This window comes from Pseudomonas sp. TE12234, from assembly GCF_054061835.1.
The window spans coordinates 1-57010 of the sequence record NZ_JBSSEP010000003.1; the positions used below are offsets into that span (position 1 = coordinate 1).

The window sequence follows — 57010 nt, forward strand, 5'->3', positions numbered from 1 at the left end:
CATTTTTCGTGATTCGCCTCCAGCCATTCCTGTTCGTGATTGATGTCACGCAGCACACCAAGGTCGTCGTCGAGGCAGGCGAAGACGGCGAACAGCCCCTCGGTTTGTGCCATCGCGCTGTCCAGCCAGTCCTGAGTGCCCTGCCCTTCCCACGGTTCGGCGCTCCACTGGCCCGGCGGCTGGTCGCTGACGTCGGGGTGCAGGGCCAGGACGCGCTCGCGCTCGCGAGCACGGTGCATGGCGTCGGTGTAGGCCTTGATGTTGCCTCGCGTCGGGTCCTTCATCACGGCCTCGCCCAGCGCGTCGGTGTCCTCGGCACCCCGTTTCAGGTCAGCCTTCAGGGCGCGGGCGAAGGTCTCGGGGAGCAGTTCAGCCATCACCTCGGCGGCTTGCTCCAGCGGCGGGCAGTGTTCGGCTTGCAGTTCGTTGGCCACGGTGCGCAAGGCGATGTGGCGCATGTGTTCACGGCGCTTGGCGCTGCTGTCACTCAGCGCCTTGCAGCGCTCGGCGTTCAACGGAAATTCGCTGTAGAGCATCCAGGCATCGTGGATTTTTTCCAACGCCAACCCCGACAGGGGAGCGTTGAGCAGCAGGGTTTCATCCTCGTCCAGTGCCTGCTCCACGAACTGGCCGGAGCGCGAGACGCCATAACGCTTGAGCGGCCCCTGGTCCTGCCACAGATAAACAAACCCGGCACGCAGACGTCGCACCGCCATGGGCCGGCCCTGGGTGGACACGCCGGGGACGCAGCAGGGGTCAGTGGCCTTTTCCTCGGCCAGGGCATAACGCACGGGCACGACGAAAAGCTCCGCCTGGCTGGCGGGGCACGGCATCAGCGTACAGTTGATATCGATGTGAGGCTGCGCCTTGGCGGCGCGCTCGGCCTGGGCGGCCAGATCAAGCCAGGCCAGTTGCTCTGCGATGGACTTCTTCTCGGGTGCACTGGTTTTGTCGCCTGGACCGATAGCCATGTCTTGATATCCCTCTCTGATCACCTCCCAGCCGTGGGACGCCCGCCACTGTCAAGGATGAGTTACCCCGACTCGGGCATGAGGCGGGCTAACGCAAAGTACGTGCACACAGAGAGAATTCAAGACGACCAAGCAAAACCGGAAATATCCCACGAGAGGTAAAGAAAAAGGCGACAAAAAAGAAGTGCGAGACAATGCCCGAACAAAAAAAAACGGCTCGCACCTTTAGGCTGCGAGCCGTTCTTTTATCAGAGATGGGAAGCGCGCTCCCCATCGCTTATCACTTGTTCAGACGGAAATCGGCCTCGGCAGCAGCGAAGCGCGAAAGCATGCCGCTGGTCGGATTACCCAGCTTGCTGACAATGTAGATCGCCAGGCTGGCGAAGATGAAACCAGGGATGATTTCGTACAGGCCCAGCAGTTCGAAGTGTTTCCACACGATCACGGTGATCGCGCCGACCAGGATACCGGCCAGTGCACCGTTGCGGGTCATGTCTTTCCAGATCACCGAGATCAGCACGACCGGACCGAATGCGGCACCGAAACCGGCCCAGGCATAGCTCACCAGGCCCAGTACGCGGTTGCTCGGGTTGGCCGCCAGACCGATCGCGATCAGGGCAACCAGCAGCACCATGGCACGGCCGACCCAGACCAGTTCAACCTGGGAAGCGCTTTTACGCAGGAAGGTCTTGTAGAAGTCTTCGGTCAGGGCGCTGGAGCACACCAGCAGCTGGCAGCTCAGGGTGCTCATCACCGCGGCCAGAATCGCCGACAGCAGGACACCGGCCACCCATGGGTTGAACAGGATTTTCGCCAGTTCGATGAACACGCGCTCGTGGTTTTCGGTCACGGCACCGGCCACGTCAGGGTGAGCCGAGAAATAGGCGATACCGAAGAAGCCTACGGCGACGGTGCCGCCCAGGCACAGGATCATCCAGGTCATGGAGATGCGACGGGCGTTGGCAATCGATTTGACCGAATCCGCCGCCATGAAACGCGCCAGGATGTGCGGCTGACCGAAGTAGCCCAGGCCCCAGCCCATCAGCGAGATGATGCCGATGAAGGTCGTGCCCTTGAGCATGTCGAAGTTGCTTGGATCTTGCGCTTCGATGGCCAGGAACGTGGTATCGACGCCACCGGTGGCCAGCAGCACGATGATCGGCGTCAGCAACAAGGCAAAAATCATCAGGGTGGCTTGTACGGTGTCCGTCCAGCTCACCGCCAGGAAACCGCCCACGAAGGTGTAGGCAATCGTCGCCGCAGCACCGGCCCATAGCGCAGTCTCGTAGGACATGCCGAAGGTGCTTTCGAACAGACGGGCACCGGCCACGATGCCGGAGGCGCAGTAGATGGTGAAGAACACCAGGATCACGACCGCAGAGATGATCCGCAGCAGCCCGCTTTTATCTTCGAAACGGCTGGCGAAGTAGTCCGGCAGGGTCAGGGCATCGCCGTTGTGCTCGGTCTGCACGCGCAGACGGCCGGCGACGAACAGCCAGTTCAGGTAGGCACCGATGATCAGGCCGACGGCGATCCAGCTTTCGGACAGGCCGGACATGTAGATGGCGCCCGGCAGGCCCATCAGCAACCAGCCGCTCATGTCGGAGGCGCCGGCAGACAGCGCGGTAACGACGCTGCCCAGGCTGCGACCGCCGAGGATGTAATCAGAAAGGTTGTTGGTGGAGCGATAGGCCATGAAGCCGATCAGCACCATGGCTGCGATGTAGATCACGAACGTGATCAAGGTTGGATTGCTTACGCTCATTAAGTGACGCCCTGGCTTTGTTTTTATGTAGCGGCGGCTGGTGAACCGTTCGCAAACGACGACGTTTGACAGACGATCCGGGATCCCGCGCATTTATGACTGATGTTTCCCCAGGAAAGCCATCAGCCGGTGCACCTGCCTTTTATGACGGGTTGCACCTTGGGGCGCGAATGCTATTCAACAAAGCAAATCAGGTGCAACCCATTTCTCGAGAATTAGTTGCACCTAATCGGATTTTCAGGAAAAGCAGGCTTTTTTGCTCCCTTTTAGCGCAGTAGATACGACGCGATAGAAGCAAAAGCACCAAGCAGGCGCAGCACGTTCGTACCAGAATTTATTTCCTGACGAGCTGCTTAATATTCCGACAAAAAAAGGGTTGCACCCGGTTGCACCTCTTTCGGCGCACGGCTAATCTTGCCGCCAGCTGATGCCACGCAGTCGTGGCAAACATGAGGATAAAAACATGGCTACCACCACCCTTGGGGTCAAACTCGATGACCCGACCCGCGAACGCCTCAAGGCCGCCGCGACCTCGATTGATCGCACGCCGCACTGGCTGATCAAGCAGGCAATTTTCAATTACCTGGAGAAACTCGAGGATGGTGCAACCCTGACCGAGCTGAACGGTTTGACCAGCAAGGACGCTGACGACACGGGCGAAGTCCATGTCGACCACGCGCACCAGTGCTTCCTCGAATTCGCCGAAAGCATCCTGCCGCAATCGGTGCTGCGCGCCTCGATCACCGCTGCGTACCGTCGCCCGGAACCGGAAGTGGTGCCAATGCTGATCGAGCAGGCTCGCCTGCCGGCACCGATGGCCGAAGCCACCAACAAACTCGCTGCCTCGATTGCCGAAAAACTGCGCAACCAGAAGAGCGCTGGCGGTCGTGCCGGCATTGTTCAAGGCCTGCTGCAGGAATTTTCCCTGTCGTCCCAGGAAGGCGTGGCGCTGATGTGCCTGGCCGAAGCGCTGCTGCGTATCCCGGACAAAGGCACCCGTGACGCGCTGATCCGCGACAAGATCAGCACCGGCAACTGGCAGCCACACTTGGGCAACAGCCCTTCGCTGTTCGTCAACGCCGCGACCTGGGGTCTGTTGCTGACCGGCAAACTGGTCTCTACCCATAACGAAACAGGCCTGACCTCGTCCCTGAGCCGCATCATCGGCAAGAGCGGCGAGCCGATGATCCGCAAGGGCGTCGACATGGCGATGCGCCTGATGGGCGAGCAGTTCGTCACCGGTGAAACCATCGCCGAAGCCCTGGCCAACGCCAGCAAGTTCGAAGCCAAGGGTTTCCGTTACTCCTACGACATGCTCGGCGAAGCCGCGCTGACCGAACACGACGCCCAGAAGTACCTGGCCTCGTACGAACAAGCCATTCACTCGATCGGCAAAGCGTCCCACGGTCGCGGGATTTATGAAGGCCCGGGCATCTCGATCAAGCTGTCGGCCTTGCACCCGCGCTACAGCCGCGCGCAATACGAGCGCGTGATGGACGAGCTGTACCCGCGCCTGCTCTCGCTGACCCTGCTGGCCAAGCAATACGACATCGGCCTGAACATCGACGCCGAAGAAGCCGACCGCCTCGAGCTGTCGCTGGATCTGCTCGAGCGCCTGTGCTTCGAGCCGCAACTGACCGGCTGGAACGGCATCGGCTTCGTGATCCAGGCTTATCAGAAGCGCTGCCCGTATGTGATCGACTACGTGATCGACCTGGCTCGCCGCAGCCGTCATCGCCTGATGATCCGCCTGGTCAAAGGCGCGTACTGGGACAGCGAAATCAAGCGCGCCCAGGTCGAAGGCCTGGAAGGCTATCCGGTCTATACCCGCAAGGTGTACACCGACGTGTCCTACATCGCTTGCGCACGCAAACTGCTGTCGGTGCCGGAAGTCATCTACCCGCAGTTCGCCACGCACAACGCCCACACCCTGTCGGCCATTTATCACATCGCCGGTCAGAACTATTACCCGGGCCAGTACGAGTTCCAGTGCCTGCACGGCATGGGTGAACCGCTGTACGAACAGGTCGTAGGCAAGGTTTCCGAAGGCAAGCTGAACCGTCCGTGCCGCGTGTACGCTCCGGTCGGTACGCACGAAACCCTGCTGGCGTACCTGGTACGTCGCCTGCTGGAAAACGGCGCGAACACTTCGTTCGTCAACCGCATCGCCGACCAGTCGATTTCGATTCAGGAGCTGGTGGCCGATCCAGTGGCCAGCATTGAGCAAATGGCGACGCTGGAAGGCGGCTTCGGCCTGCCGCACCCGCGCATTCCGCTGCCGCGTGACCTGTACGGCACCGAGCGCGCCAACTCCAGCGGCATCGACATGGCTAACGAACATCGCCTGGCCTCCCTGTCCTGCGCCCTGCTGGCGACCGCGCATAACAACTGGAAAGCCGCGCCGATGCTCGGTTGTGCCTCCAGCACTGAAACACCTGCGCCGGTCCTGAACCCGTCCGATCTGCGTGACGTGGTCGGCCACGTGCAGGAAGCCACCGTCGAAGACGTCGACAACGCCATCCAGTGCGCGCTGAACGCCGCACCGATCTGGCAGGCCACCCCGCCCGCCGAGCGCGCCGCGATCCTGGAACGTGCCGCCGACTTGATGGAAGGCGAGATCCAGCCGCTGATGGGCCTGCTGGCTCGCGAAGCCGGCAAGACCTTCGCCAACGCCATCGCCGAAGTGCGTGAAGCCGTGGACTTCCTGCGTTACTACGCAGTGCAGGCGCGCAACGATTTCACCAACGACGCGCACCGTCCTCTGGGCCCGGTTGTGTGCATCAGCCCGTGGAACTTCCCGCTGGCGATCTTCAGCGGCCAGGTCGCCGCTGCGCTGGCAGCCGGCAACCCGGTATTGGCCAAGCCTGCGGAACAAACCCCGCTGGTCGCCGCTCAAGCCGTGCGTTTGCTGCTCGAAGCCGGGATTCCGGAAGGCGTGCTGCAACTGCTGCCGGGCCGCGGCGAAACCGTCGGTGCCGGCCTGGTGGGCGATGATCGGGTCAAGGGCGTGATGTTCACCGGCTCCACCGAAGTCGCTCGCCTGCTGCAACGCAACATCGCCGGACGCCTCGACAACCAGGGCCGTCCGATTCCGCTGATCGCCGAAACCGGTGGCCAGAACGCGATGATCGTCGACTCTTCGGCACTGACCGAACAAGTGGTAATCGACGTCGTATTGTCGGCCTTCGACAGCGCCGGCCAGCGTTGCTCGGCCCTGCGGGTTCTGTGCCTGCAGGAAGACTCCGCCGACCGCGTCATCGAAATGCTCAAGGGCGCCATGGCTGAAAGTCGCCTCGGCAACCCCGAGCGCCTGTCCGTGGACATCGGCCCGGTGATCGACGCCGAAGCCAAGGCCGGCATCGAGAAGCACATCCAGGCCATGCGCGACAAAGGTCGCAGCGTGTACCAGGTGGCCATCGCCGATGCCGAAGAAATCAAACGCGGCACCTTCGTGATGCCAACGCTGATCGAGCTGGAAAGCTTCGACGAACTGCAACGGGAGATCTTCGGCCCGGTGCTGCACGTGGTTCGCTACAAGCGCAAAGACATCGATCAACTGATCGCTCAGATCAACGCTTCCGGCTACGGCCTGACGCTGGGCGTGCATACCCGCATCGACGAGACCATCGCCAAGGTGATCGACAACGTCAACGCCGGTAACGTCTACGTCAACCGCAACATCGTCGGTGCCGTGGTCGGCGTCCAGCCGTTCGGCGGCGAAGGCTTGTCGGGTACCGGTCCGAAAGCCGGCGGCCCGCTGTACCTGTACCGCTTGTTGTCGACGCGTCCGACCGACGCCATCGAACAATCCTTCGCCCGTGGCGACGCCATCGCAGCACCGGATGCTCGCCTGCGTGAAGCCATGAGCAAGCCGCTGACCGCCCTGAAAGCCTGGGCCGACAGCAACAAGTTCGCCAACCTGAGTGCCCTGTGCACGCAGTTCGCCGCCCAATCGCAAAGCGGCATCACCCGCTTATTGGCTGGCCCGACCGGCGAGCGCAACAGCTATGCGATCCTGCCGCGCGAGCACGTGCTGTGCCTGGCGGAAGTCGAAGGCGATCTGCTGACACAACTGGCGGCGGTATTGGCGGTAGGCGGTTCGGCGGTATGGCCGGAAGCTGAACTGACCAAGGCCTTGTTCGCACGATTGCCGAAGGAGATTCAGGCGCGCATCAAACTGGTTTCCGACTGGAACAAGGATGAAGTGGTGTTTGATGCCGTTCTGCATCATGGCCATTCCGATCAGTTGCGTGCGGTCTGCCAACAAGTGGCCAAGCGTGCCGGTGCCATCGTTGGCGTGCAGGGTCTGTCGCAAGGTGAAACCAACATTGCGCTGGAGCGCCTGGTGATTGAGCGCGCATTGAGCGTCAACACCGCTGCGGCGGGTGGTAACGCCAGCTTGATGACGATCGGTTAATACCGATGAACCGGGCAGCCGCAATGGCTACCCGGTACGCAATACCCCTGTGGGAGCGAGCCTGCTCGCGAAAATGGAGTGTCAGTCGACATCAATGTTGCCTGACCCACCGCTTTCGTGAGCAAGCTCACTCCCACAGTTGTTTTGGGGTGTTTGCTAAGCCGGCGCTCGGCTCCACCATCACGCTCATCAATCATCCTGTTCAGCCTTTATTCCCCCGCCTAGACTCGGCCCATCCCAATAAAAGGTAGGTCGCCATGTCCGAGACGTTGCTCAGTTCCCGCAATCTGGCTTTCGAGCTGTATGAAGTCCTCGATGCCGAGGGCCTGACCCAGCGTGAGCGTTTCGCCGAGCACAACCGCGAAACCTTCGATGCCGCGCTTGGCACCGCCCGCAACATCGCCGAGAAGTTCTTTGCCCCGCATAACCGCAAGGGTGACGAGAACGAGCCACGCTACGAGGACGGTCGGGCGATTCTGATACCGGAAGTGAAACCGGCGGTGGATGCCTTTCTTGAAGCCGGCTTCCTCAATGCGGCGCGCAGTTTCGAAGCGGGCGGCATGCAGCTTCCGACACTGCTGTCCCAGGCCTGCTTCGCGCATTTCCAGTCGGCCAACGCGGCGTCGACTTCGTACCCCTTCCTGACCATGGGCGCGGCGAACCTGATCGAAAGCTTCGGTACCGAGGAGCAGAAGCGCCGCTTCCTGCAACCGATGATCGACGGCCGCTTCTTCGGCACCATGGCCCTGACCGAACCCCATGCCGGCTCATCGCTGTCGGATATTCGTACCCGCGCCGAACCGGCGTCTGACGGCACTTATCGACTCAAGGGCAACAAGATTTTCATCTCCGGCGGCGATCACCCGCTGTCGGAAAACATCGTGCACATGGTGCTGGCCAAGCTGCCGGACGCACCGGCCGGGGTGAAAGGCATTTCGCTGTTTATCGTGCCCAAATTCCTGGTCAACGATGACGGCAGCCTCGGCCAACGTAACGACGTATTGCTCGCCGGGCTTTTCCACAAGATGGGCTGGCGCGGTACCACCTCTACCGCGCTGAATTTCGGCGATAACGGCGAGTGTGTCGGCTATCTGGTGGGCAAGCCGCACCATGGCTTGAGCTACATGTTCCAGATGATGAACGAGGCTCGGATCGGCGTCGGCATGGGCGCGGTGATGCTCGGTTACGCCGGCTACCTGTACTCGCTGGAGTACGCCCGCGAGCGTCCGCAGGGTCGCGTGCCAGACAGCAAGGACCCGAACACCGCACCGGTGGCGATCATCCAGCACGCCGACGTCAAACGCATGCTGCTGACCCAGAAGGCTTACGTCGAAGGCTCGTTCGACCTCGGCCTGTACGCCGCTCGACTGTTCGACGACACCACCACCCTGGAGACCGAAGCCGAGCGCAAGCAGGCCCATGAGCTGCTGGATTTACTGACGCCCATCGTCAAATCCTGGCCGTCGGAGTTTTGCCTGAAGGCCAATGAACTGGCGATCCAGATCCTCGGCGGCCACGGCTATACCCGCGAATACCCGGTGGAGCAGTACTACCGCGACAACCGCCTGAACCCGATTCACGAAGGCACCCACGGCATTCAGTCGCTGGATTTGCTGGGGCGAAAACTGGCGCAGAACGGCGGCGCAGGGCTCAAGCAACTGATTCGCCTGATCGCCGATACCGGCAAGCGAGCACACGCGTTCGAATCGCTGACCGCACTGCGCGAGCCGCTGGAGAAACTGGTGGCGCGCCTGCAAACCGTAACCATCGGTTTGCTGACCGATCTGGCCCAGGGAAAGGTCAACAGCAGCCTGGCGAACTCGGCGCTGTATCTGAAAGTGTTCGGACATACGGTGATTGGCTGGCGCTGGCTGGAGCAGGCGATCCGCGCCGAGGAAGGACTGGCCAAGGGCAATGCGGCGGATGTGAGCTTCTATAAAGGCAAGCTGCAAGCGGCCCGCTACTTCCTGACCTGGGAAGTGCCGGCTTGCCATCATGAACTGGCGATTCTTGAGGCCCGGGATGATGTTTGCCTGGGCATGCAGGATGAGTGGTTCTGATCCACGCCTTGTGCTGTAGCTGACATCCATTCGCTGGCAAGCCAGCTCCCACAGGAATTCCTGTTGTTCACAAAACCTGTGTTCAACACACAAACCCTGTGGGAGCGGGCTTGCCCGCGAAGGCGTCACCACAGTCAACACATCAACTGAGTTTGAACCCACCCATCTGCCGCGCCAAATCATCCGCCAACCGCTGCAGCGTCTGACAGTCCTCTCGACACGCCCTGACCTCCCCCGCCGTCGCCCGCGCCAGATCGGAGATGCCCTGCACGTTGCGGTTGATCTCTTCGGTCACCGCCGACTGCTCTTCCGTGGCCGTCGCCACTTGGTGGTTCATGTCGCTGATGCGCTCGACCTGCCCGGTAATCGCAGTCAACGACGCCCCGGTGCGCTGGCTCGACTCAACCCCGGTGCCGGTCGCGGCCTGCCCGGAGTGCATCGACGACACCGCGTTCTCCGCGCCTTGCTTGAGGCTGCCGATCATCTGCTGAATCTCGTCGGTCGACGTCTGCGTACGCCGCGCCAGGGTGCGTACTTCATCGGCCACCACGGCGAATCCACGCCCCATGTCGCCGGCCCGCGCCGCTTCGATGGCGGCGTTCAGCGCCAGCAAATTGGTCTGCTCGGAAATCCCGCGAATCACCGCCAGCACCTGATCGATCGACGCCACCTGATCGGCCAGCTCGCCCACTGCGCTGGCTGCAACGCCGATCTCATCGGACATGCTTTCGATGTGCCGAATGGACCCGCCCACCACTTCCCGCGCCTGCATCGCCTCATCCCGCGCATTTTGCGAGGCGAGCGCCGCGTTGCCGGCGTTCTGTGCGATTTCCTGCACAGTCAGGCCCATTTCATGGACCGCCGTGGCGACCATGTCAGTCATTTCCTGCTGACGCCCGGAGCGCTCGGCCGTGTTATCCACCACCCGTGCCACCTGACCGACCGCTGTGCGCAATTGGTCGCTGGTGGTCAGCACTTCGCCAATCATGTCGCGCTGACTGTCGAGAAACCGATTGAAACCGCGAGCCAGATCACCCAGCTCATCAGCGCGACTGGCATCCAGCCGATGGGTCAAATCTCCACCGCCGCTACCAATGGCCACCAATGCCGCTGTTACCTGACGAATCGGTCTGACCAGCCCACGGGCCAGCAACACCACCAGCAACAGGCACACCAGCGCCACCGCCAGGCCGATGCCGCTGCTCATCCACAGGGCGCGACGGGCTTCAGCGTAGATCTGCGACTGTGGCACTTCGGCCACCAGGGTCCAGCCCAGATCCCGCAGCGGCAGGCTCAACGCGAGAAAATCTTCGCCGTCACGCTGGAAACGGCTGTGGGTGGCACCAGCTTTGGAGGTAGACAGTTGACCCATCACTGCTTGGGCGGCTGACGCGCCAATCTGCTCGACCAGGGTGCGTTTGCCGCTGAACTGCGCCTCGGGATGGACCTGGATCAAACCGTCGGAACGCACGAGATAGACCTTGCCGCGCTCACCGAAGCTGAAATTGTGGATCAGCTCCGACAGCTCTTTCATGCTCAGGCCAAGCCCGGCAACGCCCACGACCTTGCCGGCCTGCTCGACCTTGAGATCAATGAAAAGCGCCAACTCTCCGGTGGCCGTGTCGTTGTCGATATTGAGGGTGCGCGGCTGGTTGCTATCGAGAAAAGAATAGAACCAGGCGTCCTTGGGGTTGGAACGGCTGAGGGTGCGATCCAGGCCTTTCTCGGTGTAGTAGTGGCTGGAAGCGCCCCCGACAATCAGCGCGGTAAAGGCTTTGTGCTCGGCGCGAATGCCTTCCAGATAGTTCACGAATGCTGGGGTCTGGGCACTGTTTTCACCCCCGGCCAGCCAGTCGCGCACCATGCTGTTGCTGGCGATGTCCTTGGCGGCGGTGAGGGGTTGAACGAGGATCCGCTCGATATCGTTGCGCATCGCCTCGATGCTCGACGGCAGCGCCTGCTCGACCAGATAGCGCTCGGCGAGGCGGTTGACCACCAGGGTATAAATGCCAACCACAATCAGAATGCTGACCAGCAGGGCGGTGCCCATGCTCAGGATCAACTGCCATTGAATACTGCGTCGCCAGAACTGCATGGTGCACCCCCAAAGAATAAGAGGCTGAAACACTGCAACAGCCGTGCCGATTGTATACAAACAAATCGACAATCTATTCTTTGGTTGTGCGCAAAGCCGATCAGGCCTGATTGATCGTCTTGGAGATCACTTCAACCGTGGCGCTGACTTGCTCTTGGTAACGGTCGAGTTCGAGCTTGTGTTGCTTCTGCATTTCGATCTGCTGCGAACACAGATTCATCGCGGCCAGCACCAGCAGGCGGTCGCCGATCAGCGTCGGGTACTTTCTTTTGGTGTCGGCCAGGGCAGCCTTCAGCATCATTGCAGCGTCCAGCAGGGTTTGCTCTTCCCCGGCTGGCGCCTTGATCGAATAGTCCTCCCCCAGAATCGAGATGACTCTTACCCCTGCGGCGTTGTAACTCATGCGCTGACTGGGCCTGCGCTGACGCGCTCAACCAGGGCCTGGATGCGTGCCGCGGTGGCGCCCTGCTTCTCTTCCTGCTCCATCAGGCTCAGTTGCAGGCTTTCGTTTTCATCTTTGGCCTGGGCCAGTTCTGCGCTCAGGGCCTGGTTGGTGCTGAGCAAGCTCTGGTTCTGTTGCACCAGGTCGCTGACCAGTTGTTCCAATTGGCTTAGGGATGCTTCCAACATTTTGATTTTCCGGGGTTTTTCAAAGGGCGCGTACGATAAAGAAAAGTCACGGTGGATGCCAGGGTTATACGGGCGCAAAGCCTTGATTTTCCTGACGGCGACTGTCCTCGCGAGTTTTAAAGACTGTGATTGGCTCATCTGGTTCCTGCACTTCGTCGCCCGCCTTTATGCAGGAGCGAGCTCGCTCGCGATGCTGGTCAACGATTACGCGTTCTTCCAGACAGCCCGCGTAATCGTTGCCGTCCATCGCGAGCAGGCTCGCTCCTACAGAGAACGACCGGTTAGCGGCAAAAACCGCGTAGCGGCTCAAGACTTGAGGCGCATGACCGATATGTCATCCATACAGCAGCCTCAGCCCCGCACGGACGCGCTCATTTTGGTACCCGCCATGTCCCTTCGAAATATGAATATTGCTCCACGGGCGTTCCTCAGCTTCGCCCTGATCGGCGGCTTGATGATGATTCTGGGGGTGTTTGCCTTGAATCAGATGAGCAAGATCCGTGGCGCCGCCGAAGAAATCACCTTGAACAGCGTGCCGAGCATCCAGAGCCTCGATGAGTTCACCCAACTCACCTTGCGCCTGCGCGTGCTGTCGTATCGCTTGCTGGTCAATCGCGAACCGGACGTCCAGCAGAAAACCATGGAATTGCTGGAGACGCGCAACCAGCAGATCCGCGCCGCACAAGCGACCTATGAAAAACTGATCGCCAGCCCGCAGGAACGCGCAGCCTACGACCAATACGTGCAGTTGCTGGGGCAATACCGCCAGATCGAAGACCGGATGAAGACCCTGTCGCGCAACAATCAGGTCGATGAGCTGCGCACACTGCTCAACACCGATTTGCTCAACAACGCCGAGGCCGTGAACGCTGTGTTGAACCGACTGCTGGAAATCAATACCCAGCAGACCCACGACACCAACCAGCAGGCCGCCGATCAATATGATTCGGCGTTCGATCTGGTCATCGCCTTGCTGGTGGCCGCCACCGCACTGACCCTGGCCCTCGCCTGGTTGCTGACCAACAGCATCACCAAACCCATCGCCAATGCCCTGGGTGCCGCCGAAAGCATCGCCGAAGGCGACCTGACTCGCCCGATCACGGTCGACGGCGAGGACGAGGCTGGTCGCTTGCTGGCGGCGATGGCAAAGATGCAGGACAAACTGCGCGACACCCTGCAGCGGATTTCCGGCTCGGCCACGCAACTGGCCTCGGCCGCTGAAGAACTCAACAGCGTCACCGACGAAAGCGCTCGCGGCCTGACCCGGCAGAATAACGAGATCGAGCAGGCCGCCACCGCGGTCAACGAAATGACCAGTGCCGTGGAAGAAGTCGCGCGCAACGCCGTCAGCACCTCCGAAGCCTCGCAGAGTGCCACCGCTTCTGCCGGGGATGGCCGCGACCTGGTGCAGGAAACCGTCAGCGCCATCGAACGCATGAGCGCCGACGTGCAAAGCACCGCGACCCTGATCGGCGACCTGGCCAATGAGTCCCGCGACATCGGCAAGGTGCTGGATGTGATTCGCGGGCTGGCCGATCAGACCAACCTGCTGGCGTTGAACGCCGCGATCGAAGCGGCCCGTGCGGGTGAAGCCGGTCGCGGGTTTGCCGTGGTGGCGGACGAAGTACGGGCCCTGGCCCATCGCACCCAACAGTCGACCAGCGAAATCGAACGCATGATCGGCAGCATCCAGAGCGGCACCGAGCACGCGGTGGATTCGATGCGCAACAGCACCGAGCGCGCCGAGTCGACCCTGAACATCGCCCGTGGTGCCGGAATGTCGCTGGACACCATCAACAGCGCCATCGTCGAAATCAACCAGCGCAACCTGGTGATCGCCAGCGCCGCAGAAGAACAGGCGCAGGTGGCCCGTGAAGTGGACCGCAACCTGGTGAACATCCGAGACCTGTCGGTGCAATCGGCCACCGGCGCCAACCAGACCAGCGCGGCGAGCAGCGAGCTGTCGCGGCTGGCGGTGGATCTGAATACCATGGTCGGACGCTTTAGCCTGTAACCGCTCCCTGTAGGAGCGAGCTCGCTCGCGATGATGGTCAACGATTACGCGTTCTTCCAGACAGCCCGCGTAATCGTTGACATCCATCGCGAGCAAGCTTGCTCCTGCAGGGTTCTGCGTTTAAAAAGCTTTTTGACAGCATCACATTTCAACAGGTTAGAATCGCTGGCACGCAGACTGCATGGTCAGTTTGTGCCCGCCTCTCAGCTTTCCGGAGTACTGCCTTTGAATGCGACGACCATCAACAGCCTGTTCTTGATCGGCGCGTTGCTGGTAGGTGCGAGCATTCTGGTGAGCTCACTTTCGTCGCGCCTCGGCATCCCGATTCTGGTGATCATCCTGGCCGTCGGCATGACCGCCGGCGTCGATGGCGGCGGCATTATTTTCGACAATTACCCGACGGCCTATCTGGTCGGCAACCTCGCGTTGGCCGTGATCCTGCTCGACGGCGGGTTACGCACCCGAGTCTCGAGTTTCCGTGTGGCGTTGTGGCCCGCGTTATCGCTGGCGACCATCGGCGTGTTGATCACCACCGGGCTGACCGGGATGGCCGCCGCCTGGTTGTTCAACCTGAACCTGATCCAAGGCCTGTTGATCGGCGCCATCGTCGGCTCTACCGACGCCGCGGCGGTGTTTTCGCTGTTGGGCGGCAAAGGCCTGAACGAACGGGTGACGGCAAGCCTGGAAATAGAATCCGGCAGCAACGACCCGATGGCGGTGTTCCTCACCGTGACCCTGATCGACATGCTCGCCAGCGGCCAGACCGGCCTGCACTGGAGCCTGCTGACCCACCTGGTGCGCGAGTTCGGCATCGGCGGCTTCATTGGCCTGGCGGGCGGCTGGCTCATGCTGCAATTGGTCAACCGCATCAATCTGGCCACCGGTCTGTATCCGATCCTGGTCATCGCCGGCGGTCTGGTGGTGTTTGCCCTGACCAACGCCCTGCATGGCAGCGGGTTCCTGGCGGTGTACCTGTGCGGCCTGGTGATCGGCAACCGCCCGGTGCGCAGTCGCCACGGCATCCTGCACATGCTCGACGGCATGGCCTGGCTGGCACAGATCGGCATGTTCCTGGTACTGGGACTGCTGGTCACGCCCCATGACCTGCTGCCGATTGCACTGCCGGCACTGGGCCTGGCGCTGTGGATGATTCTGTTTGCCCGGCCGCTGTCGGTGGTGCTCGGCCTGCTGCCGTTCAAGGCGTTCCACGGCCGCGAAAAGGCGTTCATTTCCTGGGTCGGCTTGCGCGGCGCGGTGCCGATCATTCTGGCAGTGTTCCCGCTGATGGCCGGTCTGCCCAACGCCCAGCTCTACTTCAATCTGGCGTTCTTCATCGTGCTCGTTTCGCTGCTGGTGCAGGGCACCAGCCTGCCGTGGGTGGCGAAGCTGTTGAAAGTGACCGTACCGCCGGAGCCCGCGCCGATCTCCCGCTCGGCCCTGGAAGTGCACGTCACCAGCGAGTGGGAGCTGTTCATTTATCGCCTCGGTGCCGAGAAATGGTGCATCGGCTCGCCCCTTCGCGAACTGAAAATGCCCGAGGGCACCCGTATCGCGGCCCTGTTTCGTGGCCAGCAACTGCTCCATCCGTCGGGTAGTACGGTGCTCGAAGTCGATGATTTGCTCTGTGTCATCGGCCATGAACACAACCTTCCGGCCCTCGGAAAACTGTTCAGCCAGGCACCGCAACGCGGTCTCGATTTGCGCTTCTTCGGCGACTTCGTACTCGAAGGAGATGCCCAGTTGGCCGCGGTTGCCGCCCTGTACGGGTTGAAAGTCGACGGCATCGATCCGGACATGTCCCTGGGGCACTTCATCGCCCAGAAAGTCGGTGGCGCCCCCATCGTCGGCGACCAGGTGGAATGGAACAACACCATTTGGACCGTCGCCGTCATGGACGGGAACAAGATCGCCAAAGTGGGCGTCAGATTCCCCGAAGGAAGTCGCCCGGGTCCGGGCCTCTTCCTCTAAACTCCACTCTTCGTTTCGCTTTTTGATCGGTCTCTATGTCAAGCCTGCGCACCTTTTTTGTCATGGTCCTTCTGGGCCTGAGCCTCTCCGTCGGTACGTTACAAGCCGCCGAACCGCCGTCCCGCGAAGCCGTGCAAGCGAGCCTGGACAAAATCGCCGACCGCAAACTGCCGGAAGCCGATCAAAAGGCCCTGCAATCGGTCCTGCAAAACACGCTGACACAGCTCAACAACCGGCGTGATTACGAGCAGAAGCTCAGCGATCTCAAGCAGCAGCTGGCCACCGCGCCCAAACAGACCATCGAAAACCAGCGCGAGCTGGCGCGCCTCAAGGCCAGCAGCGTGGTACCGGTGGCGCAACGCTTTACCAAAGAGTCGATTCAGCAACTTGAGCAAATGCTGACCGATCGCTCGACCCAGCAAAGCGATCTGCAAAAAGCCCTGGGCGACGCCAATACCCTGATCATTACCGCCCAGACCCGCCCCGAGCGCGCCCAGGCGGAGATTTCAGCCAGCCAGACGCGCATTCAGCAGATCAACAACATCCTCAAGACCGGCAAGGACAGCGGCAAGACGTTGAGCGCCGAACAACGCGACCAGTTGAATGCCGAGCAGGCGGCACTGAACGCCCTGATCCCGCTGCGACGCCAGGAACTGGCCGGCAACACCCAACTGCAAGACCTGGGCAACAGCCAGCATGACCTGCTCTCGGAACGCTCCGACCGTCTCGACCAGGAAATTCAGGACCTGCAAAGCCTGATCAACCAGAAGCGCCTGGCCCAATCCCAGGAAACGGTGACGCAGCAATCCATCGAAGCGCAGAAGGCGGGGGGCAGCAGCCTGCTGGCCACCGAAAGCGCGGCCAACCTGAAGCTTTCCGACTACTTGCTCAAAAGCACTGACCGCCTCAATGAGGTCACCCAGCAGAACCTGCAGACCAAGCAACAACTGGACAGCCTGACCCAGAGCGATTCGGCCCTGGACGAGCAAATCAACGTGCTCAAGGGCAGCCTGCTGCTGTCGAAGATCCTCTACAAACAGAAACAGGCCCTGCCGCGCCTGAGGGTCGACCGCAATCTGGCCGACCAGATCGCCGACATCCGCCTGTATCAATTCGAAGTCAGCCAGCAACGGGAACTGCTCAGCAACCCGGCCACCTATGTCGACAACTTGCTGTCGACCCAAACGCCCGAGCAAGTCACCCCGCAACTGCGCAAAAGCCTGCTGGAACTGGCCACGACCCGCGCCGACCTGCTGGAACGCCTGAACCGCGAGCTGAGCGCGGTGCTCAATGAATCGATCACGCTGCAACTGAATCAGAAGCAACTGCTCAGCACCGCGCAAAGCCTGCGGGCGACGCTGGATGAGCAGATGTTCTGGATTCCCAGCAACAAACCGCTGGACCTCGAATGGATACGCAGCGTACCGGAGCGTCTGCAACGCCAGGTCGACAGCCTGCCGCTGGCCTCAAGCCTGAGCGAACTGACCGATGGACTGACCCAGCGGCCGCTGCTGTTCCTGCCACTGGCGCTGCTGATCGGTGCCCTGCTGTGGCGACGCAAAAATCTGTACGCCCGCCTGAACAAGGTTCACCAGGACATCGGCCACTTCAAGCGCGACAGCCAGTGGCACACGCCTCAGGCGATCCTGATCAATATCCTGCTGGCCATGCCGGTTTCGCTGGGCCTGGGCTTGTGCGGCCTGGCGCTGCAAATCGACGCCCGCGGGCAGAACGCCAATATGGGCGCGGCGCTGCTGCAAATGGCCGGGGCCTGGCTGGTGTTCTATACCGCCTATCGCATCCTCGCGCCGCGCGGTGTGGCGGAACTGCACTTCCGCTGGGAAAAGCCCCAGGTCGAGTTCCTGCGCGGCTGGATCCGTCGACTGGGCATGGTCGTCATGGCTCTGGTGACAGTCGTGGCCGTGGCCGAACTGCAACCGGCGGCGCTGGCCGATGACGTGCTCGGCATGCCGGTGGTGCTGATCTGCTACGCCCTGATGACCTTGCTGCTCAGCCGCCTGCTGATCGGCAGCCCGACCCATGAAAACGCCTCGCTGTTCCGCAAAGCGGTGGGGATTCTGTTCACGGCCCTGCCGGTCGCTCTGTTCGTCGCCGTGTGCTTCGGCTACTACTACACCGCGCTGAAACTCAGCGACCGCTTGATCAACACCTTGTACCTGCTGATGTTCTGGCTGGTGATCGAGGCCACCTTCGTACGCGGCCTCAGCGTGGCCGCCCGGCGTCTGGCCTACCAGCGCGCCCTGGCCAAACGTCAGGCCGCCAAAGAGGCCGGCGACGGCGAAGCGGTCATCGAAGAACCGACCATGGACATCGAGAAGGTCAACGAACAGTCCCTGCGCCTGATCCGCCTGGCACTGCTCGGCGGCTTCATCGCAGCGCTGTATTGGGTCTGGGCCGACCTGATCACCGTGTTCTCGTACCTGGACAACATCACCCTCTACGAATACACCAGCGGCACCGGCGCCAACATGAGCATGGTACCGATCAGCATCGGCGACATGCTCGGCGCGCTGATCATCATCGGCATCACCTTTGCCCTGGCGCGTAACTTGCCGGGCCTGCTGGAAGTGTTGGTGCTGTCGAAACTCAACCTGGCCCAGGGCAGCGCCTACGCCACCACCACGCTGCTGTCCTATGTGATCGCTGGCGTCGGTTTCGTCTCGACCCTGTCGACCCTTGGCGTGAGTTGGGACAAGTTGCAATGGCTGGTGGCGGCACTCTCGGTCGGCCTCGGTTTCGGTATGCAGGAGATCTTCGCCAACTTCATCTCCGGCATCATGATCCTGTTCGAGCGCCCGGTGCGGATCGGCGACACCATCACCATCGGCAACCTGTCGGGGACGGTGAGCAAAATCCGCATCCGCGCCACGACCATCACCGACTTCGACCGCAAGGACATCATTGTCCCGAACAAAACGTTCATTACCGGGCAATTGATCAACTGGTCGCTGACCGACACCATCACCCGGGTCACCCTCAAGCTTGGCGTCGATTACGGATCGGACCTGGACCTGGTCAAAGAACTGCTGTTGAAAGCGGCCCGCGATAACCCCCGCGTGCTGAAGGATCCGGAACCGCATGTGTACTTCCTGAACTTTGGTGAAAGTACCCTTGACCACGAATTGCGCATGCACGTGCGCGATCTCGGCGACCGCAACCCGGTGATCGATGAAGTCAACCGCTTCATCAACCGCGAGTTCAAGAAACAGCACATCAACATCTCGTTCCGGCAGATGGAGGTCTACCTCAAGAACCTCCACGGTCAGGAATACAAGTTGGTGCCGATCGAGCCGGAAACCAAAACCACCGCGTCGCCCGTTGATGGCAAACCGCAGCAAGAGCCGCCCGCCGCCAAACTCGACTAACCGGCCATTCCCCAGCAGAATGCTCGGACATTCTGCTGGAGACGGCCTTTGAAAGCCCTCGACGAACTGACTTTCGATAATCGCTTCGACCGCCTGGGCGACGCGTTTTCCGCCCATGTGTTGCCCGAGCCCATCGACAACCCGCGCCTGGTCGTGGCCAGCCCTGCCGCTATGGCGCTACTGGACCTCGACCCGGCCGTCGCCGAAACCCAAGAGTTCGCCGAGTTGTTCAGCGGCCACAAACTCTGGGCCGATGCCATTCCGAGGGCGATGGTCTACTCCGGTCATCAGTTCGGCTCCTACAACCCGCAACTGGGCGACGGTCGTGGATTATTGCTGGGCGAGGTGTACAACGAGGCCGGCGAACATTGGGACCTGCATCTCAAAGGCGCCGGCCAGACGCCCTTCTCGCGCATGGGCGACGGACGGGCCGTGCTGCGTTCGTCGATCCGTGAATTCCTCGCCTCCGAAGCCCTGTACGCCCTGAACATCCCGACCACCCGGGCGCTGTGCGTGATCGGCTCCGATACACCGGTCTGGCGCGAGAAACAGGAACGCGCAGCCATGGTCTTGCGCCTGGCACCGAGCCATGTACGCTTCGGGCACTTCGAATATTTCTACTACACCAAGCGTCCCGAGCAGCAGAAAGAACTGGGCGATCACATCCTCGCCATGCACTTTCCCGAGTGCCTGGAACAACCGGAACCCTATCTGGCCATGTTCCGCGAGATCGTCGAGCGCAACGCCGAACTGATCGCCAAGTGGCAGGCGTACGGCTTTTGCCACGGGGTGATGAACACCGACAACATGTCGATCCTGGGCATCACCTTCGACTTCGGCCCGTTCGCCTTCCTCGACGACTTCGACGCCAACTTCATCTGTAACCACTCCGATGACCAGGGCCGTTACTCCTTCAGCAACCAGGTGCCCATCGGTCAATGGAACCTCAGCGCCCTGGCGCAGGCCCTGACGCCGTTCATCAGCGTCGAGGCCCTGCGCGAAACACTGGGGCTGTACCTGCCGCTGTTCCAGACCCATTACCTCGACCTGATGCGTCGCCGCCTCGGCCTGACCACGGCCGAAGACGATGACCAGAAACTGCTGGAGCATCTGCTGCAACTGATGCAAAACAGCGGCGTGGATTACAGCCTGTTCTTCCGCCGCCTGGGTGAAGAATCACCGGAAGCGGCCGTCGCCCGTTTGCGCGATGACTTCGTCGACCTCAAGGGTTTCGATGCCTGGGGCGAGCGGTACATCGCCCGGGTAGCCCGGGAAGGCGAGCTGAATCAGGAACAACGCCGTGCCCGGATGCATGCGGTCAACCCGCTGTACGTCCTGCGTAACTACCTGGCGCAAAAGGCTATCGATGCCGCCGAACGTGGCGATTACTCGGAAGTCCGGCGCCTGCACGCGGTGCTGAGCAAGCCGTTCGAGGAGCAACCGGGGATGGAAAGCTACGCCGAACGGCCACCGGAATGGGGCAAGCATCTGGAGATCAGTTGCTCGTCGTGAGACGTGTCAGATAAAGACCTCCGCCGACACACCAAAGCGCTCGGCCAGCCAGCGGATCTGACGCACGTTGAGCTGGCGCTTGCCGCTCAGGATCTCGGAAACGACAGACTGAGCGCCGACGCCCGGCAGGTCGCTCTGGCTCAGGCCGTGCTCACGCATCAAGTAGCCAAGAACCTCGACCCCGCCAGGCTTCGGCATCGGGTGATGCTTATGATCCCACTCCTCAATCCAGTCACCGATGATATCCACCAGGCTCATCAGCGGGTGGGACTCATCATCGCCGGTCATCTCGAGCAACTCGTCCAGCGCCTGTGCCAGCATGTCATAGTCATCTTCGCTTTTCGGTTTCCGAAGAAGCGGTGAGACAAACTCCCAGTGCTCGGCAGCTCTTTTGATCAGGATACTCATGTTCCTATCTCCTTCCATTTGCCGCGATCATATTCACGGTGGTCCAGCACACACTTGATATAAAGCTTCTGCGATCGATATCTGACAAAAGCTATCAGCCGCAATTTGTTGCCACCGATATCGAAAACATGAAATTCACCCACCTTGTCGACCGCAGGAAATGTGGCTCTCATCGCCGCAAAGTCAGACGGATTGCTTCCTTTGGCCAATTGATACCAATGATCCAGCGCGCTGGCTGCCATTGGCCATTTGGCCTTGGCTTCGCGTACTCTTTTTTCGGTGAGAACATGCATGCAACATCCTTATCGCATTTTGCTATGGGAAGTTAATCTCAGATCGAAAATATCGCAAGTTGCGATATTCCTGAGCAGACCAGCGGTCCTCGCTCAGTGCGACTCAGCCTAGTTTCGTCGCCGGAGAGTATGAGATTGAAAAGGTGAGCAAACGTCTCCAACTAGGAATTATCGGCTTCTATACAGGACCACGCTCATGACCGACCCACTCCTCATCCCCTGCCCCCACTGCAACGGCCTCAACCGTATCCCGGCCGAACGCCTGAATGACCACCCCAAATGCGGTCGCTGCAAGTCCGAGGTTCTGCTGAATAAACCGTTTGAGCTGAAACAAGGCGACTACGCCAGCCAGATCAAGGGCGATTTACCGTTGCTTGTGGACGTGTGGGCGGACTGGTGCGGGCCGTGCAAGTCCTTTGCACCGGTGTTCGAGCAGGCGGCCGGGCAATTGGCGGGCAAGTGTCGACTGGCCAAGCTGGACAGTGAGGCGAACCAGCAACTGTCGGCGCAGTTGGGCATTCGCTCGATTCCGAGCCTGATCCTGTTCAAGAACGGCCGGGAAGTCGCCCGCCAGAGCGGGGCGTTCCCGTTGCCGCAGCTGATGAGTTGGTTGCGCAGTCAAGGAATCTGAAAGACCCCGAATACCCAATGTGGGAGCGAGCCTGCTCGCGATGGCGCTGGATCAGTCAACAAAGACGTTGAATGTGAAGCCCTCATCGCGAGCAGGCTCGCTCCCACAGGTTTTTTTGCAATCAGAAAGAATCAGGCGTTTTCCAGCAGGCTATGCAACTCAACGAACTGTTGCGTCAGCTTGTGCCGTGGATCGAGATGAATCAGCGGCGTATTGGCCTGATGGGATTCGCGCATGCGCACTGAGCTGGCCAGGTACACCGGCAATACCGGCAAGCCTTCGGCAATCAGTTCGTCGAGAATTTGCTGGGGCAGGCTGGCCCGGGCCTGGAACTGGTTGACCACGATGCCTTCGACTTCGAGACCCTCGTTGTGGTCTTCCTTCAACTCTTCTATTTCCGCCAGCAGGCCATAGAGCGCCTGACGCGAGAAACTGTCGCAATCGAAGGGGATCAACACACGATCAGCGGCAATCAGCGCAGAAACCGCATAAAAATTCAGCGCCGGCGGCGTGTCGAGGTAAATTCGGTCGTAATCCTCATCGAGCTCTTCGAGCAACTTACGCAGCTTGTTGATCTTGTGCTTGGCCTCAAGCTTTGGCTGCAGGTCTGCCAGTTCGGCCGTGGCGGTGATGACATGGAGGTTATCGAACGGGGTTTCGTAGATATCGACCTGATTCTTTTTCGCGAACGGCCCGGAAGACAGGGTTTGCTTGAAGAAGTCGGCAATACCCATCGGGATGTCGTTGCCGGTGAGTCCCGTCAGGTACTGAGTGGAGTTGGCCTGGGCATCGAGATCCACCAACAGGGTACGGTAACCCTCGCTGGCACTGACCGCCGCCAGATTGCAGGCAATGCTGGATTTGCCCACACCACCTTTCTGATTGAACACCACGCGCCGCATGTCTAAACCTCCGTGTATCAAAGAATGACCGAGTGTAGTGGTCCTCGGCAGTGCTTCGCTACCTCGCAGAGACAGGGACCGCCCGGTCAGCCGATATCTCTCGCTGAAAAAGCCGCAAAAGGCCCATGGCGCGAAGACAGAACCGACAGACGGCCCCTCGACAATGTGAATCATTGTCAAACATGAGATTTTTCATGCACTGCCGATCCCTTATCATTGAGCAAAATGTAACCAGTATTTGCTACGCGTTGGTCGCACCGGGATAATGCTCGCCACTCGGCGCCAGGCGCCACGCAAGTGAGTCGTGGCTTTCAGCCAGTCACTGCGTCAAGCAAGCCCGCAAGGGCGGGATGAATGTCTGTGATCAATTTCAACATCGCCCAGTGGCGCGCGTGGGCCCCGGGGCTCGAAAGCGTGGACGATTGGCAGGTCTGGAGCCAACAGCCGGTTGTGTTGCCGGTCAGCGATGCGGCCCCCGACGTGTCATTTCTGCCAGCCATGCAGCGCCGTCGACTCAGCCGACTGGCACGCATGGCGTTCAGCGTCGGCTGGCCATTGGCCGAAGGTCGCCAGGACCTGCCATTGGTCTTTATTTCCCGTCATGGCGAAACCCCTCGCACCCTCGACATTCTCAGCGACCTGGCCACCGACCAGCCGCTGTCGCCGACCCATTTCAGCCTTTCCGTGCACAACGCGATCATCGGCCTGTGGTCGATCATGCGCGGCGAAACCAGCGAAATGACGGCCCTGGCTGCGGCAGGCGATGGCCTGGAGCATGGCATGCTGGAGGCTGCGGCACTGCTGAAGGAAGGCGCGTCCGCGGTATTGGTGATCATCACCGAAGAGCAACCGCCCCAGGCCTACTCGACCTGGATCGACGATGTGCCCTTCCCCTATGCCGTCGGCCTGCTGGTCACCCCCGGAAATGACTGGCAGCTGTCCCTGAACAGCCCCGCGGTTGCGTTGTCCAACGCTCGCTGGCCCCATGCGCTGAATCTATTGCCTACGCTGCTGGGCCAGCAAACCACCTGCCAACATGCCTGGAAAAATCGTGTATGGACCTGGCAACGCAACCTGTGACCGAGAAAAACCGCGACGCCTACTACTGGCGCCTGCTGGCCACCGCCGCAAGCTTTACCCTGTTCGGGGTGGGCGGCATGTGCCTGCGCCTGGTGATTTTCCCGCTGCTGGGCTGCCTGCCGGGCGATGCCCAGACCCACCGCTTGCGCGCGCGGCAAACCGTCAGTCGTTGCTTCTGGTTCTTCGTCCGGTTCATGACCCGTGTCGGGGTGCTGACCTACGACATTCAAGGCGCGGAAAAACTCGGCCGTCCGGGGCAAATGATCATTGCCAATCACCCGTCGCTGATCGACGTGGTGTTCCTGATCGGCCTGGTGCGCCACAGCAACTGCGTGGTCAAGCAAAGCCTGTGGGAAAACCCGTTCACCCGTGGCCCGTTGCGCCGCACCGACTACATCAGCAACGACGGCAGCATGGAGATGCTCGATGCCGCCGCCGACGCACTGAAAAACGGCCAGACCCTGATCATCTTTCCCGAAGGCACCCGCACCCAACCGGGCCAGGCGCCGGCCTTTCATCGGGGGGCTGCGGCAATAGCGCTGCGGGGTGCGAAAATCCTCACCCCGGTCGTTATCAAGGTCAGCCCGACCACATTGACCAAGGCCGAGCCCTGGTATCGGATCCCCAAACGGCGCGTGCACTTCAGTTTCCGTGTCGGGGCCGATATAGACCCACAGGCCTTCGCCGCGCAGGGCCCGCCTCCACAGGCCTCGCGCAAGCTCAACGACTATTTGCATTCTTACTTCATTAAGGAGCTCGCCGAAGATGAGCGATCTGCACACTAAGAACCTGGTGCTGGAAATAAAGGACCTGATCATCGAAGCCCTCGGCCTCGAGGACATGAGCGCCCAGGACATCGGCGACGACCTGACGCTGTTTGGCGAAGGCCTGGGCCTGGACTCGGTAGACGCCCTGGAACTCGGCCTGGCGATCCAGAAAAAATACGGCATCAAAATCGACGCCGATGACAAGGACACTCGTAATCACTTCAGCAACGTGGCGAGCCTTGCGGCGTTCGTCACTGCAAAACAGGCAGCTTGAGACCGGACCATGCAAACTCGTGACGACATTTTCAACACCCTGCGCGATGCCTTGGTTGAGCTGTTCGAACTGGACCCCCAGCGTGTGAGCCTCGAATCCAACCTGTACCAGGACCTGGAAATCGACAGCATCGACGCGGTCGACCTGATCGATCACATCAAACGTGAGACCGGCAAGAAAATCGCCGCCGAAGAATTCAAATCGGTGCGCACCGTCAGCGACGTGGTCGAGGCGGTCTACCGTCTGGTTCAACCGGCCGCATGAGCCGATTGATTGGCCTCGGCCTGCTGCTGGCGGGCCTGCTGTACCCCTTTGCGGTGTATTTCGGCATGGAGCACTTCGCCCCGTGGCAGTTCGGATTGCTGCTGGGCGGCCTTTGGCTGGCCCGCGCACTGACCGGACGGCAACGACCCGGCAGCCAGTGGATGGCCACGGTGGCGATCGTGTTCTGCCTGTTGCTGGCGTTGTTCGACAGCCCGGAGCTGTTGCGCTGGTATCCGGTGCTGATCAGCGGTTTCATGCTGGCGCTGTTCGGGCTCAGCCTGATATACGGCCCGCCCATGGTCGAACGCATTGCCCGTCTGCGTGAACCGCACCTGCCGGCCAAAGGCGTTCGTTACACCCGCCAGGTGACCATCGCCTGGAGCGTTTTCTTTCTCTGCAACGGTTTGTGTGCTGCCGCCCTGACACTGTGGGCGCCGCTGAGCTGGTGGATGTTATACACCGGCCTGATTTCCTACGGATTGATAGGCCTGATGTTTGCCATTGAATGGCTAATACGACAACGGGTACGAGGCCGCCCATGAATTGGATAAAACTTGAGCACCTGTTGCTCAAGGCTGAAGCGGATCGTGCCGTAACGGCCGAACCACCGCTGAATCACGCACAACTGTGCACACAGGCCCTGACCCTGGCCGCCGGCCTGCAAGCCAAGGGTGTGCGGCGCATTGCCGTGCACCTTGAAGACGCCGCCGACCTGGCAGTCGCCCTGCTCGGTGCCTGGCGTGCCGGCGTCAGTGTCTTGTTGCCGACCGATCTGCAAGCCCAGACCCGCCAGCGCTGGTCGAGCGAAGTCGACCTGTGGCTGACCGATCAGCCCGATGACGCGCACCTGACCGACTTCAACGTGCTCCCCCTCAGCGCCGCGGCACTGGACCTGGATTGTTGCTCGCTGAGCCTGTGCACTTCCGGCTCCAGCGGCGAACCCAAGCGCATCGACAAAACCCTGCGCCAACTGGTCAACGAAGTTGAAGCACTGGAGCAACTGTGGGGCGCCGACCTGGGCCCGGCCTGCATCATCGGCAGCGTGGCGACTCAACACATTTACGGCCTGCTGTTTCGGGTGCTGTGGCCACTGTGCGCCGGGCGCTCGTTCGTGCGCAAGCAACTGGCCTTTCCGGAAGACCTGCAACGCGCCAGCCGCGAGCACCCGGCCTTTGCCTGGGTCGCCAGCCCGGCGCTGCTCAAACGCATGGGCGACAACCTCGACTGGCCGGCCTTGAGCGCGGTGCGCCGGGTATTTTCCTCTGGCGGCGCACTGCCGGCAGACGCCGCACAAAGCCTGCACCAACGCTTGCATCAATGGCCGACGGAAATCTTCGGCAGTTCGGAAACCGGCGGTATTGCCTGGCGTCAGGGCCACGATCTCTGGCAGCCCTTCGCCGACGTAAAACTGAGCCAGGACAACGACGGCGCGCTGCTGATCACCTCGCCTTACTTGCCGGCCGGCCATGTCGAACACACCGCCGACGCTGCGCGCATCGCGGCGGATGGCCGTTTCGAACTGCTCGGACGACTGGACCGGATCGTCAAACTGGAAGAAAAGCGCATCTCGCTGCCGATGCTGGAAAAGGCCTTGATGGAGCATGAGTGGGTCGTCGAAGCGCGACTCGGCGTGGTTCAGGAAAACCGCGCCTCCCTGGGCGCGCTGCTGGTCCTGAGCGAATCAGGGTTGCACGCCCTGCGCAATCAAGGCCGACGTACCCTCACCCAGGCATTGCGCCAGCACCTGAGCCAGCATTGCGAAGCCCTGGCCCTGCCACGGCGCTGGCGCCTGCTGCGACAACTGCCGCTGAACAGCCAGGGCAAACTGCCCCAGGCCGATGTCGAAGCCCTGCTATTGGCACCGCGCCCCAAAGCACCGCAGGTGCTGGAGCAAGTCGAAGCCCAGGGCGAGTGGAGCCTGCAACTGGCCGTGCCGCCCGACCTCGCTTACTTCAGCGGGCATTTCCCCCGGGCGCCGGTATTGCCCGGGGTGGTGCAAGTGGAGTGGGCGCTCAAGCTCGGCCAGCAATTGATGAACCTGCCGGAAAAATTCGCCGGCATGGAAGTGCTCAAGTTTCAGCAACTGGTACGCCCCGGCGATGAAGTCCAGTTGCACCTGCGTTTCGATCCGGTGCGCAGCAAGTTGTACTTCGCCTACCGCAATGAAACCGCCACCTGCTCCAGCGGGCGGATTTTGCTGGAGGCTGCGCATGCATAACCCTTGGCAAGAGAGCTTCATGGAGTGCTTTTTGTGGCGAGGGAGCTTGCTCCCGCTCGAGGGCGAAGCGCTCGCCATTGATCTTTTTGGGTCTGCTTCGCAGCCCAGCGGGAGCAAGCTCCCTCGCCACAAGGGTCTTGCAGAGGTTTCGGAGCATGCATAAACCCTGCGCCATCATCCCGGTCTACAACCACGAAACCGCGATCACCACCGTGGTCGATGCACTGCTGGCCAGTCATCTGCCGTGCATTCTGGTGGACGACGCCAGCAGCCCCGCCTGTGCCAGGGTGCTCGATCAACTGGCCCTGCGCGACGATGTTCACCTGATCCGCCTCACCACCAATCAGGGCAAGGGCGGCGCAGTGATGACCGGCATGCGCGAAGCTTCACGCCTGGGTTTCAGCCATGCCTTGCAGGTGGATGCCGATGGCCAGCACGACCTGCAGGACGTCGCACGCTTTATCGAACTGTCCCGCGCCCATCCCGAGGCCGTGATCTGCGGTTATCCGCAATACGACGAGAGCGTACCGAAGGGTCGTTTGTATGCCCGCTACCTGACTCACGTCATGGTCTGGATCAACACCCTGTCGTTGCAGATTCGCGACTCCATGTGCGGCTTTCGCCTCTATCCGTTGCCGCCGACGCTGGCGCTGATCGATTCGACGAAAATCGGCAAGCGCATGGATTTCGACTCAGACATCCTCGTGCGCCTGGCCTGGCGCAATCTGCCGATGGAGTGGCTGCAAACCAAAGTCCATTACCCGCTGGACGGCGTTTCGCACTTCCGGATGTTCCACGACAACGTACTGATTTCGAGCATGCACACCCGGCTGTTCTTCGGCATGCTGCTGCGCTCGCCCCTGATCCTCTGGCGACGGTGGCGCAGATGAACGCGGACAAGCAACACTGGGCCGACCGCGAGGAGCGAGGCAGTTTCTGGCTGATGAAGTTCACCGCGTTCGCCGCCAAAGTGCTCGGCCGACGCCTGTTGAGCCCGTTGCTGTACGGCATCGTGCTGTACTTCTTCCTGTTCGGTCGCAGCGCCCGCCACAGCGCCTGGCAGTACCAGCAACGACTGGCGGACTGGAGCGCTCGCCCCGAATTGCGACCGAACCAATGGCGGGTGTTTGGCCAGTTCATGGCGTTCGCCGATTCCATGCTCGACAAGCTCGACGTGTGGAACGGCAAGCTGAGCATCGAGCAGATCGAAATCATCGACCCGGCATTGCTGCGCAACCAGTTGCGCGGCACTCGCGGGCAGATGCTGGTGGGCGCGCATCTGGGCAACCTCGAAGTGTGCCGCGCCCTGGCGGAAATCGGCGAGAAGGTCACGATGAACGTGCTGGTGCACACCAAGCACGCCGAGCAATTCAACCGCCTGCTGGGCGAAGCGGGCGCGACCAATCTGCGCCTGATTCAGGTCAGCGAACTGGACCCGGTGATCATGCTGCAACTGCACGAGCGACTGGAGCGCGGCGAATGGCTGGCCATCGCTGGCGACCGCGTGCCGCTGCACGGTGGACGTAGCGTAACCGTGGACTTCCTCGGCCACCCGGCGAAATTCCCCCAGGGGCCGTGGCTGCTGGCGGGCCTGCTGAAATGCCCGGTCAACCTGCTGCTGTGCCTGAAAAAACCCGATGGCGACTATCGGCTGACGATTGAGCCGTTCGCCGAGTCGATCACCTGGAAACGCAGCGACCGCGAGCAGGTCATTCATCAGTGGGCCTCCCGCTATGCCGAGCGCCTGAGTCACTATTGCCTCGAAGCACCTCAACAATGGTTCAACTTTTACCCTTTCTGGAAGACCGATGACGACGCCAACGCTTGAGCCGGTAACCTTCGGCGAACTCCCTTTGCGCATCGAAGACGTGTTGGCTTTGGCCAACCGTCAGGTGCCGACGCAGTTGCAAGGCGATCCCGAGTTCCGTCGGCGCATCGCCAAGGGCCCGCAATTCCTTGACTCCCTTTTGGACAAGGAAGGCGTGATCTATGGCGTGACCACCGGTTACGGCGACTCCTGCGTGGTGGCGGTGCCGCTGCATCACGTCGAAGCGCTGCCGCGTCATCTGTACACCTTCCATGGCTGCGGGCTGGGCAAGCTGCTCGATGCCCAGGCCACTCGCGCCGTGCTGGCGGCGCGTTTGCAGTCGCTGTGCCACGGCGTGTCCGGTGTTCGGGTGGAATTGCTCGAACGCCTGCAAGCGTTCCTCGAACACGACATCCTGCCGCTGATTCCGGAAGAAGGCTCGGTGGGCGCCAGCGGCGATCTGACGCCGTTGTCCTACGTCGCCGCGACCCTGTCCGGCGAGCGCGAAGTGATGTTCCGCGGCGAACGTCGTCAAGCTGCCGATGTGCATCGCGAACTCGGTTGGCAGCCGCTGGTGCTGCGGCCCAAGGAAGCCCTGGCCCTGATGAACGGCACCGCCGTCATGACCGGCCTCGCTTGCCTGGCCTACGCCCGTGCCGATTACCTGCTGCAACTGGCCACGCGCATCACCGCGCTGAACGTGGTCGCTCTGCAAGGCAATCCGGAGCATTTCGACGAACGCCTGTTCGCCGCCAAGCCTCACCCGGGGCAGATGCAAGTCGCCGCGTGGTTGCGCAAGGACCTGGCGATCGACGCGCCAACCGCGCCGCTGCATCGCCTGCAGGACCGCTATTCCCTGCGCTGCGCACCCCACGTCCTCGGCGTGCTGGCCGACAGCCTGAACTGGCTGCGTTCGTTCATCGAGATCGAACTCAACAGCGCCAACGACAACCCGATCATCGATGCCGAGGCCGAGCGCGTGCTGCACGGCGGTCACTTCTACGGCGGCCACATCGCGTTCGCCATGGACAGCCTGAAAAACCTCGTGGCCAACGTCGCCGACCTGCTGGATCGCCAACTCGCGCTGCTGGTGGACGAGCGTTACAACCACGGCCTGCCGAGCAACCTGTCCGGCGCCAGCGCCGACCGCGCGATGCTCAACCACGGCTTCAAGGCGGTGCAGATCGGCACCAGCGCCTGGACCGCCGAAGCCTTGAAAAACACCATGCCGGCCAGCGTGTTCTCGCGCTCCACCGAGTGCCACAACCAGGACAAGGTGAGCATGGGCACCATCGCCGCCCGCGATGCGATCCGCGTACTGGAACTGACCGAACAGGTCGCCGCCGCCACGCTGCTGGCCGCCAACCAGGGCGTCTGGCTGCGCGCCCAGGCCGAAGACGCCCGGCCATTGCCACCGGCCCTGGCGGCCATGCACGAAGCACTGGCCAAGGACTTCCCGCCGGTCATCGAAGACCGCGCGCTGGAAGGCGAATTGCGCCTGTGCCTGCAACGTATCGCTGAACAACACTGGAGGCTGCATGCGTAGCAAGGGAGTGCTTCATACCGATACGGAAATCCTCGTGCCGTTCTTTGACGTCGACAGCATGAACGTCGTCTGGCATGGCCACTACGTCAAATACCTGGAAGTCGCCCGCTGCGCCTTGCTGGACAAGATCGGCCACAACTACAGCGCCATGTCCGACTCGGGCTACGCCTGGCCGGTGATCGACCTGCAGCTGCGCTACGTGCGCGGCGCGGTGTTCGGCCAGAAGCTGAACGTGCGGGCCAATCTGGTGGAGTGGGAAAACCGTCTGAAGATCAACTACCTGATCAGTGACCTGGAAACCGGCGAACGCTTGACCCGCGCCGTTTCCGTGCAGGTGGCCGTCAACATGCACAACCGCGAAATGCAGCTGGCCTCGCCAAAGGTGTTCACCGAAGCCGTCGAGAGGATGCTGGCATGATTGTCTGCCTACCCCGCTGCCCTGTAGGAGCGAGCCTGTCGAATCGTCGCACCGTCGCGATGGTCGTTAACGATAACGCTGGTCACCTGGCACTCCGCCGCGCCCTCAGGTTTTTCGCGAGCAAGCTCGCGCCTGCAGTGTTCTGCGTGTTGCTGGGCATGCCGGGGCTGGCCAACGCCTTCGACCTGCAACAGCTCAGCGATCAACTGGCCAAACCGGAGGTGATCCATGGCCAGTTCATCCAGGAAAAACACCTGCGCGCACTGCCTCAACCACTGACCAGCAAGGGCACCTTTGTCCTGGCGAAAAACCACGGTCTGTTGTGGCTGCTCAAAACGCCGCTGCAGCAGGATTACCGCATCACCGACCAAGGCATCGCCCGGCGCGACCCCAGCGGCTGGCAGATGTTGCCGGGCAAGAGCGCAGGGGCCGAGCAGAACCGTCTGTTCCTTGCCGTCCTGCAAGGCGATAGCAGCGGGCTGCAACGGGATTTCGAACTGTCGCTGAGCGGCGAAGCGCAGGACTGGCGGCTGACGCTGGTGCCGCGTTCGATGCTGCTCAAGCAGGTGTTCACCCAGATCAACATCACGGGCGGTGAACTGGTGCACAGCATCGAGCTGCTGGAAACCCAGGGTGACAGCACCCTGTTGCGCATGCAGGACAGCGTCAGTACCGAACCGTTGAGCGACGCGGAGCAACACGACTTTGCCGAGTGAACGCGCACTTCCTCGGCTGTTCCTGATCCTGCTGCTGGCGGTACTGGCGCTCGCCGGCTGGCAATGGCGTGACGGTGCGCCGCTGTCGGCCAACCTGATGGAACTGGTGCCCGGCACGACGCCGGACGCGCTGGAACTGCGCGCCGAACAACGCATGCAGGAACCGCTGAACCGCGAGATGCTGGTGCTGGTCGGTCACACCGATCGCCAGCAAGCCATCGCCATGGCGCACAAACTGGGCGATCAATGGCAGGCCAGCGGGCTGTTCGAGAAGGTCCAGTGGAACCTGCAAGCCGACTTGCCAGCCTTGCGCACGCAACTGCTGCAAGGCCGACTGGCGATGCTGTCGGCAACAGATCGCCAGCAATTGATCGAACACCCCGACGCCTTTATCCAGCAACGGGTGCAAGCACTGTTCGACCCCTTCACCGGTTTCAGCCTGGTGTCGAGCCAGGACGACTGGCTGGGCCTGACCGGGCGCATCCAGAACAGCCAGCCGCAGCACGGCTTGGTGCAACTGGACATTGGCAGCGGCGCATTGATCGCCGACGCCGACGGCAAGAGCTGGGTGCTGCTGCGCGCGCGGACCACCGGCAACGCTTTCGACATGAAACTGCCGCTGCAAGTGGCCGACCTGCTCCAGCGCAGTCGTGAACAAGCAGCCGAGTCTGATGTGCAACTGTTGGCGGCCAGCGGCTTGCTCTATGCAGCCAATGGTCAACGACAGGCCACCCGCGAGATGACCTGGGTGGGAGGCGGCGCCACCCTGGGTATTCTGTTGCTGCTGTTGCTGGCCTTCCGGCGCTGGCGCGTGTTGCTGGCGTTCGTCCCGGTGCTGGTGGGCATGCTGTTTGGCGCGGTGGCGTGCGTGGCACTGTTCGGCCACATGCATGTGATGACGCTGGTGCTGGGGTCGAGCCTGATCGGCGTCGCGGTCGACTACCCGCTGCATTACCTGTCCAAGAGCTGGAGCCTGAAACCCTGGCACAGTTGGCCGGCCCTGCGCCTGACCTTGCCCGGCTTGACCCTGAGCCTGATCACCAGCGCCATCGGCTACCTGGCCCTGGCCTGGACGCCATTCCCCGCGCTGACGCAGATTGCCGTGTTCTCCGCCGCCGGGCTGCTGGGTGCCTATTTGTCCGCCGTGTGCCTGCTGCCGGCGCTGCTCAAGGGTGTAGAGCTGCGCCCGGCGCAATGGCCACTGCGGGTTTGCGAGTTTTTGCTGGGGGTGCGTGAAGCGTTGCTCCAGCGCCTGCGCACGCCCGTGCTGTTTGCGCTGCTGATTGCCTTCTGCGTCGGCGGCCTGTTGCACCTCGGGACCCGCAATGACATTCGCCAGTGGGTCGGCGCCCCCCAACAATTGACCGACGAAGCCCAGACCATTGCCCGCATTACCGGTTATCAACCCACCAGCCAGTTCTTCCTGGTGCGCGCGGCCAATCAACAGGAACTGCTGGAACGCCAGACCGCCCTGAGCGAACGCCTGGATCAACTGGTCAACCTGAAAAAACTTCAGGGCTATCTGTCGCTCAATCAACTGGTGAGTCCGCCGAAAGAGCAGCTTCACCTGCGCGAGGCGTTGAACGCCTTGCCGAACGTCTGGCAGCCGCTGCTCGACGTCGGCGTGCCGGCCGAGGCGCTGCAAGCCGAGCTGAAAACCTTGCAGGCGCTGCCCGTCGAAGACATCGACGCCGCATTGGCCGGGCCCTTGGCCGAACCCTATCGGACGCTGTGGCTGGGGCCGACCGATGATGGCGTGGCGGCCATGGTCAGCCTGCAAGGCCTGAACAACCCGTCACTGCTGCGCATCCAGGCGCTGGACCTGCCAGGCGTGCAATTGGTCGATCGGCTTGGCGAACTGAACGACGTTTTCGCCGCCACCCAGATCAGTGCCGTCGAACTGAAGCTCGCCTCCTGCGCGCTGATCGTACTGGTGCTGATCCTGCCGTTCGGCCTCGGGGGCGCGCTGCGCATTGTTTCCCTGCCGCTGCTAGCCGCGCTGTGCAGCCTCGCCAGCCTCGGCTGGCTGGGGCAGCCGTTGACCCTGTTCAGCCTGTTCGGCCTGCTGCTGGTGACGGCCATCAGCGTCGATTACGCGATCCTGATGCGTGAGCAGGTCGGCGGTGCCGCCGTGAGTCTGCTGGGCACCCTGCTGGCGGCGCTGACCACCTGGCTGTCGTTCGGCCTGCTGGCGGTGTCGAGCACACCGGCGGTGAGCAACTTCGGTCTGTCGGTCAGCCTGGGCCTGATATTCAGCTTCATGCTCGCCCCCTGGGCCGGAAAGCACAGGCACGCGGCACCCGTCGAGGAGCCGGCACAATGATGGTTGCACTGTTCTGGGCGATGGCCCTGGCGTTGTTCGCCGTGGCCACCCGACTGGGCCGGCATCTGGGCTTGATCCCGATTGTCAGCCAGCTGCTGCTGGCGACCGTCGGCCTGCCGCTGCTGATGTATTTCTGGATCGAACCCCATTGGCAACTCAGTGGCGCGGCGCTGGTGTCGCCGATCTGGCTGAAAAACCTCTACAGCCTGAGTTTCGCGCTGCTGCTGGGCTACATCCTCAGCGATGTGATCGACCTGCAGCTGGATCGACAGAGCCTGAAAATCGCCCTGCCGAGTTTCTGCCTGCCGTTTGCCTGCGGCCTGGCCACGGCGTTCTGGCTGTTGCCACCACAGCCTTGGATCAGTTCGCTGGCGGTCGGTCTGTTATTCGCCATTACCGCGATTCCGGTGTTGTACCTGTACCTGCGGCACATCGACTACCCGCCCGCCGCCACCCGGCGCCTGGTGCAGACGGCGATCCTCATCGATCTCAGCTGCTGGACCCTGTTCGCCATCGCCCAAGGCACCCTGCATTTGAGCAGCCTGTTGCTGCCCTTGGCCGGCGCCTGTCTGCCGGTGCTGCTGCGCCTGCTCGGCCTGCGCCAGGCATGGCTGTACAGCGGATGCTTTTTCGCGCTGCTGGTGGTGGCCGAACACTACAAGCTCAACGCGCTGATTTTCGGTATCGGTTACCTGCTGCTGATGGCCGTATTGAAGGCGCCGCTGATACTGCCGTTTCCGGTTCGCTGGCTGATTTTTCTGCAAACCTACATCGCCATCCCGCTGATCCTCACGTTCGGCATCGTGCAGATCAATGTGCACAGCGCCATGGACAGTCTTGGCTGGGTGCAACTGGCGGCCCTGCTGCTATTGCCGATCGCCAGCAAGATGCTCGGCAACTGGCTCGGCCTCGGCTGGGCCGGCGCTTCGTTCCAGGGCGCCAGCCGCTGGCGGGAAAGTGTGTTACTGAACATTCGCGGCTTGAGTGAGATCGTGTTTCTCAACCTGCTGTTGCAACAACAGCTCATCAACCCGGCGCTGTACTTTGCGCTGATGCTGATGGGCCTGATCGCCACCTTGCTGCCGGCACTGGCCGGCATGCATCGAATTCCCTTGAAACCCGCCGCCCCGGCAAGGAGCCCCCATGCCAACCGTTGAAATGGAACGTCGCCAGATCGTGGTCATCGGTGCAGGCCCTTCGGGGGCCATCGCCGCCGCGCTGCTCAAACGCCAGGGTCACGACGTGCTGGTGATCGAGCGCCAGCATTTCCCACGGTTTTCCATTGGCGAAAGCCTGTTGGCCCACTGCCTGGATTTCGTCGAAGAGGCGGGCATGCTGGACGCCGTCAATGCCGCGGGATTTCAGGTGAAAACCGGTGCCGCGTTTGCCTGGGGCGAGCGTTACAGCGCTTTTGATTTCGGCGACACCTTTACCCAGGGCAAGCCGACAACCTTCCAGGTCCAGCGCGCCGATTTCGACAAACTGCTGGCCGATCAGGCCGCGCTGCAAGGGGTGGAAATCCGCTACGGCGAAGCCATCGTCAGCGTCGAGGTCGATTTGCCGCACCCGCAGCTTGGCGTGCGTCGCGAGGACGGCAGCGAATACCGCATCGAGGCGGACTTCATGCTCGACGCCAGCGGTTACGGTCGTGTGCTGCCGCGCCTGCTCGACCTCGAAGCGCCGTCGAACTTTCCGGTGCGTCAGGCCGTGTTTACCCATGTCGAAGACCGCATCACCAACCCGACCTTCGACCGCACCAAGATCCTCGTCACCACCCATCCCGACAAACGCGACGTCTGGTTCTGGACCATCCCGTTCAGTAACGGCCGTTGCTCGGTCGGCGTGGTCGCCGCCGCAGAGCATTTCGAGGGCCGCACCGATGATCTGGACGATTGCCTGCGCGGTTTCATTGCCGAGACGCCCAGCCTGTCCGGCGTGCTGAACAATGCGGTGTGGGATACGCCCGCGCGGACCATCGGCGGCTACTCGGCCAACGTCAAGGCCCTGCACGGGCCAGGCTTCGCGCTGCTGGGCAATGCCGCGGAGTTCCTCGACCCGGTGTTTTCGTCCGGCGTGACCATTGCCATGCGTTCGGCGAGCATGGCCGCCGGCGTCCTGCACCGGCAGTTGCAAGGCGAAACCGTCGACTGGGAAAAGGCATTCGCCGAGCCGCTCAAGCGCGGGGTCGATACCTTTCGTTGCTACGTCGAAGGCTGGTACGCCGGGACCTTCCAGGACGTGATTTACCACGAGGGCAGCTCCGGGGAGATCCGCCGCATGATCAGCTCGATCCTGGCCGGCTACGCCTGGGACGAGCGCAACCCGTTCGTCAGCGAAGCCAAGCGCCGCCTGAAAGTGATTTCCCAACTCTGCGCACGGGATGCGACATGAGCTACCTGAGCGACAACTACGTCGAAGAAACCCGTTTCGGCCTCTGGTTCCTGCGCAGCTACACCTGGCAGTACCGCGTGCTGCGCGTGGCGATCGACGATTTGCGCAGCCTGTTCAGCGAGCCGCTGCCGAGCAATCCGGTGCTGCTGGACGCCGGCTGCGGTCAAGGCAAGTCGTTCAAGCACCTGCAACAAACCTTTATGCCCGGACGTCTGATTGGTGTGGATGCCGATCCCCACAGCCTGAACCAGAGCCGTGAAGAAGCGGTCTATCAGGGTATTGCCGTGGAGTTGATCGGCAGCGACTGCGCCACCCTTGCCGTACCGGACGCCAGTGTCGACCTGCTGTTCTGTCACCAGACGTTCCATCATCTGGTGGAGCAGGAAAAGGCACTGGCCGAGTTCTACCGTGTGCTCAAGCCAGGCGGCTATCTGCTGTTCGCCGAATCCACCGAGGCATACATTGATACCTGGGTCATTCGCTGGTTGTTCCGGCATCCGATGCACGTGCAAAAAAGTGCCGCGCAGTATCTGGAGATGATCCGCCGTCAGGGTTTTGAATTCGGTCCGCAAAATGTGTCTTATCCGTACTTGTGGTGGAGCCGTGCCAAGGATTTCGGTCTGCTGGAACGCTTGGGCTTGCGCCAGCCAAAACCCTTTGGCCAACGGGAAGAAACCCTGGTCAATGTGGTTGCGCGCAAACCGTTGAAAGGTGGAGTTTGATGCTCACCATCCGTCACTCAGAATGCATGGCCTGTGGGAGCGAGCCTGCTCGCGATAGCGGTGGATCAGTCACCCTGAATGCCGACTGTACTGCCGTCATCGCGAGCAGGCTCGCGCCCACAGGGATAGCAGGCTTTCTGCGATTTCTGCTGTTTGCCGCAGCCCTGCTGCTCAGTGCCTGCGCCAGCCAGCCGCCGCTGCCCGAGCAGACCCCGAACCTGTCGCTGCCGCTGCAATTGCACATCCAGCGTCTACAGGCCGAACAACGTCAGGACTGGGTGCTGGTGATCCAGCGTGAAGGCCCGGGCATTCGCTGGTCGATGATGGACCTGCTGGGCATCCCGCAGGCACGCCAGAAGCTGGTCGACGGAACCTGGCATGCCGACGGCCTGCTGCCGCCCAACCCCGAAGCCCGGGAGCTGTTCGCGGCGCTGCTGTTTGCCCTGACCCCCAGGGACGAGTTGCACGGCAACTATCCCGCGGCCTGGCAACATGGCACCCAACGCACCCTGCCCGAACGCTGGGACGTTCGTTATTCACAACCGATGAGCTTTGAATTGAACCTGCCCAAAGGCCCGAAATATCAAGTCACGCCCCTGAGCGGGGAGGCACCATGACCGCCTACCTGAACGCCCTCGGCGTGATCTGCGCCCTGGGCCGCGACAAGCAGGAAATCGCGCGCAACCTGTTTGCCGGCGATTGCTCCGGCATGCGCAGCGAGGCCGGTTGGGTGCCGGAGCGGTCGTTGCCGGTGGGCGCGGTCGCAGGCGAACTGCCGGCGATTCCACCCGAGTTGATCCGGCAGCGCAGCCGCAACAACCAATTGCTGATGGAAGCCGCCCTGCAAATTCGCCCGGACATCGATCGCGCGATCCAGACCTACGGTCGCGAGCGCATCGGGATCGTGCTGGGCACCAGCACTTCGGGCATCGACGAAGCCAGTGAGAGCCTGGGCTGTTACATCCGCGAGCAGCAATTCCCGGCCGACTATGACTACCAGCAACAGGAACTCGGTGCCCCGGCGAATTTTCTCGCCGACTGGCTGCAAGTGAGCGGGCCGACCTACGTCATTTCAACGGCCTGCACCTCCAGCGCCCGTGCCCTGATGAGTGCCCAGCGCCTGCTGGACCTGGGCGTGTGCGACGTGGTCCTGTGCGGTGGCGTCGACACCCTCTGCAAGCTGACCCTCAACGGTTTCTCGGCACTGGAAGCGGTATCAGGGCAGCGCTGCAACCCGTTTTCGCGCAACCGCAACGGCATCAACATCGGCGAAGCCGCCGCGCTGTTCCTGATGAGCAAGCAGCCCGGCGACAGCCAACCGATTGCCCTGTTGGGCAGCGGCGCCAGCTCGGATGCGCATCACATTTCGGCACCGGAACCGAGCGGACGCGGCGCACAGGAAGCGATGCGCAAAGCCTTGAATCGCGCCGGACTGCAACCGCAACAGATCAGCTACCTGAACCTGCACGGCACCGCCACCCAACACAACGACGCCATGGAGAGCCACGCCGTCGCGGCCGTGTTCCCTGAAGGGGTGCCCTGCTCCTCGACCAAACCCATGACCGGCCACACCCTCGGCGCGGCCGGAGCGCTGGAAGCGGCGTTCTGCTGGTTGAGCCTGAGCACCGGCAATCACGAGCACGCCCTGCCACCCCATGTCTGGGATGGCCAGGCGGACCCTGAACTGCCCGCCCTGAATTGGGTGACCCCGGCCACGCGCTTGTCGTCCATTGGTCCCCGCTACCTGATGAGCAATTCCTTCGCTTTCGGTGGTAACAACGTCAGCCTGATTATCGGAGACGCCCCATGATTGACTGGCCGCTCGCCGAACTGCTGCCCCACGCTGGCGACATGATCTTCATCGAGCAGATCCTGGCGTTCGATGAAGAGCAGATCCACACCCGTCTCACCGTCAGGCCCGATGGTCTGTTCAGCCAACCGGACGGCAGCCTGCCGGCCTGGGTCGGGATTGAACTGATGGCCCAGAGCGTCGCCGCCTTCTCCGGTTGCCATGCGCGCCAGCGCGGCGATGCCGTGGCGCTCGGCTTTCTGCTGGGCAGCCGTAAATTCGAATGCAATGTCGAAAGCTTCCCGGCCGGCACCGAGCTGACCATCCACGGCATTCGCTCGCTCGAAGACGATAACGGCATGGGCGTGTTCGAATGCCACATCAATGCACCGGGCATTCACGCCACCGCCCGTCTGAACGTGTATCGCCCGCCCCAGCCGACTCACTATCTTTCCGAGCCCGAAAGCTCGTCACAAGGAACACAGCCATGACTGAATCCGTACTGGTCACCGGTTCCAGCCGTGGCATCGGCCGCGCCATCGCCCTGCGCCTGGCCCAGGCCGGGCACGACATCGTGTTGCATTGCCGCAGCGGCCTGGCAGACGCCGAAGCCGTGAAGACCGATATCGAAGCCTTGGGGCGCCAGGCCCGTATCCTGCAATTCGACGTGGCCGACCGCGCCCGCTGCAAAGCCATCCTTGAAGCCGACGTCGAGGCCCACGGCGCCTATTACGGTGTGGTGCTCAACGCCGGCCTGACGCGTGACGGTGCTTTTCCGGCGCTGAGCGAGGATGATTGGGATGTGGTGATGCGCACCAACCTCGACGGTTTCTACAACGTGCTGCACCCGGTGATGATGCCGATGATCCGTCGTCGCGCCGCCGGGCGAATTGTCTGCATCACCTCGGTGTCCGGGCTGATCGGCAACCGTGGCCAGGTCAACTACAGCGCCTCGAAAGCCGGATTGATCGGCGCGGCGAAGGCGTTGGCGATCGAGTTGGGCAAGCGCAAAATCACCGTCAACTGTGTCGCACCCGGCCTGATCGACACGGCCATGCTCGATGAAAACGTGCCGGTGGAAGAACTGATGAAAATGATTCCTGCTCAACGCATGGGCACCCCTGAAGAGGTGGCCGGCGCGGTGAATTTCCTGATGTCGGCGGAAGCCTCGTACATCACCCGGCAGGTTCTGGCCGTCAACGGAGGCCTGTGTTGATGAAGCGCGTCGTCGTCACCGGCATGGCCGGCATCACATCCCTGGGCAGCGATTGGGAGACCATCGTGGGCCACTTCGCGGCCAACCGCAGCGGCATCCGTCGCATGGACGAATGGGATCGCTTTACCGAACTCAACACCCGTCTGGCCGGCCCCATCGACGACTTCATGGTGCCCAGCCACTGGACGCGCAAACAACTGCGCAGCATGGGCCGGGTGTCGCGGCTTGCTGTGGGTGCGGCGGAGATGGCGCTGGCCGACGCCGGGTTGCTGGGCGATGAATCGATCAAGGACGGGCGCATGGGCGTCGCCTGCGGCTCATCGACCGGCAGCACCGACGAGATCAAGGCGTTCGGCAACATGCTGCTCAACTCGGTCGCCGAGGGCCTGAACGCCAACTCCTACGTGCGGATGATGCCGCACACCACGGCCGCCAATATCAGCATTTTCTTCGGCCTCACCGGCCGCCTGATCCCGACGTCCAGCGCCTGCACCAGCGGCAGCCAGGGCATCGGCTATGCCTATGAAGCGATCAAGTTCGGACGCCTGCCATTGATGCTGGCCGGTGGCGCCGAAGAACTGTGTCCGACCGAAGCCATGGTCTTCGACGCGCTCTACGCCACCAGCCTGAAAAACGACGCCCCGCAGACCTCACCACGGCCGTATGACAGCGCCCGCGATGGCCTGGTGATCGGTGAAGGCGGCGGCATGCTGGTGCTCGAAGAACTGGAGCACGCCCTGGCCCGTGGCGCGCGCATCCATGCCGAGATCGTCGGCTTCGGCAGCAACGCCGACGGCCAGCACACCACCCGTCCGGAGCAAGTCACCATGCGCAGGGCCATGGAACTGGCGCTGGAAGACGCCGGACTCAAGCCGTCGGACATCGGCTACGTCAACGGCCACGGCACCGCCACCGAACAGGGCGACATCGCCGAAACCGTTGCCACCAGCAGCCTGTTCGGCGAGCACATGCCGATCAGCTCGCAAAAAAGCTTCCTCGGCCACACCCTCGGCGCCTGCGGCGCACTGGAATCCTGGTTCAGCATCGAAATGATGAACCGCGACTTGTATGTGCACACGCTGAACCTGGACGAAGTCGACCCGCACTGCGGCAAGCTGGATTACCTGCGCGGCGAGTTTCGACAGATGAGCAACCGGTACGTGATGAACAACAATTTTGCGTTTGGCGGGGTGAATACTTCGTTGATTTTCAAGCGCTGGCCTTAAACAGCCCCCCTGTAGGAGCGAGCCTGCTCGCGAAAAACGTCCGGACAACTCGGTCATTCAGGCACCGCGCGTTATCGTTGACGTCCATCGTCGGAACGCCGACCGGAGCAAGCTCGCTCCTGCAATGTTCAGGGTGGATCGAGTTTATCCAGCACCCGGTTCACCGCCAGCTCGCCCAGCATGATCAATTGCTGGATCCCCACCAGGGTGTCGCTCTGCGACCCCTTCAGGTACCTGGCGAAATCCATGGCCATCACGTTGGCGGATGCCAGGGACACACAGGCGTGTTCCAGCAGGGTGTGGTTGTCGATATCGGGGTCGATGAGGAAGATGCTGCTCGGCCGGCGTGGCGCGTGCGGATCGGTGTCCGGTGAGTGTTCTGAATCGGTCATGATTGAGCGTCCTGTAGCAGATCGGGCCGACACCTCATCGCGACTCATCAAAAGGGTGGCAGCTGTACGCAGGTTAGTAGACCGGCCGATGTACCCCGGCGCGCCCGAAGGCGCCCTGCGCACGGCTGCCATCAAGGGCAGGTACGAGAAATACCTGCCTATCAGGAGCGCTAATGCGCTTACTTCGGAACGGGCTACTAAACCCGATCACTGACCATCAGTGACGCGGATCAAGTTAGCGATGGCCCCCGAAGCGCACAAGCCGGCGGATTCTGGAGTAGTTGTAGGCAGTGCCGCAAGGTTCTGTAGCCTGATCGAAGTTGTTCGGAAATATCCCACAGCCTGCGGTGAAAGCTCTTGTAGGAACGAGCTCGTTCCTAGAGTAAATCAAGGTTTTCAGAAACCATGGAAACGACAAAGGGCGCCTTTCGGCGCCCCTTTACAAACAGGTCGGCTTGTCATCGCCCTTGTACCTGCCTGGCTCTGTGATGGCTGGTTGCCCAGAATCCTCAGAGTCTCACAAGCCCCTTTCGGGAACGTTGGCAGTCTTTCAGGTACTGGCGTGTAATTTCAAGCCTAATGCCTTAACAACTTTCAGGATGGTACCGAATTCCGGATTCCCCTCACCTGATAAAGCACGGTAAAGACTTTCTCGGGAAAGCCCCGCATCCCGCGCCACCTGAGTCATACCGCGAGCACGTGCAATGGTCCCCAAGGCTTTGGCAATGAAGGCTGGATCATCCCCCGCCTCTTCCATGCAAGCGTCCAGATAATTAGCCATGTCCTCTTCGGTCTTGAGGTACTCGGCAGAGTCCCAGCGAGTGAATTGTTCGGTCATGGGTTTTGCTCCTGCCAGGATTTCGCAATGAGCCTGGCTTGTTTAATGTCACGGGTCTGGCTGCTTTTATCTCCGCCGCAAAGGAGGATGACCAACTGGCTGCCTTGCTGCATGAAATAGAGTTTTCTCTTGGAAGTCGACACCTGGCACACCGATCAACTCATTGCGAGATGGTCACGATTTCAACGGCTCAACCTTCCTCGTCAACAACTCCACAAACGCCCTCGCCATCGGCGATTTCTGATCCTTGCGCTGCACCAGCCACACCGCCGACACCGCCGCCGGGTCGAGCAAGGGTCGGTAGACCACGCCATCAATGCGCATCCGCTGGTAGGACGCCGGCAACACCGAGACACCGAGCCCCGCCGCCACCAAGCCGATGATGGTCATCGCCTCGCCGGCCTCCTGGGCGAAGTGCGGGCTGAAACCGGCGTCGCGGGCCAGGCTGAGGAGTTGTGCGTACAGACCACTGCCGTAGCTGCGCGGGAAAAACACGAAAGGCTCCAGGGCCAGGGCCGACAGGAACAAGCCTTCTTCACTGTCCTTGACCAACGGGTGCTTGGCGCTGAGCACCGCCACCAGCGGTTCGCGCATCAGCTCCACCACGCTCAGGCAATCCGGCAGGCCCAATGGCCGCATGATGCCGACCTCGATCGATTCGTCCACCAGCGCATCGGCCACTTGGGTGCTGCTCATTTCCCGCAGGTTCAGGTGCACTGCCGGGAAACGCTGGCGAAACGAGAAAATCGCCTGGGGAATGGTCGAGTTGAACGGTGCAGACGAGGTGAAACCGATCTTCAATTCACCCAACTCACCGAGCTGGGCCCGTCGGGCGACATCCGCCGCTTTGTCGACCTGGGCCAGCACCAGCCGCGCCTCTTCGAGAAACAGCCGACCGGCCTCGCTCAGCTCGACCCGACGATTGGTACGCTCGAACAATCGCGCCCCGACCTCCTGCTCCAGCGCCTGAATCTGCTGGCTCAGCGGTGGTTGCGAGATGCCCAGCACCTGTGCGGCGCGGCCGAAATGCAGTTCTTCGGCGACGGCGATGAAGTAGCGCAGATGACGCAATTCCATGAAATTCCCATTAGGTCGTAGAAGCTATCAAACAGGTCGAACAATATATTGGATTGAATCATTAGCCAGCTATATGCTTTTTCCATTGCCTGACCGGCTGCGCCCCTCCGAGGTCCAACGTGAAAACTGCTGTCGCCCCACTTGCCCATGAAGTTCCACCTGCCGTACAGGACGATGTCGTCGCTGAACTCAAGGAGATCTACATCGAAAAAGGCACGCCGGCGTTCATGCGCACGGTGCTGGCGTTGTTCTGCGGCGGCTTCGCGACCTTTGCCCTGCTGTACTGCGTGCAGCCGATGATGCCGCTGTTGTCCCACGAATATTCGATCAACGCCGCACAGAGCAGCCTGATCCTGTCAGTGGCCACCGGCATGCTCGCCATCGGCCTGCTGATCACCGGTCCGATCTCCGACCGTGTGGGGCGCAAACCGGTGATGGTCGCGGCATTGTTCGCCGCCGCTCTGTGCACCATCGCCAGTTCGATGATGCCCAGCTGGCATGGTGTGCTGCTGATGCGTGCGCTGATTGGCTTGTCGCTGAGCGGTCTGGCGGCGGTGGCCATGACCTACCTGAGCGAAGAAATTCACCCGCAACACATCGGCCTGGCGATGGGCCTGTACATCGGCGGCAACGCCATCGGCGGGATGAGCGGGCGACTGATTACCGGGGTGTTGATCGACTTCGTCAGTTGGCACACGGCCATGCTGGTGATCGGTGGCCTGGCGCTGATCGCAGCGGCGGTGTTCTGGAAAATCCTCCCGGAATCACGCAACTTCCGCGCCCGCTCGTTGCACCCGCGCAGCCTGCTTGACGGCTTCACCATGCACTTTCGCGACGCTGGCCTGCCGCTGCTGTTTCTCGAAGCCTTCGTGTTGATGGGCGCGTTCGTCACGCTGTTCAACTACATCGGCTATCGCCTGCTGGCCGAGCCGTACCACATGGAGCAGGCCTTCGTCGGGCTGCTGTCGGTGGTGTACCTGTCGGGTATCTACAGTTCGGCGAAAATCGGCTCGCTGGCCGACAAACTCGGCCGCCGCAAAGTGCTCTGGAGCACCATCGTGCTGATGCTCGCCGGCCTTGCCCTGACGATGTTCACAGCGCTGCCACTGGTGATCTTCGGCATGCTGGTGTTCACCTTCGGCTTCTTCGGCGCCCACTCCGTAGCGAGCAGCTGGATCGGCCGCCGCGCCACTCTGGCCAAGGGCCAGGCCTCGTCGCTGTACCTGTTCAGCTACTACGCCGGGTCGAGCATTGCCGGCACGGCGGGCGGGGTGTTCTGGCACCTGGGCGGCTGGAACGGCATCGGTTTGTTCATCGGCGGTTTGTTGGTGGTAGCGCTGCTGGTGGCGCTGAAACTGGCGAAGTTGCCGCCGTTGCCGGGCACCGGCGCGACTATCTGAGCACCAGCCGCGCCTCCAGCACCGCGTCACGCTTTTCCAGGGTCAGCGATTGCAGCGCAATACCGTCACGTTCGATGCGGTCCAGCCATGGCAGCAATGTCATGGCGTCGCCGCTGACGGTCAGGCGCAGCAGGTCGTTGTCGCTGTTCATCTGCTGCAACTCAAGCCCCGCCGTGGCCGCGCTTTCGCTGATGCGCAACGACAGGGGCTGATCGACCGGTTTTGGTACATGGCTGCGCGGTTGTGCCTGTTGCAGTCGGGTCGCCAGCGCCAGTTGCTGTTGATACTGACGCTCGGCCGTTATCAGTCGTTGTTGCGTCGGCTGCCAGACCAGACTGAACGCCGCGACGCCCAGGACAAACACACTCAGCCCCCCCAGCAGTCGCTGCTCTCGAATGGACAGACGCTGCCAGCGTTGCAACGTCGCCGCTTTGAACTCGCTGGGTTTCATGCCTCTTGCTCCACCGTCAGCGTCGCCTGCACCCGGTTTTGGTCTTTGCTCGCGTTGTCGATCCGTATGGGCGTTCCTTGTTGCCGCCCCCGCTCGCGCAACAACTCCAGTTCGGCAAAGCTGTTGGCGGTCAGCTGGATTTTCCAGCCGTCGCCCTGGCGAAACTCGATGCGCTGGACGTCGACCGGACTGGCGCCAATGACGTGTTCGACCAGTTTGACCAGGCCGGCGATACGGCTGACCTCTGGCGCCGTACCCTGGTTTTGCAGGGCGCCGAGCTGGGCCGCCAGGTCGACGATGCGTGTCTGCTGCGGATAAAGCGCCTTGAACTGCTGTTCGTTACGACTGTAAAGCTCACGGCCCTGGCTTTCGAGAAAGTGGATTCGCGCTTCACTGGCCCCCCAGTTCAGCGCCAACAACAGTGCCATGGCCAACCCGCCGAGACGCCAGGGCAGACGTTTGCGCTGCCGGGCAAAATCACCGTGCAGCAGATTGATGGCCTGTGACGACGCCAGGGTCAGCCATTGATCCGCATCAACCGTCTCCTGCCGCTCGTCATGCCACTCAATATCGATGGGCAACCCCGGTTTAAGCAGTGTCAGCCCATCCTCCGTCAACGTCAGACGAGCGGGCAAACCGCCACCGAGCATCCAGCGGCCGAACCACCAGACGCCGAGCGCCTGGTCCTGGGGCAACCGGTCGGCATCGACGAAGACTGAACGCACTTCAATGCCCGCCTCCTTCAACCGCTGAAGCACGGCGGCGAAGCGTTCGCGGTCGATCACCATCACCGGATAACGCCCTTGCGGGTCGCGAGCGCCGACGCTCAGGTGCAGTTTTTCCAGCGTTTCCCCCAGTTGCTCCTCAACGGCGAAGGCGATGGCTTGTGCGGCGGGTCGACGCCTGGCGGGCCAGGGCTCGCTGCGCACCCAACTGCAGAGTTCCATGGGTAACAACAAGTCGACCGCCTGCCCCTGGAGCGCCTGCGCGGCCTGGTTCAACGGCTGGAGTTGGCGTTGGCCGGTCGACGACCAGACACAACAGGGCCAGTCGAGCGACGGCGCGGCCAGGCCTTCGGCCGTCAGGTAGAGCCAGGTTTTCATGGGATTATCTCGTGGGTATTCGACGGCAGCACACGCCGTTGCAAGATCTTCAGTTGGCGTGTTTTGGGATCGCGTTCGACGTCGGTGGCCAGGCGCAAACGGCTTTGCCCTTGGGTTACCTGGACCGTGATCCGGTACCAGCGGCTATCGATGCCCAGGCCGTGGCTGCTCAAGCCCAAACCTTCAAGCATCGGGTCTTGGGTGAAGGCCTGAACGCTCGGCCAAGGCGTTGTCGAGCGCTGACGCAGCAATGCGGTTACCGTTGCCGCGTCGAGGCCATCGATTGAGCGCAAGACTATTTCCGGGGCCGTATTGATATTCAGCGCGGCTTCTTTGGGCAAGGTGGCGATCCAAGGTTCCAGCCGACGCAACCGTTCACCGTCGATACCCGGCAGCAGGCGCAGTTGACTCACTTCTCGCAACGCGCCCACTTGCTCCAATGGCAATGCAGGCAATTCGAGCATCTCCAGCAAGCGATGCCAGCGATTGAGCGTGACCTGATCAATCTGGCCCTGAATCAACAGGGCATTGACGTTGAAACGCCCGGCCAGGTCCTCGACCGCCACCCGTACGTGGGTGTCTTCAATCTCGTAACCACGGACCGTTGCCCAATCCTGAGTCAGGTCGACCGTGGTCTCTGAGGTTTGCCCGGCGTCCTGCAACCGCAGCAACGTCCAGGTTTCGTTGGCCAGGGCGAGTTGCTTCAAGTGCATCTGCTGCAGCTGCTGAGCGCTGCTTTGCAGCAACAGTCGATGGCTGCGCAGCACCCCGCCAATGATCAACAGGGCCAGACTCATGACCAGCAAGACACTGATCAAGGCCACACCACGCTGCTTCGCCCTCATGGCCAGGCCCCCGGCAGCAAGAGCACCCGGCGGATCGACTCGAAGCGCCCTGTCGACAGTTGCAGTTCCAGCGCCAGCGGCGCATCGACCGCCTGACCGGTCGGCCAATCGCTGCGCCAACCGGCCTGGCGATCAAACAGGCGCCAGCTCAAGTGCCGGACATCATCGAGCAGTTTTTGCCGTTGTACGATCGGCGTGCCCTCGCCTTGGCTGTCGCGCCACAGCGCCGCGTTCTCGAGGCGATAGGTCAGCGCTTGTCGTTCGCTGCGCGCTTGATCCAGCGGGTTGCGCCAGTTGCCGCGCTGCAATTGCAGCTGCGTTTGCTCGAGCCTGATCGGGTGTTCGGTGATGTGCAGCAGATCACGCTCAATCACTGCAATGGCGCGTTGCAGGCTCCTGAATTCAGCTTCATGGGCCATGGTGCCGCGCTGTACGCGCACCACCCCGTCGAACAGCGTCCAGCTGGCCAGTCCCAACAGGGCGAAGATCGCCAAGGCGATCACCAACTCCAGCAAGGTGAACCCGGCCTGCTTATTCATGGCGATTGGGTATCCAGCCACTGGCGCGGTGCAGCACTTGCTCGCGACCGGCAAGGCTGATCTCGATATCGACTTCCAACAGACGCAGGTCGCTACCGTTGCGGGCGCGCTGATGGACGACCCAGTCACGACCATCCATGCGCACAAGCCGTTGCAGCGACCCAATGGCCGGCGTCGATTGCAGGCGCCATTCGGCCAAAGCGTTGTCCGCCACCCAAGCCGCCAACAGGCGCTCTTCGACCACCGCAGCCTGCTTCACGACGTATTGACCAGCCGACAGAACGGCCGTTGCCAGGGTGGCGAATATCGCCAGGGCCACCATGATTTCAAGCAGGGTGAATCCGTCCATGCGGGGCATGATCGACGGCCTAGCCATCGATCACCACCTCACTGATACCGTCGCTGGACAGGCTCAACCAGGCCCTGCCCTTGGTTTCAAATGTCAGGGTGAAGGTGCTGGTTTCATCGCTGCTGAGCATCAGCAATTGCGGGGGACCTTCGTCGGCGCCGAGGCTCACGGAATAACCGTCGTGTTTCAGGCGCAGGCGCAGATTGTCGGGCCATCGATAAAAGGCCGACACGGGCTCCCAGCCACGCACGCCGAGCCGCATCGCCCGATAGCCATCGGCACTCAGGCGCACACCGTGTTCCTGGCTTTCGAGCACCGCCTGTTGGCGTAGCTGTCGAATCATGCCCGCGAGCGCATCCGCTTCCTGCCTGGCCTGACGCGCCGGGTTCATGCCGGTAGCGAAACTCACCATGCCCACCAGCACGCCGATCAATACGATCACGATCATCAATTCCAGCAAGGTAAACCCCCGGCAGCGACGTGGCATGGCTCACTCACCCCAGTTGCCGATGTCAGCCGCATGCCCTTCGCCACCGACCACGCCGTCGGAACCCAGGGAGTACAGGTCATAGCCGCCATTGGCCGATTTCACACCGGGGTTGAGGTACTGATAGGGCGTGCTCCAGGGATCGACAGGCAGACTTTTCAGGTAGCCCTGAGGGTTCCAGTTCCGCGCGGCCGGCTGCCCGGACGGACGCTTGACCAAGGCTTCCAGCCCTTGCTGGGTCGAGGGGTAGTGGAAATTGTCGAGGCGATACATTTCCAGGGCGGTGGCAATGGCCTGGATATCGACTTTGGCGGCGGTGACCTTGGCTTGATCGGGGCGGCTCATGAACTGCGGCACCACGATGGCCCCGAGAATGCCGATGATGACCACCACCACCATGATTTCGATCAGGGTAAAACCGCGCTGGAAGGTTCTGCGATGTAGGGCGTTCAAGGTCAATTCACCAATTGGTTGAGGCTGAGAATCGGGAGCAGGATGGCCAGCACGATGAGCAGCACGACGCCGCCCATCAGCACGAGCATGGCGGGTTCGAACAGGCTCACCACCAGGGCGATACGCGCTGCCAGGCTGCTTTCCTGTTGTTCGGCGGCGCGGGCCAGCATGCGGTCGAGTTCGCCGGCCCGTTCGCCACTGGCGATCATGTGCAGCATCATCGGCGGGATGTCGCCGCTCAGTTCCAGGCCACGGGTCAAGGTCCCGCCTTCGCGGACCGAGCGGGCCACGTCGGCCATGCGTGCGCGAATGGTCAGGTTGCCGATGACGGCGGCGGCGATTTCCAGGGCGTCGACCAGCGGCACTGCACTTTTACCGAGGATGGCCAGGGTGCTGGCGAACCGCGCGGCTTCCATTGCCCGCAACACTTCGCCGATCACCGGCAGGTTCAACATCAGGCGATGCCAACGCAGTTGCCAGGTCGGCTGACGCAGGCTCCAACGCCAGAGACCAACCACCATCGCGATCACGCCGAGCAACGTCAGGCCGTGGCTGCGCAGTCCGTCACTGGCGCTGATCAGCGCTCGGGTCAGCCACGGCAATGCCTGACCGCTGTCGACAAAAATCTTCACCACGTCCGGCACCACGTAACCGAGCAGAAAACCGACGATCAGCACGCTGGCCAGCATCAGAATCGCCGGGTAGACCAAGGCCATCTGGATCTTTTGCCGCGAGGCCTGGCGGGCCTGGGTGTACGCGGCCAGTTGCTCCAGCACATGGCCCAGATGACCGGAGCGCTCACCCGCGGCGACCGTGGCGCGGAACAGTTCGGGGAAGGCCTTGGGAAATTGCGCCAACGCCGTGGCCAGCGCATGCCCCTCCATCACTCGACTTCTGACGGCCGATAACAGCCCCGCCACCCGACGCTTGGCACTTTGCTTGGCCACCGCATCGAGGGCTTCCTCCAGCGGCAGACCTGCCTGGACCAACGTAGAGAGTTGCAGCGTCAGCAATGCCAGGTCGGCGGCACTCAAGCGGCCGGTGCCAAGGGGCGACTTCGTACCCGCAGCGACCCGGATTTCACTCACATCACGGGGCCACAAGCCGCGCTCGCGTAACAACTGCCGGGCATGTCGAGGGCTGTCAGCCTCCAGCCGCCCCTTGCAAGGACGGCCCTGGGCGTCGTCGGCGCGGTAATCGAAAGTCGGCATGCCTTAGTCCTCCCGAGTCACACGCAGTAACTCGTCGAGGCTGGTCAGGCCGTCGATCACCCGTTGCCGACCGTCCTGAAACAGACTGAGCGACGCCTTGCGCGCCTCGCCGAGCAATGCCTGCTCGCTGCCCCCCTGATGAATCAGCGCAGAAATGGCTGGCGTCACACTGATCAATTCGTAGATGCCGATGCGCCCGCGATAACCGTGCTGGCACTGGTCACAGCCCACGGCCCGGAACAACTGCAAGGGCGCCGTCGCGTCATACCCCAGCCGCTGGCGGGTCGCTGCATCTGCGCGGTAAGGCGCCTTGCAATGCGGACACAAGGTGCGCAGCAGGCGTTGGGCCAGAATGCCCACCAGCGAAGACGCCAGCAGGTAGGCGTCGACGCCCATGTCGACCAGCCGCGTGACCGCGCCGACCGCGCTGTTGGTGTGCAATGTCGAGAGCACGAGATGACCGGTGAGCGAGGCTTGCACGGCGATTTGCGCCGTCTCGCGATCACGGATTTCGCCGACCATCACCACGTCCGGGTCCTGGCGCAGGATCGCCCGCAAACCGCGGGCGAAGGTCATGTCCACCTTCGGATTGACCGGCATCTGGCCGACGCCCGGCAGGTGATATTCGATGGGGTCTTCGACGGTGAGGATGTTGCGCGTCTGGTCGTTCAGGCTGCTCAACGCCGCGTACAGACTGGTGGTTTTGCCGGAACCGGTGGGCCCGGTGACCAGCAGGATGCCATGGGGTTTGCCGAGCAGTTCGCGCAAGGCCGCCAGGGTACTGTCCGGCATGCCCAGGCGCGGCAATTCGAGGCGCCCGGCCTGTTTGTCGAGCAGGCGCAACACCACTCGTTCACCGTGTGCCGATGGCAGGGTCGAGACCCGCACATCCACTTCATGCCCGGCCAGCCGCAGGGCCATGCGGCCATCCTGGGGCACGCGCTTTTCAGCGATATCCAGCCGCGCCATGACCTTGATCCGCGACACCAGCAGGGTCGCCAGTTCACGCCGTGGCCGGAGCATTTCGCGCAATTGCCCGTCGACGCGCATGCGCACCGACAGGTACTGCTCGAAGGTTTCCAGGTGCACATCCGAGGCCTTTTCGCGTACGGCTTCGCTGAGCAGCGCGTTGATCAGACGAATGATCGGCGCATCGCCCTGCTGCTCCAGCAAATCGGCGGTTTGCGGCACCTGATCCACCAGGCTGAGCAAGTCCAGGTCGTCATCCAGTCCTTGGGCGACCTGTTCCGCCGCGCTCTGGCCTTCGCGGTACGCCGCCGCCAGACGTTCGGCAAATACTGGCGGTGGCAACAGTCGCAGCGGCAGTTCCCGAGCGCATAGCCGCTGCGCTTCGGCCAGCGCGGTGAGTGGCGTATCGGCACGCAGCGCCAGCCTCCACTCGTCACCGTCGCGCTCCAGCAAGACGCCGAAACGCCGGGCGAAACCGAACGGCAGCGGCTGGCAATCATCGCGCACGCCGGTCATGGCGTACTCGTCGCAGGCTTGCGCAGATCGAACAGCGGCGCGTCGGAAACCGGTTCGAACAACTGACGCGCATCGGCCGGCAACAGCAACGAGTTGTTGCCCTGCGCCCCACGCTGACTCAAGTCATGCAGGGCGTTGTAACGCTGCCGGCTGACTTCAACCAGGTCTTCCTTGCTGCGCACGATGGTCGGTCGCAAGAACACCATCAGGTTGCTTTTGGTCTGGGTTTCCCGGTTCCAGCGAAACAGTGCGCCGAGGTAAGGAATGTCGCGCAGCAGCGGCACACCGCTTTTCTGTGTGCGCACGCTGTCGCGGATCAGGCCGCCTATCACGATGATTTCGCCGTCGTCGGCCAGGATGGTGCTCTTGAGCGCTCGTTTGTTGGTGATCAGGTCCGAAGAGTCGATGCCCGATACCGAGGGCGCGATGTCGGAGACTTCCTGCTCGACTTCCAGGCGCAAGGTCGAGCCTTCATTGATGTACGGCTTGATCTTCAGGCTGATGCCCACGTCCTTGCGTTCGACCGTGGTGAACGGGTTATCCGCGCCGCTGCTGTTGGTGGCGTATGAACCGGTTTTGAACGGCACGTTCTGGCCGACGATGATTTCCGCTTCCTGGTTGTCCAGCGTCAACAGGCTCGGCGTGGACAGCAGGTTGCTGCGGGTGTTGCTGGCCAGCGCGGAAATCAATGCGCCGAAACGGTCGCTTCCCAGACGCAAAAGCGCACCTTCGGGCGCTGATTTTTTCTCGTCGAACGTCAGGCCACCCACAATGGGAATGTCGGTGCCGGGGAAGTTGATGAAGCCTTTGGCATCACCGGTGTTCAGGCCCCACTGCACACCCACGGCTTCGGCGATGTCACCGGAGATTTCGACGATGGCCGCATGGATCAGCACCTGTGCCCGTGGCTGATCCAACTGACGCACGATGCTTTCGATGGTCCTGACCTGCGCCGGCTCGGCGATCAACACCAGCGCGTTCTGGCTTTCATCGGCCTTGATCATGAACGTCGCACCGGAGGCCGTTTCTTTGCTGCCGCTCAGGGTCGGCGCGGCTTTGCGGCCCTGGCCCAGGGTTTCCAGAATTTCTGCCAGCTGCCTGGCGTCGCTGTGGCGCAGGCGGATTACCCGGGCGTTGTCAGGCAGCTCGGTGGCCGGAATGTCGAGACGGCGCGCCAGATCGGCCAGGCGTTGGCGAACGGCGGTCGGGCCAATGAGAATCAGGCGATTGGTTCGGCTATCGGCCAGCACCTGGATCGGCGTATCGGCAGTCCGCTTGCCCAGAGAGGCCTCCATGACCGGAGCCACGTCGCTGGCCAGGGCATGACGCAGTTGAACCACCGCGTGCAGGCTGTTCTTTCCGGCATCCAGTTGCCGCACCACTTCGACAATTCGGTGCACATTGGCGGTCGTGTCCGTGATCACCAGCGCATTGGTCGATGCCGAAGGGCCGACATAGCCGTTGACCGACACCAGGGGCCGCACCAGGCCGGCAATATCGTTGGCGCTGCTGGTGTTCAGCTCGATGACCCGGGTGACGAATTGCGAAGCCGTGGCATTTTTTGCCGAGCCGCTGGCGCGGGTCCTGGCCTCGGTCACCGGCGTGATGAGGATCCGGTCGCCCTCGTCGATCACCGTGAAGTTGTGAGCGTCCAACACCGAGTAAAACAACCGGCGAACGCCCTCACGGTCGAGGGCCTGACGGGACATCACCGTGATACGCCCGGAAACCCTGGGGTCCAGAACCACGGTGGTGCCGAGAATGGATGAGATTTCTTCGACAATGTCGCGCAGCTCGGCGTTGTTCATCGCCAACTGCCACTTTTCTTCTGCGGCCTGAAGTGCACCGGCAAGAGGCGCTGTCGCCAAAACGACAACGAGAAACATGGAACGCAAGGCTTGCGCGCCAGTGAAGCTGTTCATGGGCTTGATCACTCTGACGGCCCGGCAATCGGGCGTAGATAACGCGTAGAAATAACGGAAGGCTGTGCATCGACGGACGATTCGAATGGGCGCAGCAATCGCGCGGCAGGTGGTTGCAGCATCAACCGCTCCTCGCGCCCCTTGTTCCACAACACCACTTGATTGGCCTCGACGCGGCGCAGAACACTGCCACCGGGCAAGCGATCGCCCACTTGATACATGCGCGAGCCTTGGGCATCCGCCAGCAAGGCACGGGACAGGCCACTGCTGACGACGAAGCTGGCCTGCAGGGTCAGCGGTTCGGCACTGGCGAGCAGCGCGGTTTGGGTCGTCAAGCCGAGCACGGTGGCCACAGCGGTGGCATCGAGCGGCACATGGGTTGGCGCAGGGCTTGGCGGGGCCAGTGTCGGTGTCGGTGTCGGTTGAGCCAGGTGCTCGCGAAAGTGCCGCTCGTGCCCTATCAAGAAAATGCTGTAGCCCACTGGCAGGGCCAACAGGCAGACAGCGCCCAAGCGCGAGCCGAAGCGCGTGCCCACATGCAATGAAAATTTCACGGCCGGCTCACTCGAGCAGCTCATTCGAACGATTAGCGCATCGCCTGAACGACATTCGCCGCAATATCCGGTGGCCGCGGACCTCGTGGACGATCACCGCCCCAACATGCAGCGCAATCAACCCGGAAAGAACCACACAGGCCCAGACGTGAATCTCGACGAACTGCGCGATGAGTTTCGGATCACTGAGCGGTGGCGTAATTTCGATCAGCCTGAATACATCGATGGGGCGATCCATCATCAACACACCGGTGACCAGCACAACACTCACCGTGAGATAGATCAGCACGTGAGCGAACCACGCGAGCTTTTCTCCAAGCGATAATGTGTTCAGGTGCTTGCAACGGGTGTGAGCGAAAAAAATACACAACCGCCAGACAAAAAAAGGAATGAACACCGTAGTCAGCGACACGTTGAAGAAGGCGACCCAGTGTTTCAGTGATACGGACACCCCGTTACCCGCCACATAAAACCCGGATATCAAGGTCCACACGATGATGGCTGCCGACACCCAGTGCAGCAGCACGCGTTTTTTGGAGTAACCCAAAACCTTCATTGCCAACTCGACTTTCAACAGGAGGCGAACTTCAGGCGACCCCTTGCAGGTCGCCTGAAGTCATTCGGGAGGACTTAAAGCTTGTTCCACGCCATGTGCCAGTGCGCACCTACGCCAGGCTCATAGCCGTTGGCGGACGGGCTGAATTGCTTGCAGTAGCCCGACTCCGGGAACGGCTTGCATTCAAAGACTTCGTTGGTCTTTGGCTGCAGCACTTTGGTACCGGCGGTGTAGCCGCTGATGCCTTCCGGGAACACGAAGTCATAGTCGGCACCGGCGCCTTCACCGGTCAGCTGGGTGGACTGGGTGTCCTGGCGAGTGGTCCGGCCATCCAGGGTGGTGCCCACCAGTGTCAGGGTGTGTTTACCCGGGTTGCTGCGCACATCCAGGGTCAGCGATGTCGAACCGCTGTCGACCTGTGCCGAAGTGGAGCCGACCAGCTTGTTGTGCTCGTCGTGCAGGGTCGCCTCGACGTTCATCTTGCGGTTGGAAATCATGCTGAACTCGACTTTGGCCTGGCCTTTGTCCAGTACGTATTCCGCCTGCTGTGACGCCACCGACATGCGCGCGGCAGCGTCTTCCCTCATGTCCAGCTGCACTTCGTAGCGGATGACGCCGCTTTCTTTCTGCGCATACAGGCTGTTGTTGCCCTTGACCGGCTCAATCGCGCCGTTTTCATCGCGAACGCCAGCCCGGACCAGTGTATGAGCCTTGTTGATGGCTTCGGCAAGCTTGAACGACCAATTGATTGGCGAACCTTCTTCGGCGTTATCGATAGAGATTTCAACGCTGTAGTTCGAGCTCTCGCCATTGGCGGAGAAGGCACGGGCCTTGACCTTGTCACCCGCCAGCAATGAGGTCGAAGGCGCGATGCTGCCCACCGAAGACCAGCCGCCCGGCAACTCAGCCTCGGCAATGATGTTCACGTCCGCTGCGTTGTAAAACGCCGCATCGGTATCACCGACGGTCCAGATCGCCAGAATCACGTGGTGGCCGGTTTTGTCGGCGGGGATGTTGCAATTGTGCTTGTCGGTGTTTGACGGCTTCTGATTGCCGCCGTCGATGGTGCAGAACGGTGTGCTTTCGAAGGTGGCGCGTTTCAGCGCTTCATTCGGGTTCCAGTTGTTGCGGGTAATGAAGTACTCGTGCTTGGTGGCCGGGTGTACGGCCGTGTAATGCCATTGGAAATCGATGTTGCGATCCTTGATTTCCGTCAGGTGCCAACGCGTGGCGGACTGAGCGTCCATGGCAGAGAACAGCGAGTGACCGCCACTCGCGATCTTGCCGTCGACGGGGCCCTGCAAAGGAGCACCGCCGATACCGGCCGGAAAGCCCTTGAAGGTTTCGCCAACACTTTGTGGCTCGTATTGCGCACCGCCACAGTTGGTGTTCAAGCCTTTCTGGCAAGCCAGTGCACGGGAAGGCGGTACTTCCAGATAGCCGTGAGCGGAGGCGCTTTGAGACGCCAACATTGCCGATAACAGGATCATTGAGGAAGTGCAGGCAGCCAACGCACTTCCCTTATAAGACGTATTTTTC

Annotated in this window: 52 protein-coding genes and 3 pseudogenes (1 of these 55 cut by a window edge); 29 read left to right on the plus strand and 26 right to left on the minus strand. The window is 61.8% G+C overall.

Translation table 11 applies throughout. The annotated features are described in order from the left end of the window. On the minus strand, positions 1–971 hold a 971-nt coding region (locus ACVWYU_RS06480; RefSeq protein ID WP_457372269.1), incomplete at its 3' end, for a toxin VasX. Positions 972–1251: 280 nt separating this feature from the next. Further along, a complete protein-coding gene (gene putP / locus ACVWYU_RS06485; protein ID WP_090328352.1) occupies positions 1252–2736 on the minus strand; it encodes a sodium/proline symporter PutP in 1485 nt (494 codons plus the stop codon). A gap of 463 nt (positions 2737–3199) precedes the next feature. On the opposite strand from putP, the gene putA reads away from it, so the two are divergent. Beyond that, positions 3200–7153, plus strand: a complete 3954-nt coding sequence (gene putA / locus ACVWYU_RS06490) for a trifunctional transcriptional regulator/proline dehydrogenase/L-glutamate gamma-semialdehyde dehydrogenase (RefSeq protein ID WP_457372270.1) — start codon at positions 3200–3202, stop codon at positions 7151–7153. A 257-nt stretch (positions 7154–7410) separates the two neighbouring features. After that, a complete protein-coding gene (locus ACVWYU_RS06495) occupies positions 7411–9213 on the plus strand; it encodes an acyl-CoA dehydrogenase (RefSeq protein ID WP_247257872.1) in 1803 nt (600 codons plus the stop codon). A gap of 142 nt (positions 9214–9355) precedes the next feature. On the opposite strand, the gene ACVWYU_RS06500 is transcribed toward ACVWYU_RS06495, so the two are convergent. From ACVWYU_RS06500 to ACVWYU_RS06515, 4 genes and pseudogenes are all read right to left on the minus strand, one after another. Next, the gene (locus ACVWYU_RS06500) at positions 9356–10201 is read right to left on the minus strand and encodes a methyl-accepting chemotaxis protein (RefSeq protein WP_457372395.1); all 846 of its coding nucleotides are present in this window, start codon (positions 10199–10201) and stop codon (positions 9356–9358) included. Between the two features lie 18 nt (positions 10202–10219). Continuing rightward, a pseudogene (locus ACVWYU_RS06505) lies at positions 10220–11308 on the minus strand (HAMP domain-containing protein); the annotation flags it as partial. Positions 11309–11408: 100 nt separating this feature from the next. Then, on the minus strand, positions 11409–11711 hold the full coding sequence (locus tag ACVWYU_RS06510) for a cell division protein ZapA (RefSeq protein ID WP_090328340.1): 303 nt from the start codon (positions 11709–11711) through the stop codon (positions 11409–11411). Continuing rightward, positions 11708–11938 carry a hypothetical protein gene (locus ACVWYU_RS06515; RefSeq protein ID WP_090328338.1) on the minus strand — a complete coding sequence of 77 codons (231 nt, stop codon included), beginning with the start codon at positions 11936–11938 and terminating at the stop codon, positions 11708–11710. Before ACVWYU_RS06515 ends, ACVWYU_RS06510 begins: the two co-directional genes overlap by 4 nt. A 403-nt stretch (positions 11939–12341) precedes the next feature. On the opposite strand from ACVWYU_RS06515, the pseudogene ACVWYU_RS06520 reads away from it, so the two are divergent. The 5 genes and pseudogenes from ACVWYU_RS06520 to selO form a co-directional block, all read left to right on the plus strand. After that, a pseudogene (locus ACVWYU_RS06520) lies at positions 12342–13097 on the plus strand (MCP four helix bundle domain-containing protein); the annotation flags it as partial. Next, positions 13089–13952, plus strand: coding sequence for a methyl-accepting chemotaxis protein (locus ACVWYU_RS06525; protein WP_457372396.1), 864 nt, complete (start codon positions 13089–13091; stop codon positions 13950–13952). The pseudogene ACVWYU_RS06520 and the gene ACVWYU_RS06525, both read left to right, overlap by 9 nt. A 225-nt stretch (positions 13953–14177) precedes the next feature. Beyond that, entirely contained in the window at positions 14178–15920 is a 1743-nt protein-coding gene (locus ACVWYU_RS06530; RefSeq protein WP_457372271.1) for a potassium/proton antiporter, read from the plus strand. A gap of 35 nt (positions 15921–15955) precedes the next feature. Continuing rightward, positions 15956–19306, plus strand: coding sequence for a mechanosensitive channel MscK (gene mscK / locus ACVWYU_RS06535; RefSeq protein ID WP_247257868.1), 3351 nt, complete (start codon positions 15956–15958; stop codon positions 19304–19306). A 48-nt stretch (positions 19307–19354) separates the two neighbouring features. Continuing rightward, on the plus strand, positions 19355–20818 hold the full coding sequence (selO, locus tag ACVWYU_RS06540) for a protein adenylyltransferase SelO (protein ID WP_457372272.1): 1464 nt from the start codon (positions 19355–19357) through the stop codon (positions 20816–20818). A gap of 6 nt (positions 20819–20824) precedes the next feature. Here selO and ACVWYU_RS06545 read toward each other — a convergent pair whose 3' ends face one another. Together ACVWYU_RS06545 and ACVWYU_RS06550 are read right to left on the minus strand one after the other, a co-directional pair. Next, entirely contained in the window at positions 20825–21226 is a 402-nt protein-coding gene (locus ACVWYU_RS06545; protein ID WP_247257866.1) for a helix-turn-helix domain-containing protein, read from the minus strand. After that, positions 21223–21519 carry a type II toxin-antitoxin system HigB family toxin gene (locus ACVWYU_RS06550; RefSeq protein ID WP_390958312.1) on the minus strand — a complete coding sequence of 99 codons (297 nt, stop codon included), beginning with the start codon at positions 21517–21519 and terminating at the stop codon, positions 21223–21225. Before ACVWYU_RS06550 ends, ACVWYU_RS06545 begins: the two co-directional genes overlap by 4 nt. Before the next feature lie 196 nt (positions 21520–21715). Here ACVWYU_RS06550 and trxC point away from each other — a divergent pair, with 196 nt between their 5' ends. Continuing rightward, on the plus strand, positions 21716–22150 hold the full coding sequence (gene trxC, locus ACVWYU_RS06555) for a thioredoxin TrxC (protein WP_090328324.1): 435 nt from the start codon (positions 21716–21718) through the stop codon (positions 22148–22150). A 131-nt stretch (positions 22151–22281) separates the two neighbouring features. Here trxC and ACVWYU_RS06560 read toward each other — a convergent pair whose 3' ends face one another. Then, positions 22282–23052, minus strand: coding sequence for a ParA family protein (locus ACVWYU_RS06560; protein WP_090328322.1), 771 nt, complete (start codon positions 23050–23052; stop codon positions 22282–22284). A gap of 354 nt (positions 23053–23406) precedes the next feature. Between ACVWYU_RS06560 and ACVWYU_RS06565 the strand changes: the two genes are divergently transcribed. The 20 genes from ACVWYU_RS06565 to ACVWYU_RS06660 all read left to right on the plus strand — a co-directional run bounded on the left by ACVWYU_RS06565 (position 23407) and on the right by ACVWYU_RS06660 (position 41809). Continuing rightward, complete coding sequence (locus ACVWYU_RS06565; RefSeq protein ID WP_390958308.1) at positions 23407–24132, plus strand: beta-ketoacyl synthase chain length factor; 726 nt, start codon at positions 23407–23409, stop codon at positions 24130–24132. After that, entirely contained in the window at positions 24108–24917 is an 810-nt protein-coding gene (locus ACVWYU_RS06570) for a lysophospholipid acyltransferase family protein (RefSeq protein ID WP_090328317.1), read from the plus strand. The genes ACVWYU_RS06565 and ACVWYU_RS06570 overlap by 25 nt, the downstream gene beginning before the upstream one ends. After that, a complete protein-coding gene (locus tag ACVWYU_RS06575) occupies positions 24898–25173 on the plus strand; it encodes a phosphopantetheine-binding protein (protein ID WP_457372273.1) in 276 nt (91 codons plus the stop codon). Before ACVWYU_RS06570 ends, ACVWYU_RS06575 begins: the two co-directional genes overlap by 20 nt. Positions 25174–25182: 9 nt before the next feature. Beyond that, a complete protein-coding gene (locus ACVWYU_RS06580; RefSeq protein WP_390958306.1) occupies positions 25183–25437 on the plus strand; it encodes an acyl carrier protein in 255 nt (84 codons plus the stop codon). Continuing rightward, positions 25434–25979, plus strand: a complete 546-nt coding sequence (locus ACVWYU_RS06585; protein ID WP_247257862.1) for a COG4648 family protein — start codon at positions 25434–25436, stop codon at positions 25977–25979. The genes ACVWYU_RS06580 and ACVWYU_RS06585 overlap by 4 nt, the downstream gene beginning before the upstream one ends. Next, positions 25976–27655, plus strand: coding sequence for an AMP-binding protein (locus ACVWYU_RS06590; RefSeq protein ID WP_457372274.1), 1680 nt, complete (start codon positions 25976–25978; stop codon positions 27653–27655). Before ACVWYU_RS06585 ends, ACVWYU_RS06590 begins: the two co-directional genes overlap by 4 nt. Before the next feature lie 155 nt (positions 27656–27810). Next, complete coding sequence (locus tag ACVWYU_RS06595; RefSeq protein WP_247257860.1) at positions 27811–28545, plus strand: glycosyltransferase family 2 protein; 735 nt, start codon at positions 27811–27813, stop codon at positions 28543–28545. Continuing rightward, positions 28542–29483: an LpxL/LpxP family acyltransferase gene (locus tag ACVWYU_RS06600; RefSeq protein ID WP_090328306.1), complete on the plus strand. Its 942-nt coding sequence runs from the start codon at positions 28542–28544 to the stop codon at positions 29481–29483. Before ACVWYU_RS06595 ends, ACVWYU_RS06600 begins: the two co-directional genes overlap by 4 nt. Next, complete coding sequence (locus ACVWYU_RS06605) at positions 29464–31008, plus strand: HAL/PAL/TAL family ammonia-lyase (RefSeq protein ID WP_390958300.1); 1545 nt, start codon at positions 29464–29466, stop codon at positions 31006–31008. Before ACVWYU_RS06600 ends, ACVWYU_RS06605 begins: the two co-directional genes overlap by 20 nt. Beyond that, positions 31001–31426 carry an acyl-CoA thioesterase gene (locus tag ACVWYU_RS06610; RefSeq protein ID WP_247257857.1) on the plus strand — a complete coding sequence of 142 codons (426 nt, stop codon included), beginning with the start codon at positions 31001–31003 and terminating at the stop codon, positions 31424–31426. The genes ACVWYU_RS06605 and ACVWYU_RS06610 overlap by 8 nt, the downstream gene beginning before the upstream one ends. Continuing rightward, entirely contained in the window at positions 31423–32142 is a 720-nt protein-coding gene (locus ACVWYU_RS06615) for an outer membrane lipoprotein carrier protein LolA (RefSeq protein WP_247257856.1), read from the plus strand. The genes ACVWYU_RS06610 and ACVWYU_RS06615 overlap by 4 nt, the downstream gene beginning before the upstream one ends. After that, positions 32132–34465, plus strand: a complete 2334-nt coding sequence (locus tag ACVWYU_RS06620; protein WP_457372275.1) for an MMPL family transporter — start codon at positions 32132–32134, stop codon at positions 34463–34465. Before ACVWYU_RS06615 ends, ACVWYU_RS06620 begins: the two co-directional genes overlap by 11 nt. Then, positions 34462–35622, plus strand: a complete 1161-nt coding sequence (locus tag ACVWYU_RS06625) for a sodium:proton antiporter (protein ID WP_457372276.1) — start codon at positions 34462–34464, stop codon at positions 35620–35622. Before ACVWYU_RS06620 ends, ACVWYU_RS06625 begins: the two co-directional genes overlap by 4 nt. Next, on the plus strand, positions 35609–36856 hold the full coding sequence (locus ACVWYU_RS06630; protein WP_457372277.1) for an NAD(P)/FAD-dependent oxidoreductase: 1248 nt from the start codon (positions 35609–35611) through the stop codon (positions 36854–36856). The genes ACVWYU_RS06625 and ACVWYU_RS06630 overlap by 14 nt, the downstream gene beginning before the upstream one ends. Further along, complete coding sequence (locus tag ACVWYU_RS06635; protein ID WP_390958292.1) at positions 36853–37578, plus strand: class I SAM-dependent methyltransferase; 726 nt, start codon at positions 36853–36855, stop codon at positions 37576–37578. The genes ACVWYU_RS06630 and ACVWYU_RS06635 overlap by 4 nt, the downstream gene beginning before the upstream one ends. Beyond that, positions 37578–38195, plus strand: a complete 618-nt coding sequence (locus ACVWYU_RS06640; RefSeq protein ID WP_247257851.1) for a hypothetical protein — start codon at positions 37578–37580, stop codon at positions 38193–38195. Before ACVWYU_RS06635 ends, ACVWYU_RS06640 begins: the two co-directional genes overlap by 1 nt. Then, entirely contained in the window at positions 38192–39388 is a 1197-nt protein-coding gene (locus ACVWYU_RS06645) for a beta-ketoacyl-[acyl-carrier-protein] synthase family protein (RefSeq protein WP_090328292.1), read from the plus strand. The genes ACVWYU_RS06640 and ACVWYU_RS06645 overlap by 4 nt, the downstream gene beginning before the upstream one ends. Next, positions 39385–39858, plus strand: coding sequence for a hotdog family protein (locus ACVWYU_RS06650; RefSeq protein ID WP_457372278.1), 474 nt, complete (start codon positions 39385–39387; stop codon positions 39856–39858). The genes ACVWYU_RS06645 and ACVWYU_RS06650 overlap by 4 nt, the downstream gene beginning before the upstream one ends. Continuing rightward, positions 39855–40583 carry a 3-oxoacyl-ACP reductase FabG gene (gene fabG / locus ACVWYU_RS06655; RefSeq protein ID WP_390958288.1) on the plus strand — a complete coding sequence of 243 codons (729 nt, stop codon included), beginning with the start codon at positions 39855–39857 and terminating at the stop codon, positions 40581–40583. Before ACVWYU_RS06650 ends, fabG begins: the two co-directional genes overlap by 4 nt. After that, positions 40583–41809, plus strand: coding sequence for a beta-ketoacyl-ACP synthase (locus ACVWYU_RS06660; protein ID WP_248915279.1), 1227 nt, complete (start codon positions 40583–40585; stop codon positions 41807–41809). Before fabG ends, ACVWYU_RS06660 begins: the two co-directional genes overlap by 1 nt. A 128-nt stretch (positions 41810–41937) precedes the next feature. Here the strand turns inward: ACVWYU_RS06660 and ACVWYU_RS06665 are convergent, their stop codons facing one another. From ACVWYU_RS06665 to ACVWYU_RS06680, 4 genes and pseudogenes are all read right to left on the minus strand, one after another. Further along, the gene (locus ACVWYU_RS06665; RefSeq protein WP_247257848.1) at positions 41938–42201 is read right to left on the minus strand and encodes a DUF6124 family protein; all 264 of its coding nucleotides are present in this window, start codon (positions 42199–42201) and stop codon (positions 41938–41940) included. Positions 42202–42751: 550 nt separating this feature from the next. Beyond that, entirely contained in the window at positions 42752–43039 is a 288-nt protein-coding gene (locus ACVWYU_RS06670) for an addiction module antidote protein (protein ID WP_007943750.1), read from the minus strand. Next, positions 43036–43164: pseudogene (locus ACVWYU_RS06675) on the minus strand (type II toxin-antitoxin system RelE/ParE family toxin); the annotation flags it as partial. The pseudogene ACVWYU_RS06675 and the gene ACVWYU_RS06670, both read right to left, overlap by 4 nt. Before the next feature lie 49 nt (positions 43165–43213). Beyond that, positions 43214–44116, minus strand: coding sequence for a LysR substrate-binding domain-containing protein (locus ACVWYU_RS06680; protein WP_457372279.1), 903 nt, complete (start codon positions 44114–44116; stop codon positions 43214–43216). A gap of 119 nt (positions 44117–44235) precedes the next feature. Here ACVWYU_RS06680 and ACVWYU_RS06685 point away from each other — a divergent pair, with 119 nt between their 5' ends. Continuing rightward, on the plus strand, positions 44236–45516 hold the full coding sequence (locus ACVWYU_RS06685) for an MFS transporter (RefSeq protein ID WP_090328282.1): 1281 nt from the start codon (positions 44236–44238) through the stop codon (positions 45514–45516). Here the strand turns inward: ACVWYU_RS06685 and gspM are convergent. The 13 genes from gspM to gbpA form a co-directional block, all read right to left on the minus strand. Next, positions 45509–45967 carry a type II secretion system protein GspM gene (gspM, locus tag ACVWYU_RS06690; protein ID WP_457372280.1) on the minus strand — a complete coding sequence of 153 codons (459 nt, stop codon included), beginning with the start codon at positions 45965–45967 and terminating at the stop codon, positions 45509–45511. The two genes, ACVWYU_RS06685 and gspM, sit on opposite strands and share 8 nt — an antisense overlap. Continuing rightward, entirely contained in the window at positions 45964–47070 is a 1107-nt protein-coding gene (gene gspL, locus ACVWYU_RS06695; RefSeq protein WP_457372281.1) for a type II secretion system protein GspL, read from the minus strand. The genes gspM and gspL overlap by 4 nt, the downstream gene beginning before the upstream one ends. Then, entirely contained in the window at positions 47067–47915 is an 849-nt protein-coding gene (locus tag ACVWYU_RS06700; protein WP_390958278.1) for a type II secretion system minor pseudopilin, read from the minus strand. The genes gspL and ACVWYU_RS06700 overlap by 4 nt, the downstream gene beginning before the upstream one ends. Further along, positions 47912–48454, minus strand: a complete 543-nt coding sequence (gene gspJ, locus ACVWYU_RS06705) for a type II secretion system minor pseudopilin GspJ (protein WP_457372282.1) — start codon at positions 48452–48454, stop codon at positions 47912–47914. Before gspJ ends, ACVWYU_RS06700 begins: the two co-directional genes overlap by 4 nt. Next, the gene (gene gspI / locus ACVWYU_RS06710; RefSeq protein ID WP_457372283.1) at positions 48447–48830 is read right to left on the minus strand and encodes a type II secretion system minor pseudopilin GspI; all 384 of its coding nucleotides are present in this window, start codon (positions 48828–48830) and stop codon (positions 48447–48449) included. The genes gspJ and gspI overlap by 8 nt, the downstream gene beginning before the upstream one ends. Next, positions 48823–49290, minus strand: coding sequence for a type II secretion system minor pseudopilin GspH (gene gspH, locus ACVWYU_RS06715; RefSeq protein ID WP_248915272.1), 468 nt, complete (start codon positions 49288–49290; stop codon positions 48823–48825). The genes gspI and gspH overlap by 8 nt, the downstream gene beginning before the upstream one ends. A 3-nt stretch (positions 49291–49293) precedes the next feature. Then, the gene (gene gspG, locus ACVWYU_RS06720; protein WP_281439404.1) at positions 49294–49743 is read right to left on the minus strand and encodes a type II secretion system major pseudopilin GspG; all 450 of its coding nucleotides are present in this window, start codon (positions 49741–49743) and stop codon (positions 49294–49296) included. A gap of 2 nt (positions 49744–49745) precedes the next feature. Continuing rightward, positions 49746–50954, minus strand: a complete 1209-nt coding sequence (gspF, locus tag ACVWYU_RS06725; protein ID WP_457372284.1) for a type II secretion system inner membrane protein GspF — start codon at positions 50952–50954, stop codon at positions 49746–49748. Between the two features lie 3 nt (positions 50955–50957). Continuing rightward, positions 50958–52439, minus strand: coding sequence for a type II secretion system ATPase GspE (gspE, locus tag ACVWYU_RS06730; RefSeq protein WP_457372285.1), 1482 nt, complete (start codon positions 52437–52439; stop codon positions 50958–50960). Beyond that, positions 52436–54361, minus strand: a complete 1926-nt coding sequence (gspD, locus tag ACVWYU_RS06735) for a type II secretion system secretin GspD (RefSeq protein WP_090328260.1) — start codon at positions 54359–54361, stop codon at positions 52436–52438. The genes gspE and gspD overlap by 4 nt, the downstream gene beginning before the upstream one ends. An 8-nt stretch (positions 54362–54369) precedes the next feature. After that, positions 54370–54915, minus strand: coding sequence for a type II secretion system protein N (locus tag ACVWYU_RS06740; protein WP_248915268.1), 546 nt, complete (start codon positions 54913–54915; stop codon positions 54370–54372). 7 nt (positions 54916–54922) lie between these two features. Next, complete coding sequence (locus ACVWYU_RS06745; RefSeq protein WP_457372286.1) at positions 54923–55471, minus strand: cytochrome b; 549 nt, start codon at positions 55469–55471, stop codon at positions 54923–54925. 74 nt (positions 55472–55545) lie between these two features. After that, positions 55546–57010 carry the 3' portion of an N-acetylglucosamine-binding protein GbpA gene (gbpA, locus tag ACVWYU_RS06750; protein ID WP_457372287.1) on the minus strand. The gene runs 2 nt beyond the window's last position, so 1465 of the gene's 1467 nt are visible here — the last part of the coding sequence; only part of the start codon is in view: it crosses the right edge, with 1 base visible at position 57010; the stop codon is at positions 55546–55548.

Excerpts from the sequence above, each read along its gene's own strand:
- ACVWYU_RS06630 (WP_457372277.1), top strand. The coding sequence starts at position 35,609 with ATGCCAACCGTTGAAATGGAACGTCGCCAGATCGTGGTCATCGGTGCA.
- ACVWYU_RS06570 (WP_090328317.1), top strand. The coding sequence starts at position 24,108 with ATGGACCTGGCAACGCAACCTGTGACCGAGAAAAACCGCGACGCCTAC.
- ACVWYU_RS06575 (WP_457372273.1), top strand. The coding sequence starts at position 24,898 with ATGAGCGATCTGCACACTAAGAACCTGGTGCTGGAAATAAAGGACCTG.
- ACVWYU_RS06640 (WP_247257851.1), top strand. The coding sequence starts at position 37,578 with ATGCTCACCATCCGTCACTCAGAATGCATGGCCTGTGGGAGCGAGCCT.
- ACVWYU_RS06635 (WP_390958292.1), top strand. The coding sequence starts at position 36,853 with ATGAGCTACCTGAGCGACAACTACGTCGAAGAAACCCGTTTCGGCCTC.
- ACVWYU_RS06650 (WP_457372278.1), top strand. The coding sequence starts at position 39,385 with ATGATTGACTGGCCGCTCGCCGAACTGCTGCCCCACGCTGGCGACATG.
- trxC (WP_090328324.1), top strand. The coding sequence starts at position 21,716 with ATGACCGACCCACTCCTCATCCCCTGCCCCCACTGCAACGGCCTCAAC.
- ACVWYU_RS06670 (WP_007943750.1), bottom strand. The coding sequence starts at position 43,039 with ATGACCGAACAATTCACTCGCTGGGACTCTGCCGAGTACCTCAAGACC.
- ACVWYU_RS06700 (WP_390958278.1), bottom strand. The coding sequence starts at position 47,915 with ATGAGGGCGAAGCAGCGTGGTGTGGCCTTGATCAGTGTCTTGCTGGTC.
- fabG (WP_390958288.1), top strand. The coding sequence starts at position 39,855 with ATGACTGAATCCGTACTGGTCACCGGTTCCAGCCGTGGCATCGGCCGC.
- ACVWYU_RS06525 (WP_457372396.1), top strand. The coding sequence starts at position 13,089 with ATGCAGGACAAACTGCGCGACACCCTGCAGCGGATTTCCGGCTCGGCC.
- ACVWYU_RS06545 (WP_247257866.1), bottom strand. The coding sequence starts at position 21,226 with ATGAGTATCCTGATCAAAAGAGCTGCCGAGCACTGGGAGTTTGTCTCA.
- ACVWYU_RS06560 (WP_090328322.1), bottom strand. The coding sequence starts at position 23,052 with ATGCGGCGCGTGGTGTTCAATCAGAAAGGTGGTGTGGGCAAATCCAGC.
- ACVWYU_RS06580 (WP_390958306.1), top strand. The coding sequence starts at position 25,183 with ATGCAAACTCGTGACGACATTTTCAACACCCTGCGCGATGCCTTGGTT.
- ACVWYU_RS06495 (WP_247257872.1), top strand. The coding sequence starts at position 7,411 with ATGTCCGAGACGTTGCTCAGTTCCCGCAATCTGGCTTTCGAGCTGTAT.
- ACVWYU_RS06595 (WP_247257860.1), top strand. The coding sequence starts at position 27,811 with ATGCATAAACCCTGCGCCATCATCCCGGTCTACAACCACGAAACCGCG.
- ACVWYU_RS06645 (WP_090328292.1), top strand. The coding sequence starts at position 38,192 with ATGACCGCCTACCTGAACGCCCTCGGCGTGATCTGCGCCCTGGGCCGC.
- ACVWYU_RS06565 (WP_390958308.1), top strand. The coding sequence starts at position 23,407 with ATGTCTGTGATCAATTTCAACATCGCCCAGTGGCGCGCGTGGGCCCCG.
- ACVWYU_RS06745 (WP_457372286.1), bottom strand. The coding sequence starts at position 55,471 with ATGAAGGTTTTGGGTTACTCCAAAAAACGCGTGCTGCTGCACTGGGTG.
- ACVWYU_RS06605 (WP_390958300.1), top strand. The coding sequence starts at position 29,464 with ATGACGACGCCAACGCTTGAGCCGGTAACCTTCGGCGAACTCCCTTTG.
- gspJ (WP_457372282.1), bottom strand. The coding sequence starts at position 48,454 with ATGAATAAGCAGGCCGGGTTCACCTTGCTGGAGTTGGTGATCGCCTTG.
- ACVWYU_RS06510 (WP_090328340.1), bottom strand. The coding sequence starts at position 11,711 with ATGAGTTACAACGCCGCAGGGGTAAGAGTCATCTCGATTCTGGGGGAG.
- gspH (WP_248915272.1), bottom strand. The coding sequence starts at position 49,290 with ATGCCACGTCGCTGCCGGGGGTTTACCTTGCTGGAATTGATGATCGTG.
- ACVWYU_RS06665 (WP_247257848.1), bottom strand. The coding sequence starts at position 42,201 with ATGACCGATTCAGAACACTCACCGGACACCGATCCGCACGCGCCACGC.
- ACVWYU_RS06660 (WP_248915279.1), top strand. The coding sequence starts at position 40,583 with ATGAAGCGCGTCGTCGTCACCGGCATGGCCGGCATCACATCCCTGGGC.
- ACVWYU_RS06515 (WP_090328338.1), bottom strand. The coding sequence starts at position 11,938 with ATGTTGGAAGCATCCCTAAGCCAATTGGAACAACTGGTCAGCGACCTG.
- ACVWYU_RS06590 (WP_457372274.1), top strand. The coding sequence starts at position 25,976 with ATGAATTGGATAAAACTTGAGCACCTGTTGCTCAAGGCTGAAGCGGAT.
- gspM (WP_457372280.1), bottom strand. The coding sequence starts at position 45,967 with ATGAAACCCAGCGAGTTCAAAGCGGCGACGTTGCAACGCTGGCAGCGT.
- ACVWYU_RS06615 (WP_247257856.1), top strand. The coding sequence starts at position 31,423 with ATGATTGTCTGCCTACCCCGCTGCCCTGTAGGAGCGAGCCTGTCGAAT.
- ACVWYU_RS06500 (WP_457372395.1), bottom strand. The coding sequence starts at position 10,201 with ATGATTGGCGAAGTGCTGACCACCAGCGACCAATTGCGCACAGCGGTC.
- mscK (WP_247257868.1), top strand. The coding sequence starts at position 15,956 with ATGTCAAGCCTGCGCACCTTTTTTGTCATGGTCCTTCTGGGCCTGAGC.
- ACVWYU_RS06625 (WP_457372276.1), top strand. The coding sequence starts at position 34,462 with ATGATGGTTGCACTGTTCTGGGCGATGGCCCTGGCGTTGTTCGCCGTG.
- putP (WP_090328352.1), bottom strand. The coding sequence starts at position 2,736 with ATGAGCGTAAGCAATCCAACCTTGATCACGTTCGTGATCTACATCGCA.
- ACVWYU_RS06585 (WP_247257862.1), top strand. The coding sequence starts at position 25,434 with ATGAGCCGATTGATTGGCCTCGGCCTGCTGCTGGCGGGCCTGCTGTAC.
- ACVWYU_RS06550 (WP_390958312.1), bottom strand. The coding sequence starts at position 21,519 with ATGCATGTTCTCACCGAAAAAAGAGTACGCGAAGCCAAGGCCAAATGG.
- ACVWYU_RS06610 (WP_247257857.1), top strand. The coding sequence starts at position 31,001 with ATGCGTAGCAAGGGAGTGCTTCATACCGATACGGAAATCCTCGTGCCG.
- gspF (WP_457372284.1), bottom strand. The coding sequence starts at position 50,954 with ATGCCGACTTTCGATTACCGCGCCGACGACGCCCAGGGCCGTCCTTGC.
- putA (WP_457372270.1), top strand. The coding sequence starts at position 3,200 with ATGGCTACCACCACCCTTGGGGTCAAACTCGATGACCCGACCCGCGAA.
- gspL (WP_457372281.1), bottom strand. The coding sequence starts at position 47,070 with ATGAAAACCTGGCTCTACCTGACGGCCGAAGGCCTGGCCGCGCCGTCG.
- gspI (WP_457372283.1), bottom strand. The coding sequence starts at position 48,830 with ATGGCTAGGCCGTCGATCATGCCCCGCATGGACGGATTCACCCTGCTT.
- ACVWYU_RS06600 (WP_090328306.1), top strand. The coding sequence starts at position 28,542 with ATGAACGCGGACAAGCAACACTGGGCCGACCGCGAGGAGCGAGGCAGT.
- gspD (WP_090328260.1), bottom strand. The coding sequence starts at position 54,361 with ATGAACAGCTTCACTGGCGCGCAAGCCTTGCGTTCCATGTTTCTCGTT.
- ACVWYU_RS06680 (WP_457372279.1), bottom strand. The coding sequence starts at position 44,116 with ATGGAATTGCGTCATCTGCGCTACTTCATCGCCGTCGCCGAAGAACTG.
- gspE (WP_457372285.1), bottom strand. The coding sequence starts at position 52,439 with ATGACCGGCGTGCGCGATGATTGCCAGCCGCTGCCGTTCGGTTTCGCC.